Here is a 57099-nt window from a genome sequence, read left to right as displayed (position 1 = left end):
TCGGCGCGGACCTGGTGGTGATGGGCGACGTCTGCCTGGACGAATTCACCGACCACGGCCACTGCGGCGTGCTCGCAGCCGACGGCAGCGTGGACAATGACGCGACCCTGGAAATCTACGCCCGGATGGCCGTTGCCCAGGCCGAAGCCGGTGCCGACGTGCTGGGACCCTCCGGCATGATGGACGGACAGGTGGCGGTCATCCGCCAGGCGCTGGACGACGCAGGCTTCCAGCAGACCTCGGTGCTGGCCTACGCGGCCAAGTATTCCTCGGCGTTCTACGGTCCGTTCCGCGAGGCCGTGGATTCGCAGCTGACCGGGGACCGGCGCACTTACCAGATGGACCCGGCCAACCGCCGCGAGGCCCTGCTTGAGGTCGAACTGGACCTTGGGGAAGGCGCGGACATGATCATGGTCAAGCCGGCCATGAGCTACCTGGACATTGTCGCCGACGTCGCGGCGATGTCGCCGGTACCGGTGGCCGCCTACCAGATCTCCGGCGAGTACGCGATGATCGAGGCCGCTGCTGCGAACGGCTGGATCGACCGCAAGGCGGCCGTGCTGGAGTCGGTGCTGGGCATCCGCCGCGCCGGGGCGGACATGGTGCTCACCTACTGGGCTGCCGAGATCGCCCAGTGGCTCAGGGCCTGATCCGGCGTCCCACGGCACCCGTGCCCGCAGCTTACCTCCTGGTTTCTCCCCCGAAAGGACCCATCGTGACTTCCTCCGAAGAGCTCTTCCAGCGCGCCCGCGCCCTGATGCCGGGCGGGGTCAACTCGCCGGTCCGGGCCTTTGGCTCGGTAGGCGGGACGCCGCCGTTCATGGTCTCCGGCCGCGGCCCCTACCTGACCGACGCCGACGGCCGCGAGTACGTCGACCTCGTCTGCTCCTGGGGGCCGGCGCTGCTCGGCCACGCCCATCCCGAGGTGCTGGCCGCCGTCCATGCCGCGGTGGACCGGGGCCTGTCCTTCGGCGCCTCCACTCCTGCCGAGTCCGACCTGGCCGAACTGGTGGCAGGCCGGGTCGGCGCCGTCGAACGGCTCCGCATGGTCTCCACCGGCACCGAGGCGACGATGACGGCGGTGCGGCTCGCCCGCGGTTTCACCGGCCGCAACCTCATCATCAAGTTCGCCGGCTGCTACCACGGCCACCTGGACGGGCTGCTGGCTGCCGCCGGTTCCGGCGTCGCCACGCTGGCCCTGCCCGGTTCGGCCGGTGTCACCGCAGCGACGGCGGCCGAGACCCTGGTGCTGCCCTACAACGACCTTGCGGCGGTCGAGGAAGCCTTTGCCGCCCGCGGCCAGGACATCGCCGCGGTGATCACCGAGGCCGCGCCGGCGAACATGGGCGTGGTGGAACCGGGGGAGGGCTTCAACGCCGCACTCTCCCGGATCACCGCCGAACACGGCGCGCTGCTGATCTTCGACGAGGTGCTCACCGGCTTCCGCACCGGTTACGCCGGCTACTGGGGCCTGACCGGCGGCGCGCCCGGTGCCTCCGCACCGTTCGTGCCGGACCTGCTGACCTTCGGCAAGGTCATCGGCGGCGGCATGCCGGTGGCGGCCCTGGGCGGCCGCGCCGACGTGATGGACTACCTCGCCCCGGTGGGCCCGGTCTACCAGGCCGGCACGCTCTCGGGCAATCCGATCGCCATGGCGGCCGGCGTGGCCACGCTGACGCACGCCACGCCCGCGGTGTACGAGTTCATCGACGCCCGCTCCGCCCAGCTGTCCGCGGCCGTCTCCGAGGCGCTGTCGGCGGCCGGGGTGGACCACAGCATCCAGCGGGCCGGCAACCTGTTCAGCGTCGCCTTCGGCACCTCCGCCCACGGCGTGCGCAATTATGCGGATGCGCAGGCCCAGGAGTCCTTCCGCTACGCCCCGTTCTTCCACGCCATGCTCGACGCCGGGGTGTACCTGCCGCCGTCGGTCTTCGAGGCCTGGTTCCTGTCCGCTGCCCACGACGACGCGGCGATGGAGCACATCCTGTCCGCGCTGCCGGCGGCGGCCAAGGCCGCCGCTGCGGCCACGGCCCCCACGGCCTGAGGACCGGGCACTCCCGACGGACAAACAAACCCGGCGGCCTTCCCTCGAAAGGGGAGGCCACCGGGCTTTGTGTTGGCGGTCCGGGCACACCCGGACCATCAGGCTGCTAGAAGGCGGGGGTCACGTCGCCGTTCGGCCAGGTCTTCTCGATATAGGCCTTGACCTCGGGGGAGTGCAGCAGCTCCTCCAGCTTGGCGATGGCGGGGGTTTCCTCGCCTGCACGCCAGACCAGGAAGTTGCCGTAGGGGCTGTCCTTCACTGACTCGACCACCAGGGCATCATCCGTGTTCAGGCCCGCGTCCAGAATGTAATTGCCGTTGATGATGGCCATGTCGATCTTCGGGTCCTTCACCAGCGGCAGCAGGATTTCCGGCTGGTTCTCTTCGAACTTCAGCTTTTTCGGGTTCTGCTCGTCCGACAGGGTCAGCGCCGACGAATCGTCCTTGATGTCCTTGAGCAGGCCCGCGCTTTCGAGGAGTTTCAGGGCGCGGGGCTGATTGCCCGGGTCATTAGTGATGGCGATGGTGGCGCCATCGGGGATTTCGCTGATCTTCTTGTGCTTGGCGGAGAAACCGGCGTAGGGCTCGATGTGGATGGGTGCACCGTGCTCGAACTTGTAGCCCTTGGTCTTCATCTGGTCCTCGAGGAAGGGCAGGTGCTGGAAGTAGTTGGCATCCAGCGATCCGTCGCTCAGGGCGATGTTCGGTGTCTGGTAGTCGTCGAATTCCTTGATTTCCAGGTCGATGCCGGCCTCCTTGGCCAGCTTCTGGTCGACGAACTCGAGGATCTTGGCCTGCGGGGTCGGCGTGGCCCCGACCGTGACCGTGGTCGGGTTGGCCGGATCCAGGGTTGCCGCGGCGCTGGGGGCGGAGGCGTTGTTGCCCCCGCCGCAAGCCGTCAGCGCCAGGGCAGCGGCAAGGCCGGTGCCGAGGAGGGTCAGTGCTTTACGCATCTGGGTGCGTTCCTTTCGAATATCCCCGGACCGGGGCAAAACCTGCCGGTCCGGACGTGGTGCAGCTAGCGGCTACTGGCTGCATGATCCCGCCCCGGGCCGGCGGCCGGCAGGACGGAAAACTGGGGCATGCTCAGATGCCGACGGCGGTGTCCGGCTCGGGCCGGCGCACCTTGCCGGGACGGGCGCTGGCAGCATTGCGGTGGTCCACGCGCCTGACGGCGGCGTCCCCGGCCCACTGGATGCCCTGCACCAGCAGCACCATGATGACGATCGTGACGATCATGACGGCCGTATCGAAGCGCTGGAACCCGTAGTTGTAGGCCAGCCGGCCGAGGCCGCCGCCGCCGGTGATGCCCGCCATCGCCGAATAGCCCACCAGGGTGACCAGCGTGGTGGTCAGGGCGGCGGCCAGGCCCGGCATCGCCTCGGGCACCAGCACCTTCCGGATGATCTGCATCCGGGTGGAGCCCATGACCAGCGCGGCGTCGATCTTGCCGGAGTCCACGTCCCTCAGGGCGCTTTCGACCAGCCGCGCGAAGAACGGAACCGTGCCGATGGTCAGCGGCACGCAGGCGGCGATGGGTCCGATCGAGGACCCGGTGATGAACCTGGACAGCGGGATCAGCGCCACCATCAGGATGGCAAACGGAATGGACCGGGTGATGTTGACGATGATGGAGACGACGCGGTTCGTGGCCGGCATCGGCCGCACGCCGCCCGGACCGCTGGCATGCATGAAGACGCCCAGCGGCAGCCCGATGGCCAGCGTGAACACGCCGGAGATCCCCACCATCTGCAGCGTTTCCATCAGGGCTACCGGCAGCGCCTTGGTAATGCCCGGGTTGGTGATCAGTTCATCGAGGAAATTCATACGGCATCCTTTTCTGCCAGCCGGACCGATACACCCTGCTCGCCGAAGTAGGCGGCCACCGGGGCCGGATCCGCACCGTCCGGCAACTGGATGCGCAGGTGGCCGAATTGGGTGCCCGCGAGCGTCTCCACGCTGCCGGCGAGGACGTTCAGGTCGATGCCGAACCGGCGTGCGGCCGAGGTCAGCATGGGCGCGGAGGCCCGTTCCCCCGAGTAGAGGATCTCCAGCACGGCGCCGGCGCCCAGCGGTTCCGACGCGGGCAGCGGCAGCAGGGTGCGGGAGAGTTCGCTGCCGAGGTTGGCCGCCACGTCCCGCAGCGGTCCGTGTTCGATGATCCGTCCGCCGGCCAGCAGCGACACCGAATCGCAGACGCGCTTCACCACGTGCATCTCGTGCGTGATGATCAGCACGGTCAGGTCCAGCCGTTGGGTCAGTTCCTGGATCAGCGCCAGGATTTCATCGGTGGTCTTCGGGTCCAGGGCCGACGTCGGTTCGTCGCAGAGCAGGACATCGGGATCCGAGGCCAGGGCCCGGGCGATGCCCACGCGCTGCTTCTGCCCGCCGGAAAGCTGCGACGGATAGGCGTCCTCGAAGCCCGCCAGGCCCACGAGCCGCAGCAGCTCGGCGGCCCTGCGGCGGATGTCGTTCTTCGGCGTCCTGACGATCTCCAAGGGATGGGCCACGTTCTGCAGGGCCGTACGTGAGTCCATCAGGTTCGCGTGCTGGAAGATCATCCCGATTCGCCGCCGGGCCGTGCGCAGGTCCTGGTCCCGCGAGGTGCTCAGCTCGGCCCCGTTGATGCTTACCGATCCGGACGTAGGGGCGTCCAGCAGGGTCAGGCAGCGGACCAGGGTCGACTTGCCGGCGCCGGAATGGCCGACGATGCCATGGATGGACCCCTTGGGCACCTCGAGGCTGACGCCGTCGAGGGCAACGACCTCGCGGTTGCCCTGCTGGTAGACCTTGCGCAGGTCGGTGACTGTGATCATGGATCCTCTGTTGGCTGGGCGGACAGTGGGCAGGTCCGGACCCATCGCCTCGCACGCGCGCTAGCACAAGGCCTGGTCCGCAGTTAAGTATGACAGCCACCGGCTGCATCCCGAACCGCGGGCCGCGCGCCGCCGGCAGTACTTTGTGACGGCGTCCCCGCCCGGCCTGCCCTGCGGGCCGTTAGCCGGCAGCGGCCGGCACCGCCTCCCGGACCGGCCACGTCCCGTCCACCACCGCGTCCGGCTTGGTCCGGTGCAGCCATTCCTGGAACGACGCCGCCTGGGCAGCGGCCCAGCCCACCTGGGCGTCGTGCAGTTCGCCGGGCTCGGTCTGCAGCGAAGCGTACTTTCGGGCGAGGGCATCCGCCACGCCGATGGTGGCCAGCGCATCGGCGGCGGAAGTGTGCGCAGCGTCCAGCCGTACCTGGTAGAGCTCGCTCAGGGCCACCAGGGTGCGCTTGCCCCGGCGGTAGCGGTCCATCTGCTTGTCCAGGATGTAGGGGTCGATCACCGGCCGCGGGTCCGGCGCGGTGAGCCCGTGGCGGCGGCACTCCGCGGCCAGGACGGTGAAGTCGTAGGCGGCGTTGAAGGCCAGGACCGGAATGCCGGCCGCGAAGTAGCCAGCCAGGGTCGTGGCAATTTCGGCCACGGCCCCGGCGGCCTCCTGGCCCTCCCGGCTGGCATATTCGGCGGTGATGCCATGGATGGCGGAGGCCTCCTCCGGGATGGGCACCCCGGGATTGACCAGCCATTCCGGTTGCTGCAGCGGCACACCCCTGCCGTTCACCAGCACTATGGACGCGGTGACAATCCGTGCTTCGAGGGGATCGCGGCCGGTCGTCTCGAGGTCGAAGGCCGCGCGGGGGAATTCATGCCAGCTGTTCATGCCTACAACGCTACCGGCTGCGCCCATACAGTGGGACCATGCGCGAGGAACTGGTCGAGGCTGTGTTGCAGACCGCCGCCCTGGTACCTGCAGGCAAGGTCCTGTCCTACGGGGACATTGCGGAACTGCTCGGTGCGGCCGGGCCGCGCCAGGTGGGCCGGGTGATGGCCCTGCACGGTGCCGCCGTGGCGTGGTGGCGGATCGTCCGGGCCGATGGTTCGCTGCCCGCGGACCTGATGCAGCGGGCGCTGGCGCATTATCGCCGGGAGGGTACGGAGCTGGTGTTTCCGTCAGGCGGCCGGCGGCCGAGCGTACCGCGGGTGCGGATGGCGACCGCACGCTGGATGCCCGAAGAAGGTGATTTCGGGCGCATCGACCGCCTCGCTGCCCAGCTGAGGAGGAAACTGTCGGCGCCGGCTGATGGAATAGACGCGTGATCGATCCCTTGCTGAATGTCCCCGAGCTGCGGCTGGCGCCGCCTGAACGTCTTCGTTCGGCGGTGCCCGTTCCCGGCCCGGACCAGGCCCAGGTGGTCGGTCTGCCTGCCGGTTGCGGTCCGGTGCTCGTCCTGGGCGGGCCCGGCACGGGAAAGTCCACCGTGCTGGTGGAGCACGCGGTGCAGCGGGTCGAGGCAGGTCTGGACCCGGCGGGAATCCTCATGCTGGCGCCGACCCGCCTGGCCGCGGGCCGGCTGCGTGATGCGCTCACCGCGCGGCTGGACCGCAGCCTGAGCACCTCGCCGGCCAGGACTTGGTCCTCCTACGCCTTCGATCTGATCCGGCGGGCCCGGATCGAAGGCCGCCTGCCCCTGCTCGAGCGCAGCCCCCGGCTGCTCTCCGGGCCCGAACAGGACCAGATGATCGCGGAATTGCTCGCCGGCCACAGGGACGGGTTCGGGACCCCGGTGGAATGGCCCCAGGACCTGGCCGAGGCGTTGAAGACGCGTGGCTTCCGGCAGGAAGTCCGCCAGCTTTTCGACCGCATCATCGAGTATGGCGGCACCGCGGAGCAGCTGGAGGAACTGGGCCGGTATTGCGGCCGCCAGGACTGGTGCGCGGCCGCGGCGCTCTACCGTGAATACCGGGACTTGATCGACTTGCGCATGCCGGAGGCATTCGACCCTGCCGGGATCCTCACCTCCGCGCGGCAGCTGCTGTTGGACGACGAGGACTTCCTGGCCGAGGAACGCCGCCGGCTTCAGCTGATCCTGGTGGATGACCTGCAGGAAGCCAACCCTGCTGTCTACGAACTGCTGGCCGTGCTGGCAGCAGGCCAGGACGCCGTGCTGGCCGCCTCCCCGGACACGGTGGTGCAAGGCTTCCGCGGCGCGCGTCCGGACCTGCTGGCACAGCTGCCCGGGCTGCTCGGCGCCGGGGAGGCGCGGCTGCGGACCATCCTGCTGCACACCTCCCATCGAATGGCCGCCCCGGTGGCCGCAGCCTGGCAATCGGTAGCCTCGCGGATATCGCAGGTTGCCGGTACCCACCGCGCCCGCGAGCTGCAGCCGGCCGGTGCGCCGCCGGACGCCGCCGGCCCGGAGGGCACGGTGGACCGTCCTGTGGTGTCGGCCCATGTGGTGGCCTCCGCCGTCCACGAACAGCGGTACGTGGCCCAACGAATCCTTGAAGCGACGCTGTTTGGCGGGTACGGGCTGGGCGAGATCGGCGTCGTCGTCCGGACCGGAGGCCAGTTGTCCGAGCTCGCCCGCTACCTCACCGGCCAAGGCATCGCGGTCAAGGTGCCGGTAGCCGAAACTCCGGTCCGGGACGAAGCCGCGGTGCGGCCACTGCTGGACGCGCTGGCCCTGGTCCTGGAGCCGGCGGCACTCGGCCCGGACGATGCCGTGAAGCTGCTCGGCTCGCGCATCGGCGGAGCGACGGCGATCGATTTGCGCCGGCTGCGCCAGTCGCTGCGCCGCGAGGAACTGCTCGGCGGTGGCGGCCGGGCCAGCGACGTGCTCCTGGTCGAGGCCCTGCAGGACCCCGCGCGGCTGCAGACGCTGGGGCGCGAGGCCGGGCCGGCACGGCGCATCGCCTCGATGCTCAAGGCCGGACGCGAAGCCGCGGCCGAGCCCGGCGCCAACGCCGAGACGGTGCTCTGGGCGCTCTGGTCCACCGCCGGGCTGTCGGACCGCTGGGCCGCGCTGGCCCTGCAGGGCGGTCCGGCGGGAGTGCGGGCGGACCGGGACCTGGATGCCATGATGGCCCTGTTCCAGACCGCCGAACGTTTCGTCGACCAGCTGCCAGGTTCCACGCCGCGCCAGTTCCTGGATTACCTGCTCAACCAGGAACTGCCAATGGACAATCTGGCCCCGCGCGCCCAGTTGCATGAGGCCGTTGAACTGATGACCCCGGCCTCTGCCGCCGGGCGCGGCTGGCCGATGGTGATTATCGCCGGGGTACAGGACGGGATCTGGCCCAACACCCGGCTGCGCGGTGAGCTCCTGGGCAGTACGCGGTACGTGCAGGCCCTCGAGCATGGGGCCGAGGCGGCGCTGCGCAGCGACCCGGTCTCCCGGCTGCGCGAAACCCGTTATGACGAACTGCGCAGCTTCGCCACCGCGGTTTCCCGCGCCGAACGGGAACTGGTCTGCGTGGCGGTCCAGTCCGAGGATGCCCAGCCCTCGCCCTTCCTGGACCTGGTGGATCCCTGGCTGGACCCGGAGCGGCCGCGGCCGGCCACCGAGGTGCTGCGGCCGCGCACGCTGCGGGCGCTCGCCGCCGAGCTGCGGCAATGGGCCCAGCAGGCCGGGGAGCATCCGGCCCAGGCCGCGGATGCGGCCACGGTGCTGGCCCGGCTGGTGGCCAGCGAGGTTCCCGTCCCCGGCGTGCACCCGGATCAGTGGTGGGGCCTGCTGCCGCTGAGCTCCGAGGCGCCCATCGTGCCCGAGGGCGAACCTGTCCCGGTTTCGCCCTCGCGGGTGGAGGCGGTGCGCAAATCGCCGCTGGACTGGTTCGTGCAGGCAGCCGGGGGCGAGGCCACCACGGACTTCGCGCGCAGCCTGGGCACCCTCGTGCACTCGATCGCCCAGGACATGCCGGAGGCCACCGGCACCGAATATGCCGCCGAACTCGTGCGCCGCTGGCCCAGCCTGGGCATGAAGGACAATTGGGAAGGGCGGCTGGATTTCCAGCGCGCCGAGGGCATGGTCCGCCGGCTGGCCCAGTACGTGCTGCTGATGCGCCGCGAGGGGCGCCGGCTGCTGGCCGTGGAACGGGACTTTTCCGTCGACCTGCGGGGCCCGGAACGGGTGGCCCGGCTGCGTGGCCAAGTGGACCGGCTGGAGCTGGACGCGGACGGCAGGCTGGTGGTCATCGACCTGAAGACGGGCAAGTCGGCCCCGACCGAGCGGGAACTGCAGCGGCATCCGCAGCTGGCCAGCTACCAGGCTGCGGTCCAGGCCGGTGCGTTCGACGACGTTCCCGGGGACGTCCCACCGCCGTCCGGCGGCGCCGCGCTGGTCCAGCTGGGCAAGGACCTGAAGTCCGTCAAGGTCCAGCACCAGGACGGACTGGCCGACGGCGACCGGTGGGCCGAGGAAATGATCCACGATGCCGCGGTGCTGATGTCCGGGGCGGCCTTCGAGGCCCGCCATGATCCGCAGAACGCGGGGCACGGCGCCCAAGGCTGCCGTGCCCCGCAGATCTGCCCACTGTGTGCCGAAGGAAAGCAGGTGACCGAATGAGCGGCGTCGAGACCGCGGCCGGGCAGGCCACAGCCGTCTACGCCCCCGAAGAGCTGGCGTTGCTGTTGGGCCAGCACCAGCCGACGCCGGAGCAGTCCGGGATCATCAGCTCGCCGCTGGCACCGCTGCTGGTGATCGCCGGCGCTGGTTCGGGCAAGACGGCCACCATGGCCGACCGGGTGGTCTGGCTGGTGGCAAACGGTCTGGTCCGGCCGGAGGAAATCCTCGGCGTCACCTTCACCCGCAAGGCCGCCGGCGAACTGGCCGCCCGGATCCGTGCCCAGCTGGCCAAGCTGGACCGCCACGGGCTGCTGCCGGCGGACGAGGACGAGGCCGCCGGCATGCTGGAGCCGAAGGTCTCCACCTACCATTCCTACGCCAACGGGCTGGTATCCGATTACGGGCTGCGGCTGGGCATCGAACGTGATGTGGTGCTGCTGGGCAGCGCGCAGTCCTGGCAGCTGGCCAGCCAGGTCGTGGAGGCCTGGGACGGGGACATGGACCACCTCGTGGCGGCCAAGTCCACGCTGGTCAAGGCGGTGATGCAGTTTGCCGGAGAGTGCTCCGAACACCTGGTCGCCCCCGACGAGGCCGCCGCCTATCTCGAGGCCGAAGTGTCCCGGATTCAGGCGCTGCCGTATGTCGAGGGCAGCACCAAACCGGCGAAGAAGGACGTCCTGAAGCTGCTGGACCGGCTCCGGACCCGCATTACCGTGGCCGGGCTGGCTGCGGCCTACACCCGGGCCAAGCGGGACCGGGGCGTGCTGGACTATGGCGACCTGGTTTCGCTGGCCGCCCGGATCGCCAGCGAGGTCCCGCAGGCGCGGGAGCTGGAACGCAGCCGCTACAAGGTGGTCCTTCTGGACGAGTTCCAGGACACGTCGCATGCGCAGATGGTGCTCTTTTCCAAACTTTTCGGCCAGGGCCATGCCGTCACGGCCGTGGGGGACCCGAACCAGTCCATCTACGGCTTCCGCGGCGCCTCCGCCGGCCAGTTGTTCGCCTTCCGGCAGCACTTCCCGGCGGTCGCCATGGACGGCGGCCGTGCCCCGGCCCCGGCCAGCTTCCTGACCACCGCCTGGCGGAACGCCGAGAACATCCTGGCCATGGCCAACGCCATCTCGGCACCGCTGAACCGGGTGGACCCGAACCGGCCGGACCCGGCCCGGATCGAAGTGCCGCCGCTGCAGCCGCGGCCGAAGGCGGCCGACGGCAAGGTGGTCCTGGCCCGCTACCGCACGGATCTGGAGGAGGCTTCCCGGCTGGCGGAGCAGGTCGCGGCCGCCCGCCGCACGGTCTACGAGCGGGACCCTGAGACCGGCAGGGCCGAGCCTGTCTCGGCCGCCGTGCTCTGCCGCCGGCGGGCCCAGATTCCCGTGATCGCCCGGGCGCTGGAGGCTGCCGGGGTGCCCTACGAGGTGGTGGGCCTGGCCGGGCTGCTGAGCCAGCCGGAGATCGTGGACTTGGTCTCCACCCTGCGGGTGCTGGCGGACCCCGGCCGGTCGGACGCGCTGATGCGCCTGCTCGCGGGCGCCCGGTGGCGGCTCGGACCGGCGGACCTGATGGCGTTCGCGGACTGGTCGCGTTTCCTCGAGAGCCAGCGCCGGCGGGCAGCGACGAGCCGCGAGGAGCCGGACCTGGACCGCAACGAGGCGGCTCCGGGCGCCGTCGTCGAAAGCGACGTGGCGGAAGCGGCCTCCCTGGTCGAGGCGCTGGACCGGTTGCCCAAACCCGGCTGGACCTCCCGGCACGGCCGCTCCCTGACGGAGGCGGCACTGGCCCGGCTGTCGCGGCTCGCGGAGGAAATCCGCCAGCTGCGCACCTTCGCCGGAGACGACCTGACCCTGCTGCTGGGCGAGGTGGAGCGGGCCATGCTGCTGGACATCGAGGTCGCCTCCAAGCCCGGCATCTCCATCCACCAGGCCCGGCGCCATCTGGACGCATTCCACGACGCCGCCGCCGGATTCGTGCAGACCGCCCAGCGGGTGGACCTGCTGGCCTTCCTCGGCTGGCTCGAAGCCGCGGCGGTTGAGGAAGACGGCCTGGACATCACCCAGGTGGAGGTGAGCAGCGACGCCGTCCAGCTGCTGACGGTCCATGCCTCGAAGGGCTTGGAGTGGGATGTGGTGTTCGTGCCAGGTCTGAATGACGGCGCGTTCCCGAGCGGAACGGACAACCGCTGGAGCAGCGGCAACGAGGCGCTGCCCTGGCCGCTGCGCGGGGACCGGCACGACCTGCCGCAGTGGGACACGGACCAGCCGGACCAGCTGTCCTGGTTCAATGCCGAGTCGCTCTTCCGGGACGCGGTCCAGGCCCACGGCGAGCAGGAGGAACGCCGGCTCGCCTATGTCGCCTACACCCGGGCGAAGCACCTGCTGGTCTGCAGCTCGTCGGGCTGGTGCGGAACCCGGACCAAGCCGGTGGCGCCGTCGGTCTTCCTGACTGAGCTCAAGGAGCTGGTGGCCGGACGGCCCGCCGGGCAGGGCCCCGGCACCGGGATCGGTACCTGGGTCGAGGACGAAGAGCTGGGGGAGGAGAACCCGTTCCGGGTGCAGATCGAAACCGCGCTCTGGCCCTATGACCCGCTGGAAGGGCCGCGTGTGCTGCGGGGTGGGGAGGCCGAGCCGGTCCGTCCCGGCCGCCGGGCCGTCATGGAGGAGGCCGCGCGGGCGGTCCTGGCGGCCGCCGCTGCCGGGCTGGCCCCGGCGCCGGAAAGTGCCTGGGGCAGGGAGGCGGAGCTGCTGCTCCGCCGTCATAATGCCGCAGCGCGGGTCCGCGAAGTGGAACTGCCCGCGCACATTTCGGCGTCCATGCTCGTCAGTCTCCGGGAGGATGCGGCGGCCGTCACCCGGGCGCTGCGCCGGCCGGTGCCGCGCCGGCCCGGTATGGCCGCGCGCAAGGGCACGGCGTTCCACAGCTGGGTCGAGGAGTTCTTCGGCACCAGCGGGATGCTGGACCTGGACGAATACGTCGAAGCGGCGGATGCCTATGTGGACGAGGCCTACGATCTGGCGGCCATGATGGAGACCTTCAAGGCCTCCGAGTTTGCGGACAAGATTCCGGCGGCGATCGAGGTGCCGGTGGAAACGCGCATCGACGAGGTGGTGGTCCGCGGTCGCATCGATGCGGTCTTCCGGAATCCGGACGGGCGCTGGGAACTGGTCGACTGGAAGACCGGGGCGCCGCCGGCCGGGGAGAAGCTGAAGATCCGTGCGGTCCAGTTGGCGGCCTACCGGCTGGCCTGGGCCCGCCTGAAGGACGTGCCGGTGGAGCAGGTGTCCGCGGCCTTCTACTACGTGGCCTCGGACAAAGTCGTCCGGCCGCACGACCTGGCCGGGGCGGCGGAACTGGAAGCCATCGTGCGGTCCGCCTACGGCCGCTGACGGTCTGCGCCGGGCAGCAACGGGATGGAACTGGTGCTGGTGTCCTCCGCCGGTTTACCGGCCGCCGCCGCCTCGTTGCCGGCGGGAGCCGGGTCCGCCGCGCCGGCGGGCGGGAGTGCAGCGGCGTGCTCCTGTGCCTGGGCCGGTTCCGCTGCCGGGGAAGCTGCCGGGGCGTCGGCCAGCCGTTCGACGGCGGCCGGGTTGACCCGCAGCACCTTGGGCTCGCGCGGTGCCGCCTCCGGTTTCGGCGGGACCACCGCCTGGATGGCACCGGAGGACGGGGCCGGCGCCTCTGCGGGGCCGAGCAGCACCACCCGCGGCCCCGCCGGGGCTTCCTCCGGCGCCTCCGCCGCCGCGGCCGGCGCCGGACGCAGCGGAACCGGCGGTTCCTCGACGCTGATCTGCTGGCCGCCGTGTTGGCGGATGTCGGATTCCAGTTCGGCGAGCATCTCATGGGCCTCGGCCACCATGTCCTCATCGCCGGCGGCCAGGCCGCGGACCAGCCACTGTGCCAGCGCGAATTCGGCAGCCAGCGCGGCCCGCCGCATCAGGTGCGGGTCCACGGGTTCCCGGCGGTACTCGTGGTAGGCCTCGAGCACTACCTCGGCAAAGGCCTGTTCATGGACGGCGATCAGCCAGGCGAAGTCGTCGGCCGGGTCCCCGATCCGCAGGTCGGTCCACCCTGCCACCGAGGTGACGTGCCCGTCGGCGATGAGCAGGTTGTCCTCGTGCAGGTCGCCGTGGACCACGCACGGATTGAACTTCCAGAGCGTGACGTCTTCCAAGGCATGTTCCCAGCGGCGCAGCAGGGCAGGCGGGATCTTGCCGGTGGTGGCCGCCTGGTCCAGTTCGTTGAGCTTGCGCTGGCGGAATTCGTCGGCCGTGTAGCTGGGCAGGTCGGCCCGGTCCACCATCGATTGCGGCAGGTCGTGGATGCCTGCCATGGCCCGGCCGATCTCGGTGGGGACGCGTCCGCCCTCGGCGACCAGGGATTCCAGGTCCAGGGCCATGCCCGGAACATGGTTGTAGACGAAGGTGCGCAGGTCGCCCTGCCGGACCGTGCCGGCCACCGAGGGGATCTGGAAAGGCAGTTCGGCACGGATCGCCGGTGTGAAGGTGCGCAGTACCAGCAGCTCGGTTTCCAGCCGGATGCTCGCTTCCGGATGCCGGGGCGACCGGACCCGCCACTGTTTTCCGGCGTCGTCAAGCAGGACGGCGGACGTGAAGTCCGCGGCATCATCCGGTGCGCTGGCGGCGCCGGTCGGGCTCAGCCCCGGTACGGCCGCACTGGCCATGGCTGCCAGTTCCATAGGTGTCCTCTTCACCTACACCACGGTAGTTGCATCTGTGCGTATCGACACAGAGGTCGGCGGCGAGTCGCTGCACCCATCCCGGGCCGATCCCCGAAATATCAAATGTCCAAGCGACTGAGTACGGTAGATACATGAGTACCGTGACACAGTCCGAAGGCCTTCCACCGCTGGGCGCGCTGACCCTGGCCCAGACCAGGATGGACCGGGGCTGCGAACGCCGCAGCGATGCCGGGCTGCTGCCGGGGATCTGGGGCGCCGCCTCCACGCATGTGATGCTCATGGATGATGCGCGCACGCTGGTGCGGGAGAACAAGATCGTCCTGCTGCCCTCGCAGGGCCGCCCGCTGCCGGCTATGGCTGTCTACCTGGGCCGGGCCCTGCCCGGCGCCGACGTCCCGGTCGGGACGGACATTGTGCTCGAAATCCTGGACGGACCCGGGCAGGCGGGCCTGCCGGACGGCAGCGCTGGGGACTGGCTGGGCCTGCGGGAGGTGGCCGTCGGGCTCTCCCCGCAGGATGCCGGCCTGTTTGTCGAGGCTGCGGCCATCGCCAACTGGCACGCCTCCCACCAGCATTGCCCGTTGTGCGGGACACCCACCCGGATCGAGCAGGGTGGCTGGGTGCGCCGCTGCCCGGAGGATCAAACCCAGCATTTTCCGCGCACCGATCCGGCCATCATCGTCTCCGTGCTGGATGACCAGGACCGGATCCTGCTGGGGCACAACAAGGCCTGGCCGGCGGGCCGGTACTCCACCCTCGCCGGGTTCGTCGAACCAGGTGAGTCGCTTGAGGCAGCGGTGATCCGCGAGGTCGAGGAAGAGTCCGGCGTCCTGGTGCATTCGCCGCAGTACCTGGGCTCGCAGCCCTGGCCCTTCCCTGCCTCGCTGATGCTTGGATTCACGGCCACGGCTGTGCGGACGGAACTGAAGCCCGACGGCGTCGAAATCGCCGATGTCCGCTGGTTCACGCGCGAGGAACTGGCCGCCTGCATTGGCAGCGGCGAGGTGCAGGTGGCCGGGGGCCTGTCCATCGCCAGGGCCTTGATCGAACACTGGTATGGCGGACCGCTGCCGGAGCCGCAGGCCTGGCAGTGACGATGGCACCAACCGGATTCACCGCCGCGGCAGGGCAGAGCCTGGAAGCCCGGATCCTCGACGGTCTGGACGCCGAACAGCGGCAGGTGGCCTCGACCCTGGCGGGCCCGATGTGCGTGCTGGCCGGCGCCGGCACCGGCAAGACCCGGGCGATCACCCACCGCATTGCCTACGGCGTGCACTCGGGGGTGTACAAGCCGCAGCGGGTGCTCGCAGTCACCTTCACGGCCCGCGCCGCCGCCGAGATGCGCACCCGGCTGCGGGACCTCGGCGTGGGCGGGGTCCAGGCCCGGACCTTCCACTCCGCAGCGCTGCGCCAGCTGCAGTACTTCTGGCCGCAGGCGGTCGGCGGGCCGCTGCCCGGACTGCTGGACCACAAGGCCAACGTGATTGCCGAGGCAGCGCGGCGGCTCCGGCTCTCCGCGGACCGCGCCGCGATCCGGGACCTGGCCGCCGAGATCGAATGGGCCAAGGTGTCCATGCTGACCCCGGACACCTATGCCAGGGCCGCGGCCGGCCGGGCCGAGCCGGCGGGCTTCGACCTGGTGACCGTGGCGCGGCTCTTCCAGTCCTACGAGGACGTCAAGACGGACCGGAACATCATTGACTTCGAGGACGTCCTGCTGATCACCGTGGGCATCCTGCAGGAGGACCCGAAGGTTGCGGCCGCCGTGCGCGAACAGTACCGGCATTTCGTCGTGGACGAGTACCAGGACGTCTCGCCGCTGCAGCAGCGGCTGCTGGACCTGTGGCTGGGGGAACGCGGGGACCTGTGCGTGGTTGGGGACGCGAGCCAGACCATCTACTCCTTCACCGGCGCCACCTCGCGCCATCTGCTGCAGTTCACCAAGCGCTTCCCGGACGCGGCCGTGGTCAAGCTGGTGCGTGACTACCGTTCCACACCCCAGGTGGTGCAGCTGGCCAACTCGCTGCTGGCGGCCCGGACCAAGCAGCCCTGGCGGGGCAGCGGTCCGGATCCGTGGCCCGCCCCGCTGGAACTGGCTGCCCAGCGTCCTGCCGGCCCGGCACCGAGCTTCACTGAATGCGCCGACGACGAAGCAGAGGCGGCGCAGGTGGCAGCCCGGATCCGCTCGCTGCTCGAGGCCGGGGTGCCGGCGAGCGAAATCGCCATCCTGTTCCGCACCAACGGCCAGTCCGAGGCGTACGAGCAGGCCCTCGCCTCGGCCGGCATCGGCTACCAGTTGCGCGGCGGGGAACGCTTCTTTGGCCGCCGCGAGGTCCGCGATGCAATGCTGCAGCTGCGTGCTTCGGCCCGTGCCGCCGGTACCGAACCGGTGCCCCAGCTGGCCCGGGACGTGCTGGCCAACCTCGGCTACACCGCCCAGGCACCACAGTCCTCCGGCGCGGTGCGCGAACGCTGGGAATCCCTGGCCGCACTCGTGGCGCTCGCCGACGAGCTTGACCTGGCCCGGGGCGAGGCCGCTGGCGGCGTCTTCACCATGCAGGACTTCGTCGCCGAGCTTGAGGAGCGCGCCGCCGCCCAGCACGCCCCCACCGTGCAGGGCGTGACGCTGGCCTCGCTGCATTCGGCCAAGGGCCTGGAATGGGACGCCGTGTTCCTGGTCGGCCTGAGCGAGGGCCTGATGCCCATCTCGTTCGCGGATACCGACGAAGCCGTGGACGAGGAGCGCCGGCTGCTCTATGTCGGCATTACCCGCGCACGCGAGCATCTCGCCCTGTCCTGGTCCCTTGCCCGCACTCCGGGCGGACGGGCCAACCGGAAGCCGTCGCGCTTCCTCGACGGGCTGCGCCCGGCGTCGTCCTCACGCACGGGCCTCCGCAGCGGTGCGCACGGTGCCGAGCGGACCGGGCGACGGCGGCAGTCCGCTCCCGCCCACTGCCGGGTGTGCGCCACCCTGCTGACCACCGGGGCCGAACGCAAAGTCGGCCGCTGCGCCAACTGTCCGCCCGGCTATGACGAGCACACCTTCGAGGCCCTGCGCGCCTGGCGCAAGGAGGCCGCCCAGGAAGCCGGCATGCCTGCCTTCGTGATCTTCACCGACGCGACGCTGGCGGCGATCGCCGAGGCACGGCCTGGTTCGCTGCAGGAGCTGTCCAAGCTGCCCGGGGTCGGTCCCGCGAAACTGGAACGTTACGGCCAGGACGTGCTCCGGACGCTCGGCTCCGACTAGCCTCCGGTGGCCCGTTCCGGCGGCAGCACGCAGCCGCAGTCCGGATGCGGTGGATATTCGTGCCGGAGCACCGTGCCGTCGGCCGGCCGCAGCTGCAGCACTGCAGACCAGGCGGCGGGCCGGTTCCTGCCGTCGAGGTAGAGCAGTGCCTGGAGGGCCGCCAGGCCGGCCGCGGCCACGGCCAGGGACGCCTCGTCCGCTGGCGGTGCCGTGGCCTGCAGGGCCGCCAGTTCGGTACTCAGCGTGTACCAGCCGGGATCCGTGTCCGCGCGGTGCCGGTTCAGGCATTCCAGGCAGGCGGACTCGCCGGGCACTACGAGCGGGCCCACCAGTGCATCCTGCTCCCGGCAGAGCACGCCCAGATGCGGATGCCCGCGGCTCATCAGGACCGCGCCGACGGTGCTGTCGGCCACCTCCGCGGCCGTGTACACCGCCAGGCTCAGCATCCGGGGCACCGCGTGTTCGCTGCGGCCGGACGTGCCGCCAATCGGATAGCAGCCTATGGTCGGATCGATCTGGTGCACGTTCCGGCGCAGCGCCTGGGCCCGGTTCAGGCCGATGTCCGCCAGGCGGTAGGCGCCGGCCCCGATATCGGCGGCCCCCACCGGCCGCGGGTCCTCCACGAGCAAGGTGCCCACGCCGGCGGCCGCCAGGGCGCAGGCGACGGCTGCACCGGTCCGGCCCAGGCCGATGAGGTGCACGGCGGCGGAACTGCGGCGGGCCACGAGGCTGGTGCCGTCGCAGCCATAGACCGCGGACCACCGGTCCCGGTCCGGTGCCAGCCGGTCCGCCCGCAGCCCATCGGTGCCAAGGTCCTGCCCTGCTTCGTCCACGAGCACAGGTTCGAGCGCCGCCAGCAGCGCTTCCGCCCGCACCGTGCTGATCCGGCATTCTGCCGCGGCCATCCGCAGGCCACCGCGGTCCAGCCCGCGGCGCAGTTGGCCGATGAAGGCCAGATCCGCTTCGTCGGTGCCGTCCAGCAGGACCCCGCCGGGGCCTGTTCCCAGTTGGAGCGAACCAGAGTCCCGCCGCAGGATGCGCAGTCCCGGGTTGATCCGAAGATGTGCCACGGCAGTCTCCTTCGCCTTGATGCTGTGCTTGGCACCGTCCATGCTGGCACGACCGCAGAACCGGGACAGGAGTTATCCACAGATCCGGCCCCGCCCGCCGGCCAGCGTGCACGCTGTCGGGACGCCGGGGTAACGTCGAGGGCATGCATGGACACGACCCGGCAGCGGCCGGCAACGGCATCACGCAACCGGTGACCACCCGGGATGGCGCCCCAGTGGTGGTCAGACGGTCGAACCGGCGGCGCCGCACGGTCTCGGCCGCATGGCGCGATGGCACAGCGGTGATTTCGATCCCGGGATATTTCAGCAAGACCCAGGAACTGCTCTGGGTCCGGCGGATGCTGGAGAAGCTCGAGGCCAGGCCCGCCGGCGGCAGCGCGCCGCGCAGCGACCAAGACCTGCTGCGCCGGGCCCTGGACCTCTCCGGGCGCTACCTGTCCGGCCGGGCGGAGCCGGCGAGCATCCGCTGGGTCTCCAACCAGAACGGCCGCTGGGGCTCGGCCACTCCGGCGCGGGGGACCATCCGGATCTCGGACAAGATCGAGGGCATGCCGGGATGGGTGGTGGACTACGTCATCCTGCACGAGCTGGCGCACCTGCTGGAGGCCGGGCACGGTCCAAGGTTCTGGCAGCTGCTTGCCGGCTATCCAGAGCTGGACCGGGCCAAGGCCTTCCTGGACGGGGCGGCCTACGCCATGGGCCGCGGGCTTGCCGACGATCCGGTGGACGGAGCCGGCGGAGAGGCTGCCGAACAGCAACAGGTTCCCGCCGGAGCGGGCCCTGCCGCCGGACGTTAGCGCCCTTCCCGGCCTTGGCCCCCGTCGTCCTCCGGATCGGTACCGGTCCCGCCGGTATCACCGGAGTCGGGCTTGTCGAAGCCGCCCTCGAGCAGCTTCTGCAGTGCCTCGTCGACCTCGGACTCCGAGGCCTCGAGCCGCCGGCGTCGGGCCGAGAAGCCTGCCGGGTCGTCCAGATCCTCGGCGGTGGGCAGCAGGTCCGGGTGCTGCCAGATGGCGTCCCGGCCCGCGATGCCGCGCTCGTCGCCGAGAGCAGCCCAGAGCGCGGCCGCCTCGCGCAGCCGGCGCGGCCGGAGTTCCAGGCCTACCAGCGCCGAGAAGGCATGTTCGGCCGGGCCGCCGGTCGCCCGGCGGCGGCGGACCATCTCCCGCAGCGCCTCGGCCGAGGCCAGGTTGGCGGTTGCGGCAGCGGTGAGTTCGTCCACCCATCCTTCGACCAGGGCCAGCACGGTTTCCAGCTTGGCCAGCGCCGCATCCTGCGCCGGTGTGCGGGCGGGCATAAAAACACCCTGCGACAGGGCATCCTGCAGCGACTGGGGGTTCGCCGGGTCGATTTCCCTGGCCGCCTCCTCGATGCGTGACATATCGATGTGGATGCCCCGGGCGTAGCCTTCGATGGCGCCGAGCAGGTGCGCACCCAGCCAGGGCACATGCGTGAACAGCCGGGCATGGCAGGCTTCGCGCACGGCGAGGAAGAGCAGCACATCCTTCTGCTCGACGTTCAGGCCCTCGCCGAACGACTTGACGTTCGCCGGCAGCAGCGCCATCGTGCCCGGCGCCAGCGGGATGCCGATGTCGGTGGAACTGACCACTTCCTTGGACAGCGCGCCCACTGCCTGGCCCAGTTGCATGCCGAACAGGGCACCGCCCATGTTCTGCAGCATCGAGCGGGCACCACCCATCATCTGCTTCATTTCCTCCGGGACCTGCTCGGTCAGCGCCGAGGTCAGCGCGAAGGCAATGCTGTTGGCCACCGGTTCGGTCATCTGCTTCCACGTGGGAAGCGTGGCTTCGACCCATTCGGCACGCGCCCAGGCCTTGCCGATCATCCCGGTGCCGGCAAAGTCGGTGACCGGATCCAGCCAGAGTTCGGCCAGCCGCAACGCCTCGTCAACCTCGCGGGCCTCACCGGGGCTGACCGAGGGGTCCCCGTCCACGGCAGCGGCACGGCGGGCATTATCGTGTGCCAGCTTCCAATTCACGGGACCTTCGTTGCCCGCGCTCATCATGGCCTGCACTTGTTGGAACATCTGGGCGAGCATATTCGGGTCCGAGGGCAGGCCCGCGGCCTTGGCCAGCTCGGCTGGGTCCATGCCGGCGCCCTGGCCGCCGAACAGCTTGGCGAACATCTCGGACAGCGGATCCTGCTGGTCGCCGTCGTCGTCCGGTCGGTTGGAAGTCATCTGTACCACCGCTTCTCGTGGGGTTTTTCTGCGGGTATAGCTCCACGTTACCGGCAGTAAATCGGCCTTGTCGCCGCCGCTGCTGCCTCGTTCGCTCTGGGCGTTGGTCCGGATCCGGCCGCGCGGCGGGCGCCCTTCCCAGCATCCGTCCAGTACGACGGCGTAGGCTGGTTCCTGCGCCGGGACCAGCCGGCGTATCTTTCTGCATCCGCCCCGGCGTCGGTGCGGCAACGTCCAGTGAAAAGGAAGCTATTTGGTCCAGCAGACAGCCCACGACGAACGCCCGGCTCCCGCGCGCCGGCGCGCCGGCCGGCGGCGGGCAGTGCTGCTCGGTTCCGGCGCGGCCGCCGTACTGCTGGGTCTGGCGGCGCTGGCCCTGCCGGCGCCGTACGTGGTGGAGTCGCCGGGCCCGACGTTCAATACCATTGGCGAGCTGCAGAAACGGCCGTTGATCGAGATCCCCGGCCGGACCACCTATCCCGCGACCGGCGATCTGGACCTGACCACCGTCTATGTCAGCGGCGGGCCGAACGCGCCGGTCACCTTCCTGGAGGTGCTGGCGGGCTGGCTGGATCCGGCACGCAGTGTTTCACCGGTCGAACTCGTCTACCCGCCGGGAACCACCGGCGAGCAGATCAACGAACAGAACACCGCAGCGATGACGTCCTCGCAGGAATCCTCGGTGGCGGCGGCGTTCAGCTATCTGGGCGTGGACTACGGCCAGAAGCTGTCCGTGGCCGGTTTCGCGGACGACTCGGCCTCGAAGGGCGTGCTCAAGGTCGGCGACGCGATCGAAACCGTCAACGGCAAGACGGTCAAGGACATCGATGTCCTGCGCGGCGAACTCAATGCCAGCGGCGGGCAGGCGGTGGATCTCGGTGTGCGCCGGAACGGCGAGCGGATCACGGAGAAGATCGCACCGAAGGCCAATCCCCAGGGCGTGTACCAGCTTGGGGTGGCACTGCGGATCGCCTATTCCTTTCCCTACCAGGTCAAGATCCAGCTGGACAATGTCGGCGGTCCGAGCGCGGGGATGATGTTCGCGCTCGGGATCGTCGACAAGCTCACCCCCGGGCCGATGACCGGCGGTAAGCACTTCGCCGGCACCGGCACCATCGACGCCGACGGCGAGGTCGGGCCGATCGGCGGCATTGCCCAGAAGATGCTCGGCGCCGCAGAGCGCGGCGCCACCGTCTTTTTGGCCCCGGCGGACAACTGCGGTGAGGTGTCCGGGCACGTCCCGGACCACATGCAGGTGGTGAAGGTCTCCACCCTGACGGAGGCCGTGGATGCCGTGACGCTCATCGGGCAGGGCAAGGACTCCTCGGCACTGCCCAGCTGTGGATAAGGAAAAGAGCCTCAACGGCGGATCAGCGTGGCAGTCAATCCGTTTTCAGTCACAATCGGGACACAGATTCGCCGGTTCCGGCCCGCTAGGTGGCTCCGGCCGGAACCGGCAGGGCAGAATGGCAGGAGGCGGAACCTCTGTGGCTGCTCAATCGTGGTTCAAGCGAGGGATACTCCCATGCAGTCGCGGGGTTCTTCGCGAGCTAAGCACCAGACGATGAGGTAACGAGTGACTTTCGGACCAGACCGGCCCTATGACGAGCGGCCGACGCCGCCGACCAAACTTGGACGGAAGCGCTCCGCCTTGGTGCCCACCCTGGTTGTGGTCGCCGTGCTGGTGGTTGGCTTTGTCTTCTTCTCCCAGGTGTACGCAGACGTCCTGTGGTACAACCAGCTCGGCTTCCTGGAAGTCTTCCTGAAGGAAAACGGCACCAAGATCGCCATCTTCCTGGCTGCTTTCCTGATCATGTCCGTCTCGGTCTATCTCAGCCTGCGGATCGCCTACCGGTCGCGTCCGGTCTATGCCCCCGATAGCTCGCTGCAGGAGAACCTGAACCGCTACCAGGCGCAGCTGGAGCCGGTGCGGAAGCTGCTGATGATCGGCATTCCGGTGGTGCTCGGCGGGTTTGCGGGAACGGCCGCGGCCTCCGCGTGGCAGACGGTGCTGCTGTTCTTCAACCAGGAGCCGTTCGGCACCGCGGATCCTCAGTTCGGCCTGGACTACAGCTTCTACCTCAATACGCTGCCCTTCATCGGCTTCGTGACCGGCTTCCTGGTCAGTGTGGTCCTGATCGCCGGCATCGCAGGCCTGCTGACGCATTATCTCTACGGCGGGATCCGTCTGGAAGAAAAGGGCCTGTTCGCCTCGACGGCGGCACGGATCCACATCGCGGTCTTCGCCGCCCTGTTCCTGCTCCTGCAGGGGGTCAACTACTGGCTCGACCGGTACAGCACCCTGCAGTCCACTTCGGGCAAGTGGGCCGGTGCCCTCTACACGGATGTCAATGCCGTCATCCCGACCAAGTCGATCCTTGCCGTGGCGGCAGTGATCGTGGCGATCCTCTTCATCGTCGCCGCGGTCATGGGACGCTGGCGGCTGCCGCTGGTCGGCACCGCGATGCTGGTGATCACGGCCATCCTGGCCGGCGGCGTGTACCCCTGGGTGGTCCAGCGCTTCCAGGTGACCCCCTCCGAACTGAGCCTGGAGCGCCAGTACATCGAGCGGAACATCGCCCTGACCCGCCAGGCCTACGGGCTCACCGACACCGAGGTCACGCCCTACAACGCCACCGTGAACGCGGAGGCTGGGGCGTTGCGCAAGGACGCGGAAACCACCGCGAACATCCGCCTGCTGGACCCGAACCTGGTCTCGGACGCATTCGGCCAGCTCGAGCAGTTCCGCCAGTACTACCAGTTCGCCCCCACGCTGAACGTGGACCGCTACGACGTCAACGGCGAAACCCAGGACACCGTGATCGCGGTGCGCGAACTGAACACCGCGGGCGTGCCGGCCGGTTGGTTCAACGAGCACGTTTTGTTCACCCACGGCTACGGCGTGGTGGCAGCGGCCGGCTCCAAGGTCCAGGCCGACGGCAAGCCTTCCTTCATGCTTTCGGGCATTCCGTCCACCGGTGTGCTCGGCAATGACAAGACCTACGAACCGCGGATCTACTTCGGCGAGTATTCGCCGGACTATTCGATCGTCGGCGGCCCCAAAGGCGCCGCCCCGGTGGAGATCGACCGGCCGCAGAGCGAGGACTCGGACACCGAATCCAAGAACACCTTCGTCGGCAACGGCGGACCGAATGTCGGCAACTGGTTCAACCGGCTGGTCTACGCGCTGAAGTTCCAGTCCACCGACCTCATGCTCTCGGACGCGGTCAATTCCGAATCCCAGATCCTCTACGACCGCAATCCCCGCGACCGGGTCGAGAAGGTGGCCCCGTACCTGACGGTCGACGGCAACGCGTACCCGGCCATCATCGACGGCCGGGTCAAGTGGATCGTGGACGGCTACACCACCAGCCAGCATTTCCCCTACTCCACCCCGCAGCAGCTGGCCTCGGCCACGGCGGACTCGCTGACCGCCGGCGGACGGACCGTGGCGCTGCCGCCGCAGGATGTGAACTACATCCGCAACGCGGTCAAGGCCACGGTGGACGCGTACGACGGTTCGGTCACCCTGTATGCCTGGGATGACAAGGATCCGCTGCTGAAGGCCTGGCAGAAGGTTTTCCCGACCACGCTCAAGCCGTACAGCCAGATGTCGGCCGAGCTCATGTCCCACGTGCGCTACCCGGAGGACCTTTTCAAGGTCCAGCGCGAGCTGCTGGGCCGCTACCACGTGACCAGCGTCGACCGGTTCTACTCCAACTCGGACGCCTGGAGCGTGCCGACCGATCCCACCCTCGGCGCGAAGACCACGGTCAAGCAGCCGCCATACTACCTGTCGCTGAAGATGCCCGGGCAGGACAGCGCAGCCTTCTCGCTGACCACGCCGTTCATTCCGTTTACGGCCGACGGCGAAGAACCGCGCAACGTGCTCTACGGCTTCCTCGCCGCGGAAGCGGACGCGGGCATCGGCAAGGACGGGCAGAAGTCCCCGGACTACGGCAAGCTGCGGCTGCTTGAGCTGCCGCGGTCGGTGACCGTTCCGGGCCCCGGCCAGGCCCAGAACCTGTTCAACTCGGACACCACCGTCTCGCAGGCCCTGAACCTGCTGCGCCAAGGCGCCTCCGAGGTCATCAACGGCAACCTGCTGAGCCTGCCGGTCGGCGGCGGCATGCTGTATGTCCAGCCGGTCTACGTGCAGTCCTCCGGTGCCTCGTCCTATCCCACGCTTCGCCGGGTGCTGGTCAGCTTCGGCGAGAAGGTGGGCTTCGCGCCGACCCTGGCCGAGGCGCTGGACCAGGTGTTCCAAGGCAACTCGGGAGCGACCACCGGGGACGAGGGCAACGTCGGCCAGACGCCGGCGACGCCTCCCACCCAGGAGGTCACGGCCCAGGAGAAGCTGCAGACGGCCCTGCAGAACGCCCGGGCGGCCATCGAGGAAGGCCAGGCCGCACTGTCCAAGGGCGACTTCGCTGCCTATGGCACGGCCCAGCAGAAGCTGCAGAAGGCACTCCAGGACGCGATCAACGCCGAAGCCCAGATCGCCGGAACCGCTCCGTCCACCGGCGGCAGCGCGACACCTACGCCGACGCCCACGCCGAGCCGCTGACGCGTCCGGATTTGCATCCCCACCCCGCGGCCGGTAAAGTTGCATGAGTCGCCGCGGGGTGGAGCAGTTCGGTAGCTCGCTGGGCTCATAACCCAGAGGTCAGAGGTTCAAATCCTCTCCCCGCAACCATCAAAAGCAGGGCGGTCCCGATCGGGACCGCCCTGCTTTGTTGTCCAGACGCTACTGGCCGGATTCGATCGAGGCGGGCGACGGCGCGGCGTTGCCCGCCTTGAGCGCGGCCAGCCGGGCCTCGATCTCCGTCTGTTCGCCCAGGTCCTCGAGGCTCTCGAACTGGGTGTCGAGGCTGGAGGCGGCCAGTTCGTTGGCGCCGCGGACCCTGGCCTCCTCGCGGCGGACCTTTTCCTCGAAGCGGCTGACTTCGCTGGTGGGATCCATGATGTCGATACTCTTGATGGCGTCATGGACCTGCAGCTGTGCCTGCGCCATCTTGGCCCGGGAAATCAGCTCGTCGCGCTTGCTCTGCAGCTCAACGAGCTTGCCCTTCATCTGGTTCAGGCCCGTCTTGAGCTTGTCCACGATTTCGGTCTGCGAGGCGATCGTCGGCTCGGCACCCTTGGCCTCGTTTTCGGAGGCGATCTGCCGCTGGATGGCGACCTTGGCCAGGTTGTCGAACTTCTGTGCGTCCAAGGTGTTGCCCTCGGTACGGTACTTGTCTGCCTGCCGGCTCGCCGCCAGTGCCTTGTTGCCCCAGTCTTTGGCATTGGCCAGGTCTTCGTTGTAATCGTCCTGCAGCATCCGCAGGTTGCCGATGGTCTGGGCGATGGCGCTTTCGGCTTCGGCGATGTTGTTGCTGTAGTCCCGGACCATCTGGTCCAGCATTTTCTGCGGGTCCTCCGCCTGGTCCAGCAGCGCGTTGATGTTGGCCTTGGCCAGCTGTGCGATGCGGCCGAATATTGACTGCTTTACCACGATATTGCCCTTCCTTCTGCCTACCAATGGAAACCCTGAACAACTAATCAAAACCCTGTCCCGGCCGGGCCGGCCGGTGGGGGAGCCGGGCACCTAGAAATTGCCGCCGGCGCCTCCGCTGTCACCAAAGCCGCCGCCAAAGCCCCCGCCTCCGCCTCCGCCGAAGCCGCCGAAGCCGCCGCCGCCGAAAATGCCTCCGCCTCCGCCTCCGCCCCCGCCATGGTGGCCGCCGCGCAGGATCGAATCGATCAGGATGCCGCCGAGGATGGCGCCGCCCATGCCTCCGCCGCCGCCGCGGCGTCCGCCGCCGAAACCGCCCATGCCGCTGAAATCGTCGACGTCCTGCTGGGCCAGCTGGCTGGCCTGCTGGGCCAGGGCATTGGCCTGGTTGGCATAGTTCAGGGCGCGCTCCGGATCCGCATCCGCGACCTGGATGGCCTGGTCCAGATGGCGTTCGGCCTCGGCCAGCCGGGTCCGGGCCTGGCTGCCGACCCCGCCGCGCCGGGCCCGGATGTAGTCGGAGGTCCCGGCGATCTGCGCCTGGGCGGACATGATCGCCTGCTGCAGCTGCTCACGGGCCCGGCGGATGCGTTCCTGCTGGTCCCTGACCCCCACCAGCGCACTGTCCAGCTGCCGCTGGGCGGCGTCCAGGTTCTGCAGGACGGCCTGCGGATCGATCCGGCCCGCCGCCACCGCCTGCTTGACCGTACCCAGCGCGGCCTCCATGGCCGCTGCCGGACCGGCCAGTTCCGGATGCTGGCCGCTGCCGGCCAGGGCCCTGGCCTGGGCGAGGTCCTGGGCGGCGTCGGCGACGGCGGATTCCAGCGCCTGCCGGGCGGTGCCGAGGTCGCGGGCGGTCCTGCCGATCGCCTCGAGCAGCACGTCCGCCTGGTGGACCGCTTCTTCGGCGGAGCGGATGGCGACGACGGCGGCGCTGCGGTCGGCGGCGTCGAGCTTTTCCTGCGCCGTGGCCGCGGTGCTCTCCGCGAAGTCCAGCCGTTCCTGGGCCTGGCCCACATTGTCCGCAATCTGGGCCAGCGCCGAGTCCAGGTAACCGGCCCGCAGCTGCTGTAGCTGGTCCGTGCCTTCTGCCAGCCGGTCCCGGGTTGTCCGGGCGGCGGCGCGGACCGTTTCCAGGGCCTCCGGTGCCGTCGCTTCGAGCTTGCGGAGCGCGTCGAAGTCCGCTTTGTGCCGCTCGAGCGATTCATTCACGGCCTCGCACCGCCGAATGATGTCCCCGAGCCAGGCCCGCTGCTGTTCCTCGGTGTCCGGTACGTGGTCATCAAGCTGCTGCTGCAGCTTGAAGGACTCCATCATGTGCAGCTTGGCGGCGTCGATATCCTCCCGGTAGGGCCGCACGGCTTCCTCGCCGTACTGGGCCAGCGCGAAGCCGAACTCCTGTTCGCTGGACTTGATCGCGTCGTCGGCGGCGACCAGCAGGCTGGAAGCCTTGCGGCGCAGCTGCTCCACGCTCAGCGCATCGTTGGGGTCCTGCGGCGGGCCGCCGGTCCGTGCCTTGCCCGGCCCACCGGCTGCCTTGCCGCGCCGGTTGCGGACATAGAGGTAGGTGCCCACCCCGCCCGCGGCAACGACGCCGACCAGCAGCACCGGGACCAGCGATCCGCCGGAGCCACCGGATTTGACCGCGCCGCTGCCGCCGCTGGCGGCGTCCTCGACCGCGGCGACGGCATCCAGTCCCGCCTGCGCCCAGTCGCTGCGGCCCAGCGCCGGAACAACGGACTGGTAGATGGCCTGCTCCTTGCCGGCCAGCGGGCCGCCTTGGCCGGCCTGGAAGTGCGCTGCGCGCTGATCGACGGCGACGGCCAGCATGGCGTCCGAGCTGCCCAGGCCTTTCTTCTGGGCCGTTGCGACCACCCATTCACGGGGATTGTCCGGGTTGGTAAAGGTGTCCACATAGACGAGGTACAGTCCGATTCCATGATCCTGCTGCAGTTTCCGCACGGCATCTTCGACCTCGCCGGCCTGGTCGCCGAGGACACCGGCGTTGTCCACCACGAACTCGCCTGGCGGAATGGTTACCGGTGGTTCGGCGTGGGCGGCCGCCGGGACGGCAAGCAGCACCACTAGCCCGGCCACTGCGGCAAGTCGCAGGGCCAGCCGCAGCTTAAACGCCGCGAGAGCCTGGATCAGTGATCGCATGGACAACCCCCGGTTGCGATCCGGTCCCCGGGAACCGGACGATTGTTGTGCGGATGCCGGAATTCTCCGTGCCTGCATCCGGTTTTGATTCTATGGGGCGCTTCAAGGAGCGTCCACACAAGCGGACCACGTGAGCTTTCGGCAAGCTCCCAGATTTCTTCCAGCAAATGTAGGCAGTTGTCACAGACTGCGCAGGCATAGTGGACTTAGTTCGATGAAAGGAATAAGTATGAGCGAGAACCTGCAGGATCCGGCGGACAGGCCGGTGCCGCCGCAGCCGCAGAAGCCACCGTCCGGCCCGGCCGAAGCGGCGGCGCCGCCCGTTCCGGCCTCGGACCCCCAGCACACCCAGCCCATCGCGCCCATGGCCAACCAGACCCGCCCGATCGGCCCCGTTTCCGAGGAAACCGGCAACGCACCCCGCCAGCAGGATGGCTGGTACCGGCCTGACGGCCCGGCGCCGGCAGCAGCCCCGGGACCCTCGGAGCACGGCGCACCCGGCTACGGGGCCTATGCCCCGGGTGCCTCGTTCCACGGCCCCGGTGACGGGCAGGTCCCCGGCGCCGGACACACCCCGCGCACCGCTGCGTTCCAAGCCGCCAAACCGTCGTCGCGCAAGCGCTTTGGTACCGGCACCCTGGTGGCCGGAATGCTGTTGGCCGGGCTGGCCGGCGGTGCTGTCGCCGTCGGCAGCCAGTCCCTGACCGCCGGATCCCCGGTCGCCATCGCCCCTGCCGCCCAGTCCGGGCAGCTGATCGTCAACAACACGGATTCGGTCAACGAGATCACCGCGGCGGCGGCCAAGGCCTCGCCGAGCGTGGTGACCATCTCGGTCAGCGGCGGCAGCAGCGGAGGATCCGGTTCCGGCATCATCCTCGACACCGAAGGACACATCCTCACCAACACCCATGTGGTGACCCTTGGCGGCAGCGTGTCCGATCCGACGGTGGAAGTGCGCACCCAGGACGGCCAAGTGCACAAGGCCACGGTGGTCGGCACGGATCCGCTCTCCGACCTGGCCGTGATCAAGATCGATGCTTCCGGCCTCACCCCGGTGGCCTTCGCGGACTCGGACAAGCTCAACGTCGGGGATACCGCCATCGCCATCGGTTCGCCGTTGGGCCTGAGCGGCACCGTGACGGACGGCATTATCTCCACTCTGAACCGGACGATCAGTGTTTCCTCCTCGGCCGTTCCGGAGAATTCCGGCGACAACAGCCAGAGCAATCCCCAGGACCAGTTCAACTTCCAGTTCCCGGGCCAGGAACAGGGCCAGTCCAACAACAAGGGCAGCATCTACCTGAACGTTATGCAGACGGACGCGGCCATCAACCACGGCAACTCCGGCGGGGCGCTGGTCAATACGGCCGGCGAACTGATCGGCGTCAATGTGGCCATCGCCTCCTCCAGCCAGGACAGCGGCAGCATCGGCGTCGGGTTTGCCATCCCCAGCAACTACGCCCAGCGTGTGGCCAAGGAACTGATCGCCGACGGCAAGGCCAGCCACGGCTATTTGGGCGTCAGCGTCACGGCCCAGGCGGCAGAGAGCTCCTCGCAGAACACGCAGTTCTCCGTCGGGGCAGCGGTGGCCGATGTGGTTTCCGGCTCCCCGGCGGCCGACGCCGGCATCCGGAAGGGAGACGTGATCACCGACGTTGAAAACCGGCCGATCGAGGACAGCCAGTCCCTGACCGCGGCCATCCGCGAGCACACCAGCGGTTCCAAGGTGGCGGTGACCGTGGTGCGCGACGGCCAGCAGCGCAAGTTGGATGTCACCCTCGGGGAGACCCCGAAGAGCTGACCGTGCCAAGCCGTCCAGCGACGGCATTCGGCATGATACTCCCGGCACATCGAAGTCTTCCGGTGAGGTGGATGGGGCAACAGCACCACCTCACCGGAAGACTTTCTGCATTGGTGCTTGCGCTGGAGGTGAAAGGGTGGCAGCAGGGCCAAATAATCAGGGGGCTTACTAGTCAGACTCGCGAGGGTATGGCATCGTTAGTTTCATGCTCGGGATCTGCCTCCTGCGCAAGGCATGATCCCCCCGAAAGGTCCCAAAAATCCAAGGAGGACTCCGGTGGACGGCAAAGCGAAGGTTACAGCATTGGTGCTGGCCGGGTATCTGCTCGGTCGAACGAAGAAGCTGAAGCTGGCGATGACTATTGCCGGTACGCTCGGCGGCCAGCAAGTGATGAACAACAGGGAAACGTTGCTCGCTCAAGTCACTAAATTGGTGCAGTCCTCGCCGGAGGCCAAGCAGCTCACCGAGCAGGTTACGGGCAGGCTGGTTGCAGCGGCGACGGGAGCCGCCATTGCCAGCGCCTCAAAGCGAATTGAATCCGTAAGCAGCAACCTGCAAAACCGTGCAGACCGGTTGAATGCGGGTGTTGACGAGGCCGCGGAAGCAGGCAAGGGCGCGGCAGGCAAGGCTGCGGAGGGCGCAGGTGCTGCAGGTGCCGGTGCTGCCAAGGGCCTAAGGTCCGTTACCCATCCGTTCAAGAGCCGCGCTGAGCGACGGCAGGCCGAAGAGGAAGAGCCCGAAGAGGAGCGCCCGGAGGCCGAAGAGGAAGAGCCTGAGGAAGAGGAGCACCCGGAGGCCGAGGCCGAAGAGGAAGAGCCTGAGGAAGAGGAGCACCCGGAGGCCGAGGCCGAAGAGGAAGAGCCTGAGGAAGAGGAGCACCCGGAGGCCGAGGCCGAAGAGGAAGAGCCTGAGGAAGAGGAGCCTGAAGAGGAACAGCCGAAGGGCAGGCAGCAGCCGCCTCGTCGTGGGTCCCGGACTGAAAGCCAAGCGGCTCGCAAACCGAGCCAGCAGCGCCAGACGACATCCAGGTCGGCCTCCGCTGAAAAGACAGCGGCCGCCTCAAAGGCCGCCGCTCCGAAGAAGGCTGCAGGCGCGGCCAGGAGCGCATCCGGAGAGCGAAAACCAGTTCCTCGCAGTGGCGGTAGCAGGTCAGCCGCAAGCGGTAGGTCTTCTACCAAGTAAGGAGCAGGTGACATGTCTGAAACGGCTGAGAGTGAGAAAACCGGTTCGTCCTCATCGACGGATAAGAGCCCACTGGACGGTCTGAAGGATGCTGCGGGCAGTCTGGGCAAGTCCCTGCTTAGCAACGCCTTGGGCAAGGTCTCCGAGAAGGTGGAAGGTCTGAGCGGCAACCTCGAAGACTACGCCGAAGGCAAGCCGCGAAGCGTGAAGAGCGAGGCAACAGTAGGGGCCGCCAAGGCGGGGTTGAAGGGGAATAGCCCTGCCGTTGGGGCAGCCAAGGGCATGCTGACCGGTGTTAAGAACAAGATCAAGAATCTCTTCACCGGCGGGGGAGGCCGCGGCAGCCGGCAGCAGAAATTCGCCAACATCGTCGAGTGGATCGAGGTCGGCGTTCCGGTCAAGGTCGCCTACAACCAGTGGACGGAATTCGAGCAGTGGTCCGACTTCATGAAGAAAGTCGAGAACGTCGAGCACAACAAGGACCAAGGGAAAGTTGCCTTCAAGGGGCAGGTCTTCCTTTCCCATCGGCGCTGGGACTCCACTATCAAAGAGATGGTGCCGGATGATCGCATCATCTGGAAGTCGACAGGTGCCAAGGGCCACTTGGACGGTGGTGTGACCTTCCATGAAGTGGCGCCTCGGCTGACCAAGATCTGCATCGTGGTCGAATACTACCCCCAGGGCCTCTTCGAGAAGACCGCGCAGATCTGGCGTGCTGTAGGGCGCCGGGTAAGGGTGGAAATGAAGCGCTACGTTCGCCATGTCATGACCAGCACCATTCTGGATCCTGACAGCGTTGAGGGCTGGCGCGGCGAAATCCGGGACGAGAAGATCGTCCGCACTCATGAAGAGGTTGTCGAACAGGAGAAGGCCGAAGAGGAAGAACGGGAGCGGGCCGAAGCGGAAGAGGCCGAGGGCTACGAGGAAGAGGAAGGCCCGGAGGCCGAGGAAGAGGGCTACGAGGAAGAGGAAGAGGAAGGCCCGGAGGCCGAGGAAGAGGGCTACGAGGAAGAGGAAGGCCCGGAGGCCGAGGAAGAGGGCTACGAGGAAGAGGAAGAGGAAGGCCCGGAGGCCGAGGAAGAGGGCTACGAGGAAGAGGAAGAGGAAGGCCCGGAGGCCGAGGAAGAGGGCTACGAGGAAGAACCAGAGGAGGAAACCGAAGAAGAAGAGGCGCCAGTCCCGCGGCGACGTTGAGGAAGGCGGTGCCAGGACCCGGCAGCGGGAAGTAAAACCCCGCACAGAGGAACTGCTTCACTCAGGGAGTAGGTACATCGATGACCAGCATGGCTCAACAACGGGGCGGTGGATACATCGACCGCCCGCACTCGAGTTCTTTGGCGGACGTCCTCGAACTCATCCTCGACAAGGGGCTGGTGATTGACGCGTACGTCCGTGTCTCTCTGGTCGGCATCGAGATCCTGACCATTGACGCCCGCATCGTCATTGCCAGCGTGGACACCTACCTGCGCTTTGCGGAGGCCACCAACAGGCTTGACCTCTACCAGCACGGCAAGGATCTGCCGGAGGTGATGGAGGGTCTGAACCGAAGCGGTGCCAAAGGGAAGAGCAGCGGCCTGCTCGCGGGCGTGAAGGAAGCCCTGACCGGCGGTGACGATGATCAACGCGGCCGTCCGGATGAGGAACGTGAGGAACGCCCCCGTCAAAAGACCGCGAGCCGGACACAACCGAGAAAGTCCGAATGAAGGAGGATCCGATTAGCCAAATGCCAAGTCAATATGTGTATGGAATAGTCCCGTCGGAGTTCATCGTTCCGTCGGACTTGTCTGGTGTGAAGGGACACCCGGTCGAAACGTGCGTCGCCGGCGATTTTGCGGCAGTAGTCACGCCGATCGAGGACGTCGAGTCCCTAGGTACCCCGGATGACTTATTGGCCCATAGCGCAGTACTGGACCGGATCGCCGCAGCAGGTCCGGTCCTGCCGATGGTTTTTGGCACGGTTGTCCCGGACGCAGAGGTGCTCACGGACCAGGTGCTGCCCTCGATGCAGGATGTGTATGCCGCCGGTCTGCGCCGCGTCCGGGATGCGGCGCAGTTCACCGTAAGGGCGCGTTACGTGCGGGACGTGGCACTCGCCGAGATCGTGTCCGAGAATCCCGAGGTCGCCAGGTTGCGCGAGGCTACCGCCGGCCTGAGCGAGGAAGCTTCTCACTTTGACCGGATCCGGCTCGGCGAATTGGTGGTCGAAGACCTCCGGCGGAAGGCCGCCGGTGATTCCGACGTCATTGTGAATGCACTGGCACCCTTGGCCCGTGAAACTGTGACCCGGGAGGCCGGTCACGCTGACGATGTCGTCGAACTTGCGGCCTTGGTGGACCAGGATTCCCAGCAACGGTTTGAACAGGCGGTCGAGAACCTGGCGAAAAATGCCGTCGGACGGATCACCTTCCGGCTGCTGGGTCCGCAGGCTCCCTATGACTTCGTCGGAGAGGTTTAGGCTGTGGGTTTCTTGTCCGGGCTCCTGGGCCTGCCGCTGGTACCGGTCCGCGGCGTGGGCTGGATTGCCGAACGCGTGCTTGAGGAGGCGGAGCGACAGTACTACGATCCTGGAACCATCCGCCGTAAGCTCGAGGAAGTGGCCGATGCGAAAGCAGCAGGTACCCTCACGGCAGAGGAAGCCAGTGCTTTGGAACAGGAGTTGGTGGGCAGGCTGATCGAAGCCGGCAGGCGCGCACGTCGGGAGGGATGATCCGCATGGTCGAGGAGCAGAGCGCCACCAGGAAGCCTCCGTCCCGCAGCGGCAGCATCGGGGAGAAGCCTGTCCGCCGAGCTGAACCTCGGAAGCCCGCGGAGGGCCGCGCCGATGGTTCCGAAACCAGTTCCGGCAGTACCGGCGGCAGGCCGTCCCCGGAGCACCATGCCCGTGCAAGGGAGGGGGACAGCGGGCGTGGCGAGGCCGAGCATCATCCTGGCCGGGGCGGTACCAGGATCAGCGCAGTGAAGGCAGCGCGGGCAGCCATGTCACAGCTGGAGATGCTGACGAGCAGGGAGGCTGAAGGTATCGTCGGCATCAGCAAAAATGACGACGGCGGTTGGACCGTGGTAGTGGAAGTAGTGGAAAGCCGTCACGTTCCGAGCACCAGCGATCTGCTGGCCGAATACAAGGTGGTTCTGGACAGCGGCGGCGAACTGGTTTCGTATGCACGCGGTTCCCGCTATGTGCGCGGCCGCCCGCGCGGGGACTAGCCAGGCCCCGGACAGAAACAGGCAGGCCATAGTCGAGGGAAGGCTACCTAGATCCAGACGAGGCGAACATGACTCTGAGCAACGCAGGCGGTCCGCCGGGACAAGGTCGTCTTGTTCCGGGCACGCCCCGCGGCCAGATCATGGAGCCGCAGCGCAGCCGGGAAGGGACGCTCACACACGTTATTGAGACGCTGCTTGACAAGGGCCTGGTGATCAACGCCGACATCATGGTGTCCGTGGCGGGCGTCGAACTTCTGGGTATCCGTATCCGTGCTGCCTTGGCATCGTTTGAGACCGCCGCCCGCTATGGTCTGGAATTCCCGGCCGGCACCGACCGGGGCACTCTCGCCTGGAAGGACGCGACCGAGGAAAAGGAGACCTGTCCCGAATGTGGCAAGAGGGTTCCCCTTGAGGAGCTGTTGAACGAGTCCTGCCCTTGGTGCGGCTGGAAGAGCGCCCGGGCCCTTGCAGCCGAGGATTCCGACACCGCGGGCGGGAGGCCCCGGCTCGGCTCGTCGGAGGACAGTTCCGGCGGCGATGACGGTTCCAAGCACCGCCGGACGCACACCGAAGAGTAAGCCGGAGGGTAAATGGATACCGGCCGCGATGAGGACATGCAGCCTACACGGGATCCTCAGGCTACCTTGTCGGAGTTGGTTGATGCCCTGCTGAACAAGGGTGTCTATTTGGATCTGGACCTGGTCATTACCGTGGCCGACATCCCGCTCATCGGCATCAGCCTGCGCGCTGCCATCGCCGGCATGGAGACAATGCTCGAATACGGCATGATGAACGGCTGGGATGAACGCACGCGCGCCTGGGTCAGGGACTCCGTGGCGCGGCAAGTGCTGCTGCGTCCAGACGAGGACGTCGTGGCCGGGATGGCCGGCGGGTACTACTGGCAGGATCCATCCAGCTCTGCCGCCACGTGGCGGCAAGGCCGCATCTACCTCACCACCGAGCGGTTGATTGTGTGCCGCCGTGAGCCACCGGAGGTCTTGTGGCAGGCGGCCCTGGGAGCGGTATCCGGCCTGGAACTGCGGACCGAGCCTTCCGTGGGCGGAGCAATCCGCACCCGGCTGCTGGTGCGGACCGACGACGGCGCCGCGGCGCTTTTGTCTGCTGCCGAGCCGGCGCGGCTCAAGGACCTGGTGCGCAACCGCTTGGACGGCACCGGGCAAATTGCCGCCGGCGCACCGGCTTTCGGCAGCAGCCAGGCCGGGGACGGCGCGGAGGAGCCGGACACGCTGCTGTTCAAGGGCGACCTCTGGTATCAGGAGATCCGTGCCACCGGCCCCGTGTGGCGCGGTGGCACGGGTAGGTACGACGTCCAGGAAGGATTCACCTGGCAGGACCCTCGCGACCGCCGGCCCGCGATCCGGCTGCAGCCCGACGAGATCACGGCCGCCGGTATCGAGTCTGCCGGCACGGACGAGGCACGGCTGCCGGCAGGAATTTCCTCTATCCTGATCCTAGGAACGGCCGAAGGAACAATCCGCCTTGCCAGTGCCAGGGCGGAGCAGTGGGCGATGTTGCTGCGGGGCGTGAGCCGGGCGGGCCGCAGGGACACAGGTGTGCCGGAGGTTGATGATGCTGAGAGTTGACGAGGACAGCCTGAAGAACGGTGTGCTGACGCTCGTAGTGACACTCGTGGAAGTGATCCAGGAGGCGCTGGAGAACCAGGCGCTGCGCCGGCTCGAAGGCGGGGGCCTGACCGAGGAGGAACAGGACCGCTTGGGCAACGCCCTGCTGGAGCTGGACGAGGCGATGGAGCAGATCAAGAAGGACCATGGCATTACCGGGTCGGTGGCGGAGCTGCGCCGCGGGCTGGACGAGGTTGTCGATGACGTCGTGGATAAACTGATCAATCCGCAGCGCTGGGCCCGGGAACAGGGCGATTCCATCAGATGACGGACTCACCTGGCCTGTATGTTTACGCCGTCATACCTGGGTCCCTTCCCGCGCTGGCGCTTGGGACCGGCATTGACGATGTCCCGCTCAAGCTGGTGGCCGCGGGGGGCGGGCCCGCCGCCGTCGTGCACGAACATCGCCGGGCCCCCTACAGCGGCGCCGATGACGACGTCCAACGCTGGATACTGGAGCACAGCAACGTGGTTGAGCGCTGCTGGGAGCAGGCCGGGACGGTGCTGCCGATGAGCTTCAACGTTATCGTTGCGCCCGGTGACGGAATGCCGGCCTCGGCCCGCCTCGCCCAGTGGCTGGCAGCCTCCGGCCCGGCGTTGGCCGGACGGCTCGACGCGCTCCGGGAACGGGTCGAACTGCGGGTGGAAATCTCCTTGGACCAGCAGTTGGCCGCCGGGGATGATCCGGAGGTGGCAGCCCTGCGGGAGGAAATGCAGCATCGGCCGGCAGGAGTCCAGAGGCTGTTGCGGAAGCGGCTGGACGGTATGGAGCGCGGCATTGCTGAACGTCTGGCGGGCCGGCTTTATCCCCAGTACCGCCGCCGTCTGGCCACGCTGTCCGAGGATCTTGCCGAGAACCGCCATGCGCACCAGCCCCCGGCGTCTGTCTCCGTGCTGAACATCGCCCTGCTGGTCCCGAGGAGTGCGGTGACGGCGATCGGCGGCGAATTGAGCGCCATCGCCGCGGAAGAACAGGCTGCGCAGATCCGGTTTCTCGGGCCGTGGCCACCATATTCCTTTGCCGACGTACCGGAGCTGAACCCGGGTTAGGGACCGGTCTGCCCGGGCAACGGCCAGGCCCGCACGAAGAGGACGAATCCCGGTTCCCGGCGGCGTGCCGGTAAGGTTAGCTACGTTCGCAGCCGCTGGCACACCGGGCCTCGGATGCGGTCGCCCGGCGCATGACATGGCCCCGGGCTGCGGCTTACCGCGGAAGGAAGACGGACAACGATGCACAAGGCAGACAACTCTGCGCTCAAGATAGTGGTTCTGGTCAAGTACGTACCGGATACACAGTTCGACCGGCACTTGACCGCCAACAGTCATACAGTCGACCGCTCCGAGAGCATATTGTCCGAACTGGATGAATATGCGATCGAGGCTGCCTTGCAGCTGATTGAAGCCCGCGGCGGCGCGAAGGCCGGCAACACGGTCACTGCCCTGACTGTGGGCCCGGCCGCGGCGGTCAACGCGGTCAAGAAGGCGCTGCAGCTCGGTGCCACCGACGGTGTCCATGTCACCGACGAGGCGCTGGCCGGCTCGGATGCATCCGGCACGTCGCTGGTGCTCGCGGCAGCTATCAGGAGCCTTGGCCCGGTGGACCTGGTCCTCACCGGCATGGCATCGACCGACGGTGAGACCTCGCTGGTTCCGGCGCAGCTGGCGGAGCGGCTGGGACTGGCGCAGCTGACCTTCGCGGCTTCGCTTGAGGTCGACGGCGGCGTCGTGACGGCCCGGCGGGACGACGGCCAGGAGTCGGAAACCGTGCAGGCGCAGCTGCCGGCGCTGGTGTCCGTGACGGATCAGATCAACGAGCCACGGTACCCGAACTTCAAAGGCATCATCGCGGCGAAGAAGAAGAAGGTGGCCGAACTGGCGCTGTCCGACCTGGGCCTGGACCCGGGCCAGGTCGGCCGGACCGGCGCCTGGACCACGGTCCTGTCCGCCGAAGCGCGGCCGCCGCGCGGACAGGGCACTATCATCACGGACGAGGGCGACGCGGGCATCAAGCTGGTCGATTTCCTCGCCTCCCGGAAGCTGCTGTAGGAGGACATGGACATGGCTGGAACCGCAAAGATCCTGGTATTCATCGACTCTCCCGACGGCCCCCTGCACAAGGTGCAGCGCGAATTGCTCACCCTGGCCGGTACGTTGGGCGAGCCCGCCGCCGCCGTCAGCAGCCCGCCGGACGAGGCGCTGCTCGCCGAGCTGGCCGGCTATGGCGCCGCCACCGTCTACCAGCCGGCGGCGCAGCTGGAGGACAGCCTCGTCGCACCCAATGCGGCCTTCCTGGCCAACGTGGTGCGCGAAGCGGCACCGGCCGCGGTGCTGCTGGAGAACAGTTACGAAGGCAAGGAAACCGCCGCCCGGCTGGGCATCAAGCTCTCCTCCGGCGTGGTCACGGACGCCATCGCGGTGGCACCGGACCTGTCGGTGACCAAGAGCGTGCTCGCCGGTGCCTATACGGTGGTCGCCAAGGTCACCACCGGTACGCCGCTGATCACGGTCAAGGCCAACTCAATCGAGGCGGCCGCCGGAACCGGAACCGGAATGCCGGTCGTCGTCGAGGTGGACCCCGGCGAGCCCGGTCCCGCCGCCCGGGTCACCGAACGCAGCGCCAAGCCGGCCAGCGGACGTCCGGACCTGGGCGAAGCCCGGGTGGTCGTCGCAGGCGGGCGGGGCGTGAACGGCGACTTCGGGCCAATCGAGGAGCTGGCCGACGCCCTCGGCGGCGCGGTCGGCGCGTCGCGTGCCGCCACCGATGCCGGCTGGATCGACCACTCCGCCCAGGTTGGCCAGACCGGCAAGACGGTTTCGCCGCAGCTGTACATTTCCGCTGGCATCTCCGGCGCCATCCAGCAGAAGGCCGGCATGCAGACCGCCCAGGTCATCGTGGCGGTGAACAAGGACGCCGACTCCCCGGTCTTCGAGATTGCGGATTTCGGTGTCGTGGGGGACCTGTTCCAGGTGCTGCCGCAGGCCGCCGGGGAAATCAGGAAGCGGAAGGGCTAGGGCCGGCGTGGAACAGGGCGGTTTCAGGCCCGAAGCCGGCATCCGCCAGGTGCTGGTCTTCGCGGCGCATCCGGACGATGTGGACTTTGGCGCGGCCGGCACCATTGCCCGCTGGACCTCTGCCGGCGTCAAGGTGGTGTACTGCATCATGACCGACGGCGACGCGGGCGGCTTCGACGAGTCGCACCGCCCCGACATCGCCGCGATGCGGGCGCGCGAGCAGGCCTCGGCCGCCGCCATCGTCGGGGTGGAGGACATCCGCTACCTCGGCCAGCGGGACGGCTACCTGGAAGCCAGCCACGAGGTGGTCAAGCAGGTGGTGGGGCTGATCCGCGAGATCCGTCCGGACGTGGTGATGGCCATGCATCCGGAGCGGGCCTGGGATCGGATCCAGAAGAGCCACCCGGACCATCTGGCCTGCGGCGAGGCGGTCACCCGGGCGGTCTATCCGGCGGTGGAGAACCCCTACGCCTACCCGGAACTGGCCGAGGCGGGGCTGGCCGCCTACAAGGTTCCCTACCTGTGGTTCTACGGCGGGCCGAGGGAACGGGACAACCACTTCGTGGACGTGACGGACTATGTCGACGCCAAACTGGCCGCGATCCGCATCCACTCCAGCCAGCATCCGGACCTGGACCGGATGGACGCCACGGTCCGGAGCAATCTGCAGGACAACGCGGCCCGCGGCGGTCTGCGCGAGGGCCGCAGTGCCGAGGTCTTCCACGTGGTCGGAATCAATACGCCGGCTACCTTCGCCGGCTTCTGACCGTGGCGTGGGGCGGGCGGCCGGGAACCAGTCGCCCGCCGCGCACCTTGCTGCGGTGTCAGTTGGTCAGCGGGATGGTCAGTGCGAAGGGCGGGGTGGGGGACTGCGAGCCGCCGGGCGGTTCCAGCGTCACAGCCGCTTCCTTGCTGCCGGCAATTTTTTCCAGCACGACCGGCTTGCTGCCGGCGATGTTTTCCTTGCTGAGCATCCCGGCCGAGATGGGCGCGGAGCCGTCCGCGGGAATCATCCACAGCTGGTAGACCTCGGTGCGGCCCGGGGCGGCCAGATTCTTGAAGGTGACGACGGCGGCGTCCTCGCTGCGTGAGACCTCGACCGTGGCGGTGCCGGCTGAGGCCTGCACCGAGGTGCTGGCCACATCAGGCGCCTGGCGTACTGCGTCCTCGGCCGACCGGCCGCCGAAGGTCTGGAAGAGCACGATTCCGCCAACGACGATGACAATGAGGGCCACGACGGCCAGCAGCCATTTGGCTGCCGGCGGCGTCGGCCGTTTTCCACTGGCATCGTCGTCGGCGGTGAGCTGGTCCGCGTGTAGAACGGAATTGTCGTCGGCGTCCGGTCCCTGCTCGGTCGGGTCGGGGTCCCTGCGTCGTGCGTCATTGCTGTCCGGTGTTGCTGGCGTTTCCATATATGCCCAGCATACGGTGGTGGCGCGCTCCGGTGGGGGAGGAGAAAGCTGCGGGCGCGGCTGGAATCAGCCCCGCAGTTGGGCCCCGGCGAAGCCGTGCTGGCGCCACGCCTCGTAGACGGCGATGGAGGCCGAATTGGCCAGGTTCAGGGACCGCAGCGACGGCAGCATCGGCAGCCGGACCCGCGCGGTCACATGCGCGTCCTGTTTGACGTCCTCGGGCAGGCCCACGGATTCGGGCCCGAACATCAGCACGTCGCCGGGAGCGTAGCTGATGTCCGTATAGGAGTGCTCCCCTTCCGAGGTGAAGGCATAGACGTTTTCCGGCTGCAGCACCTGCCAGGCGTCTGCGAGGGTTTGGTGGACGTGGACGACGGCGAGGTCATGGTAGTCCAGTCCCGCCCGGCGCAGTTTGGCGTCCTCGAAGGTGAAGCCCAGCGGCTCCACCAGATGGAGTTCGGCGCCGGTAACGGCGGCCAGCCGGATGGCGTTGCCGGTATTGCCGGGAATTTCGGGGGTATAGAAGAGGATGCGGAACACGGCTTCCATCTTATGCCCGCCGCCGGCCGGCCTCAGCGGTGCATGCCGGCGAGCAGCCGGGCCAGCGACGGCACGTGCACCGTGTTGGGAGCCGGGCCCGAGGCGAGGAACTGCTTGAGCTCGCGCACCAGCCGGGCGGCATTGACCACATGGACCAGGTTCTGCCCGCTGGGGTCGTAGCCGCGGGCATAGTCCACCACGGGTTCGTGGAGGTTGCCGTCGGGGCTGTGGATCACTGTCCAGCCCTGCACATTGAGCTCCGGGAAGAGGTCCTGCATCCGCCGGACCGCCGGTGCCAGCCGCGGCGGTTCCACCACCCGGCCGTCCTTGTGCAGCGTGTAGCCGTCCCAGCGGAAAATACCCTTGGGCAGCAGCATCGAATCCACCAGCGCCAACCGGTAGCCCGCCAGCAGGGCATGGTCGATGTAGCCGTGTTCCCCGGGTGAATGCAGTCCGTTGACCAGCCGCGCCGACGGCATGCTGGTGAGGATTTGCTGGGACAGCAGCGCGACCGTGCGGGCTTCGCGCTGCAGCCTGGAGGCGGCGCCGAAGACGCCCCGTTTGCGCGGCACGCCGTGGATCTGCTGCCGGGCCACCTCGAACGGGACCGTGCTGGAGGCCTCGGCGGTGTCGTAGGACGGTACGTACACGGCCGCCGCGTCCGCCCGGTCCCCGGGCTGGCGGACCCGGGTGGTGAAGGCCGGGCCCGCGGTATAGGAGGCCGAGGGCGAGGAAGCCTCCGGGGCCCGGGGAGCCGGGCCGGAGGCGCCGTAGGAGCGGTCGTACTGCCGGCGGGCCTGCGGATCGCGGAGCACCTCGTAGGCCAGGGTGACCTCGCGGAAATGGGCGGCGTCGCCGCCGTGGTCCGGGTGCGTGGCCCGGGCCGCCCGGCGGTAGGCGGCCTTGATCTGCCGCTCGGTGGCGTTGGTGGGCACCCCCAGGATGTCGTAGTGGGATGGGGGAGTCACACAGATGCCTTTCTCAGTGGAAACGGAACGTTGGTCTGCCCTGATTCAACGTCTGCGCGGCCGCGCCCGTTCCGCGCCCCGGCGGGCGTCTTCAGGCGCGGCGGCCGGCCTTTATGTAGCGCAGCAGCAGCATGCCGCCGGATTCGAGGATATGCACCAGTTCCAGCTGCTGGAGCGGATGCTCGGTCACCGCGTCGGCAATCCGCTTTCCGGTCCCGCCGGCCAGCACGGGCGACACGGTCAGGCACAGCTCGTCCACCAGCCCTGCGGCCTGGAAAGCGCCGAACAGCACGGGGCCGCCCTCGCTGTGGATGCTGCGGTGGCCGCGGGCAGCCAGTGCCGCCACCATCAAGGCAGGCTCGGCGGACTCTGTGCCGGCATCGACGATGTCGGCCACCGGCGCCAGCGCCCGCCGCCGTCCGGCGTCGGCGCGGGCCGTGGTCAGCAGCAGCGGCCGGACCGGAGCCTGGGCAAAGAACGCCCCGTCCGGGTCCAGATCCAGCGAGCCGGAGACGACGGCGATGCCCGGATGGGCCGGCAGGCCGTTCGCCAGGCGCCAGCGGCAGTCCGCTTCGGACAGCAGCGGGCCGGCATAGCCCTCCGCCCGCACGGTTCCGGCACCGACCAGGATGACGTCCGCCTGCCGCCGCAGCAGCATAAAGACGTGCTGGTCCACCGCGTCGCCCAGCCCGCCGGCGCGGCCTTCATGGGTGGCGGCTCCATCCAGGCTGGCAACGAAATTGAACCTGACCCACGGCTGCTCCCGGGCCGGAACCGCGTACCAGTCCAGCAGCTGTGCGTCGGTGGCGTCCCGGACCGGGTCCGGATATACGCGGTTGATGGCCCGCAGCCCGGCGGAGCCGTTCATCCCTGGCCGGCCGGGAGGTTGAAGTCGCCCATGTTGTGCTTCAGGTAGGCAGGCGGCCGCCAGCCCAACGCCGCCTCGGCCAGCCGGACGGCGGCATTGGCCTCCGGGACATTGTGCATGCGGACGATCCGGGCGCCGTTCATGATGCAGATCACCGCCGCGGCGAGGGACCCGGCCAGCCGGTCCTGCTTGGGCGCAGCCAGTGTTTCGCCGATGAAGTCCTTGTTGGAAACAGCCGCCAGTGCCGGGAACCCCAGGCCCGCGATTTCGGCGAACCGCCGGGTGAGCTCCAGCGAATGCAGCGTGTTCTTGTTCAGGTCATGGCCCGGGTCGATGATGATCTTTTCGGCAGGAATCCCCAGTTCCACTGCCAGGTCCACCTTGCGGGCGAGGAAATCGGCCACCTCCTTGACCACATCGTGGTACTGCGGCCGCGGGTAGGCCGTGCGCGGCGCGGCCAGCGAATGGGTGATGACCACATGGGCGCCGCCGGCTGCCACCACGGCGGCCAGGTCCTTGTTCCGCAGGCCGGTGGTGTCGTTGATGACGTTGGCCCCGGCCCGGATGCTCGCCTCGGCGACCTCCGGCTGGAACGTGTCCGCCGAGATGATGACGTCCGAGGCGGCCCGGATCGCCGCGATGACCGGCACGATCCGTGCCGCCTCCTCGGCGGCGGGCAGTTCCGGTCCCGGCGCAAACGGTACCCCGCCGATATCGACCCAGTCCGCGCCGTCGGCCACGGCCTGCAGCGCCGTGTCCACGGCCGCGTCGTAGGCGAAGGTCCTGCCGGCGTCGTAGAAGGAATCGGGCGTCCGGTTGATGATGGCCATCAGGGCGACCTGCCGGCGGAAATCGATCGTCCGCGTTCCGAAGGCGTGCACCGGGTGCAGCATTCCGGGCAGGAAGGCTCCCGGCGGTCCTTCGGCGACGTCGGGTACTGTCACAGGCTGGTCAACTCCTTGGCCGGATCGGACAGTTCCGCGACGCTGACAGGGCGTGCGGAACGGATCAGGTCCTGGATGGCATCCTGCACATCCCAGACATTTACATTCATACCAGCGACCACCTTCGAATCCCGCAGCCAGAAGGCGATGAACTCCATGTTTTCCGGATTTCCGCGGATCACCGGAACGCTGGTCGCCCACGGGAAAAAACCGGAGTACTCCATCCCGATGTCGAACTGGTCCGTATAGAAATACGGGATGTCGTCATTGACTGCGTCCTGCCCGAGCATCGCCTTGGCCGCCGTTGTGCCCTGGGCGATCGCATTGGCCCAGTGTTCGCTGCGCAGCCGGGTGCCCAGAACGGGATGGAACGCATTGGCGACGTCGCCGGCGGCATACACATCCGCGGCGGAGGTCAGCAGCGAGCCATCGGTGTCGATTCCGCGTGAAACGGCCAGGCCGGAGGCCTCCGCCAGCGCCGTGTTCGGCACCGCCCCGACGGCCACCAGCACCAAATCCGCGGCCAGACGCTCGCCGTCATCGAGCACGACGGCGGCAGCCTTGCCGCCGGCGGCGGCGATTTCCACCGGGGTGCGGCCGGTACGGAAGCCGACGCCCTCGGCACGGTGCTTGGCGGTGAACAGCGAGCCGATCTGGGGTCCGAGCGCGCTGGCCAGCGGCACCTCGCCCGGCCCCACCACGGTCACGGCATTGCCCAGCTGGCGGGCGGTGGCGGCAGCCTCCATCCCGATCCAGCCCATGCCGATGATGACGAGCTGCCGGTCGCCGCGGGCCAGGGCATTGTGCAGGGCCCGGCTGTCGTCGATGGTCCGCAGGTAATGCACGCCCTCCAGCCCGGCACCGGAGATGTCCAACCGGCGGGAAGAAGCGCCGGTGGCGACCAGCAGCTTGGAATAGGACAGGGCGCCGCCGCGCGAGAGCACCACGCGGTGCGCCGCGGCATCGATCCGGTCCACGGCTTCGTCGAGCTTGACGTCGATGTCCTGTTCGTCATACCAGGCAGGTGCCTGGATTTGGCCGTCTTCCGCGGACTCCTTCCCGGCCAGGAAGGCCTTGGACAGCGGCGGGCGCAGGTACGGATACTCGGTTTCCGCGCCCACCAGGGTGAGTTTGCCGTCGAAGCCCTCCTCGCGCAGGGTCTTGGCTGCGGTCGCACCGGCCAGTCCGGCGCCGGCGATGATGATGTGGTTCGAGCTCATGGTGTGCTCCTTTGTCCGGACGGCGCCACCGCCGGTGGCCTGCTCCGACCATAGGAACGGGCCGGGGGCAAGTCAACGGGAACCGGGGCCGGTTCGTGCCTCGTTGCTCCGGCCGGTAAAATGGCACCGTGCCCGTGTATCTTGACCACGCGGCGACCACGCCCCTTTCGGCGCAGGCCCTGGCCGCACTCACCCGTGAACTCAGCCGCTGCGGAAACCCCTCCTCCCTGCACGGCTCCGGCCGGCATGCCCGCCGGGTCGTCGAGGAGGCCCGCGAGGTGCTCGCCGCCGCCGCCGGCGCCCATCCCTCGGAGGTGGTCTTCACCTCCGGCGGAACCGAGGCGGACAACCTGGCGGTCAAGGGACTCTACTGGTCGCGCCGGGACCAGGATCCGCGGCGGTGGAAGATCATCTGTTCTCCGGTGGAACACCATGCCGTGCTGGACACCGTCGAGTGGCTGGAACGCCACGAGGACGCCCAGGCCTGCTGGCTGCCGGTGGATGAGAACGGTGTGGTGTCGGTGGACGACATCCGCGCCGAGATCGAGGCCGATCCGGAGGCGGTCGCCCTGGTCACCGTGATGTGGGCCAATAACGAGGTCGGCTCGGTCCAGCCGGTTGCGGACATTGTCCAGGTGGCCCATGAATACGGCATCCCGGTGCATTCGGATGCCGTGCAGGCCTTCGGCTCGCTGCCGCTCTCCTTTGCCGCCTCCGGCCTGGACACGATGGCCATCAGCGGGCACAAGATCGGCGGCCCGGTCGGCGTCGGCGCGCTGTTGGTGGGCCGCGCCGTGAAGCTGGTGCCGCTGCTGCACGGCGGCGGCCAGGAGCGGGACGTCCGCTCCGGCACCTTGGATACGCCCTCGATCGCGGCGTTCGCGGCGGCGGCCGATGCCGCCGTCACGAACCTGCCCGAGGAGGGTCCCCGGCTGGCCCGGCTGCGCGAGCGGCTGATCGCCGGCGTCTCCGCCGCCATTCCGGAAGCGGTGCTGCGGGGCACGCCGGATCCCTCGCTGGCCGGACTGCGGCTGCCGGGCAACGCGCACTTCACCTTCCCCGGCTGCGAGGGGGATTCGCTGCTGTTCCTGCTGGACCTGGCGGGGGTGGAGTCATCCACCGGGTCGGCCTGCACCGCGGGCGTGCCGCGTCCGTCGCACGTGCTGCTGGCCATGGGCCTGTCCGAGGAACAGGCGCGCGGGGCGCAGCGCTTCAGCCTCGGGCATACTTCGACCGAGTCCGACGTTGAAGCACTGGTGGCCGCCTTGCCGGAGGCCTATGCCCGCGCCCGCAAAGCGGGCATGGCCGGGCATGCCTCCAGCATCCAGACTGCCGGCACGCAGCAGCCGTAGCCGGGCACCGGCGCGGCAAAACGACAACGAGAACACAAGGATTTGGTGATGAAGGTACTGGCAGCGATGAGCGGCGGCGTGGATTCGGCCGTGGCGGCCGCGCGCGCGGTGGACGCCGGCCACGATGTAGTCGGCGTCCACCTGGCGCTCTCCCGGATGCCCGGCACGCTGCGCACCGGCAGCCGTGGCTGCTGCACCATCGAGGATTCCCGTGACGCCTGGCGTGCCTGCGACATCCTGGGTATTCCTTACTACGTGTGGGACTTTTCCGAGCGCTTCAAGGAAGACGTGGTCGACGACTTCGTGGCCGAATACGCTGCCGGCCGCACCCCGAATCCCTGCATGCGCTGCAACGAGCGGATCAAGTTTGCCGCACTGCTGGAGAAGGCCCTGGCGCTCGGCTTCGACGCCGTCTGCACCGGCCACTACGCCAAGGTCGTCGAGGACGAACACGGCAACCGGGAGCTGCACCGGGCCGCGGACTGGGCCAAGGACCAGTCCTATGTGCTCGGCGTGCTCACGCACGAGCAGCTTAAGCATTCGCTGTTCCCGCTGGCGGACACCCCGTCCAAGGCGGAAGTCCGGGCCGAGGCAGCCCGGCGCGGCCTGTCGGTGGCGAACAAGCCGGACAGCCATGACATCTGCTTCATTTCCGACGGCGACACGCGCGGCTGGCTGGCCGAGAAGATCGAGATGCAGCCGGGTGACATCGTGGATGAAACCGGTGCGGTCGTGGGCGGGCACGACGGCGCCAACGCCTTCACCGTGGGCCAGCGCCGCGGGCTGAAGCTGGGCCGCCCGGCCGCGGACGGCAAGCCGCGCTTTGTGTTGGAGATCCGGCCCAAGGAGAACAAGGTCGTGGTGGGGCCCGAGGCCCTGCTGGCGGTGGACCAGCTGCGCGGGATCAAGGTGTCCTGGGCCGGACTGCCGGTTCCCGAGGTCGAAGCACAGGCCGAGTTCGACTGCATGGTGCAGGTCCGCGCCCACGGCGACCCGGTGCCGGCCAGGGCCAGGGCGGAGTCCTCCGACGGACGGCAGCAACTGGTGCTGACGCTGCTGGAGCCGATGCGCGGCGTCGCCCCGGGGCAGACGATGGTGCTCTACCAGGGCAGCCGCGTGCTGGGGCAGGCCACCATTGATTCCGCCCGCTCGCTGAGCTGGGATCCGGCCAAGGTCTCCTGACCCCCGGGTACGGGGCACTGCTGCGGGAGCAGATCTGGGAGGAACAAAACCGTCGGAGGCCGCCGATAGCCTTCAGGCCGGTAGCGAACGGGGTTTCCTAGGGCACGTCAGGCCAGTCCGGTTATGGCGGCATTCGGGGAAGCCGGTCGCTATTTTGTCAGTAGCAGGCCGTAGCGTTCCTGCTAAGGCAATTCCGTTCAGTAGCGGGGCCGCAGGCACCATAATCCGTACGGAGGTGGGCGACGGTGGAGATCACTCCGGAGTATGCCAGGCGGGTGGTGGCGGCGCTGGCCGCTAAATGCCCTCCTGCCGACTGCCCGCCTGCACGGCATAAGGCCCCGCGAAAGATGCCGTCAACCAACTGTGCCTCGCCAAGGGCCCATGCTGACGAGGACATGTATCCATGCGGTGCCGGGCCGTTGGAGGATGCACCGTGACCACCGGGGACCTCGATGCGGAGGTGGATGCGTGAAGACTGCGGCACGAAAGGCCCGGATCCGGCTTGCGCCTGGCCGGGTCGGGCACCTCGTCCTGGCATGCCCATCGACCGGTCCGCTGTCGTCCGCGGTACCGGCCGTGGTTCGGACGCCGGACGTCCCGGTGGACAGGGCCGCGGGCGGCACACACGTGAGCATGGACGAAACGGACCTGTGGTGTGCGCCCGGAGTGCAGCGCGAAGTGGTTCGGAACCCGGACAGCTTGGAACGGTGTCCCGCCGTCGGCCATGCCTTGGAGCAGATTGGAGAAGGCCTGGACTCCCTGCTGCGCAGCGACTTCGCCAGCCTGTCAGGCGGGGAAACACGTGTGGTCGCGCGACTGCTGGACAGGATGGGCCGACGGCTCGATGCCGCCTTCCTGGCCGCCGTGGCACGGCTCGAGCAGGCCGATGCGGGTGCCTTGGGGGACGGAACGCCGTGTTCGGTGCAGGTGTTCCTGAGGACACAGTTGGGAGTCGCGCCCGGCCGGGCGAAGGCCGACGTGGCGGCGGCCGCAGCGATCCACGGTGCGGGCAGCGGGTTGTCCGCAGGGACGGCAGGTTCCACCGCCTGCAGGCCGTCCGGGAAACTTCGGCTGCTGGGTGCGCTACTGGCTGCCGGACAAATCACCAAGGCCCACGCCGATACGGCCGTGCGCACCTTGGAGCAACTGCCGGAACGGTTGAAGTCCGAGCCGGTCATTGAACAGGCTGCCGGGCTACTGGCCGAGCACGCGCCAAAGACGACCGTCGCGGAGATCAAGCGGATTGCGGACAGGCTCCTGCGCACCCTGGAAGCGGACCGGGACGACCACTACGACCCGGAGTCTTTCAACCGCCGGTCGGTCACCCTGGGTACGGACCAGACCGGCATGGTCTGGGGCCACTACCAGCTGGACCCGGATGCCGGGGCTGAGCTCAAGAGCATCCTGGAACCACTGAGCGCTCCCCGCCCGGACCAGAAGGATGAACACGGCAACTTGGTGGCCCGCGACGAACGGAGCCCGTCCCAGCGGCGGGCGGACGCGCTGATGGAGGCCGTGCGGGCCGGGGCGCGGCACCTGGGGCTTCCCCTGTCGGCCGGGGACGCGGCAGGCTGCGGGCAGGCCCGACGGGACCTGCTCTTCGAACTGCCTGAGGACCCAGGCAGCAGCAAGGCCGCCAAATTACGGTCCGGACGCCGGCCCGTCCGGGTCAGCATCGTCACCTCGCTTCAGGACTTCCTGAAGCTCAGGGCAGTGCATCAGGCTCGCGGCGGCACATCGGCGCCTGGTACGACCCCGGATTCTGCCTGCGCCCCGGCTCGCAGCCCGGTGGGCGGCACAGCCGGGGCTTCCGGGCAAAGCCCGGGATACGGGCCGCCGTCCTGTGAACAGTTGGGCGGCATCTCGGCCGGCACGATGGCGCGGATGCTGTGCGATTCGACCTTGGAGCGCGTGGTCATCGACGCGCGCGGCGCCCCGCTGGACTTGGGGCTCTCGGTCAGGCTGGCCAGCCCCGCCCAGCGACGGGCCATCGCGGTCCGGGACCAGGGCTGCATCTTCCCCGGCTGCGACCGGCCGCCGTCATGGTGCGAGGCCCACCATGTGGTGTGGTATTCGCGCGGCGGACCGACGGACGTGGGCAATCTGTGCCTGCTCTGCCCGCAGCACCACACCTTCATCCACACCGGCGCCTGGGAGCTGGCAATGATCGACGGGATCCCCTACGCCCGCCCGACCGCCGTTTCGCCCCGGTCCCTGCGGGCTGTGCCGTTCGGCACCGTCAGTCGCGGCGACTGGATCCGCAACGGCTTTTTCGACCGGCTCAAGGCCGCAGACCTCGCCGCACGGCGGATCAGGATCGCGGCAGAACCGGGCCAGCCAGTTCAGTCAGAAGCGACTTCACACAAGGAGTACCCTGCGCACCGGGATCGGACGAAACAATAGACTGGACGCATGACTGAACCGCACGCCGACAGCTTTGATCCCTCAGCCAGTTCTCTCTCGGGCCAGGTGGCCCCGGAAGTGATGGAAGAGCTCCTTTCCGTCCGGGGCAGCATCGACAATATCGACGCCACTTTGGTCTACCTGCTGGCCGAACGCTTCAAGGCGACCCAGCGTGTGGGCTACCTCAAAGCCCGGTACAAGCTTCCCGCCGCCGATCCGGACCGCGAGGTGGCGCAGATCGCCCGGCTCCGCCGGCTGGCCGAGGAGGCCCACCTTGACCCGGCGTTCGCCGAGAAGTTCCTGAACTTCATCATTTCCGAGGTCATCCGGCACCATCAGGCCATCGCGGAGAACCACGAAGCTGAGTCGGAACAGGTCGGAGAACCGACAAGTGGCCGCTGAGGCGCCTGCGTCCGTTGCGGCCGGCGGACCCGAACGTCCGACCGTCGTCGCCGCCACCGCGCTGGGCAGCTGGCCCGGGACGGACCCGGTGGAAGCCGCGCGCACCGTCCGCGGCGAACTGGGCGCGCCGAACCTGCCGCATTTGGTGGAACTGCCGGACCGCGGCAGCGGCTCGGATCCGGTGGGGCGTACCGCCGCCATGCTGGTCGACCTGGCCGTGGACCTGCAGCCGCACGGCTGGCGCCTGGTGGACCGGCCCGGGCAAGACCAGCGCCGGGCCGTTTCGGCCCTGGCCACGGACCTGAGCGTTCTGGCCGACGTCGTCGGGGCGGAAGAGAACCCCGGCCGGCAGCTGAAACTGCAGCTGCGCGGTCCACTGTCCCTGGCCGCGAATCTTTACCTGCACTATGGCGAGCGGGCGCTGCTCGATGCCGGCGCCCGCCGGGACATCGCCCAGTCGCTGGCGGCCGGTGCCGCCGAGCACCTGTCCAAGGTGGCCGGTGCGGTGCCTGCCGGTACCCAGCTGGTGGTCCAGCTCGACGAGCCGGAGATCGGCCAGGTGCTCTCCGGGTCCATTCCCACGGCCAGCGGCTACCGCACACTCCGCTCCATTCCCGCACCGGAGGTCTCGCGGACCTGGCAGGAGGTGGCGGATGCGCTGCGCGCGGCCGGCGCCGTCGAAATCGTGCTGGCCATTCCGGCCGAGGACGCCGCACTCGAGGCGGTTGCAGCCGCCGGCGTCGACGGTTTTGCCCTGCCGGCTGCGGGACTGACTACCGCGCGGTGGGAAGCCATCGCGGCCGCCGTCGAATCGGACCGCAGGATCTGGCTGGGTGCCGTGCACACCGCAGACCCGGCGGCGCCCCTGCCGCAGGTCAGGCAGTTGGTGGAGTCCGTGCTGCGTCCATGGCGGCAACTGGGCCTGCCCGCGGCCAGCTTGCCGCAGCTGCGCATCACCCCGTCCACCGGGCTCGCCGGCCACAGCCTGGACGCCGCCCGGCTGGTCCTGACCCGGCTCGGGCAGGTGGCCGACGCCCTGAACCAGGTCGTCGCCGAAGCTTAAGGTGACCCGGGCCGGTAGCTGAACGCGCCGTCGTATTCGAGCACCGTGCCCAGCTGGCGCTGGATCACCTTGGTACGGATCCGGAACCGGCCCTCGGCCTGATCCCACCACTGCTCGGTGAATGCGGCCGCCTCCAGCAGCCGGGGCAGCGGCAGGGACAACGGTCCGGCCAGCAGGCGGCTCCGCCGCGACACCAGGCGCATGCGGCCATCCGCACCGGCGCTGCATTCCAGGTCGGTGCTGAGCAGGCCGCTGCGGCCGACCCGGTCCAGCAGCACGCCCCGCTGCGGATCCCAGACGGTCACGTCCTCCATGATCCGGGTCCGGCCGGCGAATTCCAGTGTCCGCACGGCGCTCAGCGCCGGCCGTCCGGCGGCGTCCAGCCCGGCGCGGTTCACGATCGTGAACGGGACGTTGCGCTGGTATTCCGGAAACAGCGAGCGGTCCCGGGCGGACAGCCGCAGCAGCGGCCGCAGCGCCGGCAGCGGACAGCCGGCGACGTCGAAGGTCCCGGTCCCGGTGCCGCAGGCCAGGGGGCCGGCCGGATCCAGGTCGAAATAGTCCTGCAGTTCAGGCTGCAGCCGGGCGAATCCGGCTCCCATCGCCAGCCGGTAAACGGACATGGGCCGCCCCTCCTAGAGCCGTCCGGCGGCCTTGAGCCGGATATAGGTATCGGCCAGCGCCGGCGGCAGTTCGTGCGGGGTGGCATCGACCACCTCGGCCCCCAGTTGCCGGATGGCCGCCGTGACGGCGGCCCGCTCGAGCAGGGCATGCTCGGCCGCCGCCGCGCGGAAGGTTTCGGTCGCCGTGCCGCGGCGCTGGCGCAGTTCGTCCAGGTACGGATCCCGCACCGAAGCCACCACCACCATGTGCCGGGCGGTCAGCTGCGCGAGTACCGGCAGCAGGCCCTCCTCGGCGGCGCCCGAGTCCAGCGCACTCAGCAGCACCACCAGCGACCGGTGCGAGGCGACCGCCTGCACCTGGGCCGGAAGCTGGCTCCAGTCCGTCTCGATCAACTCGGGTGCCAGCGGTGCCATCGCCGTGACCAGTTGGTTGAGCATGTTGGCCTTGCCGGTGGACTTCACCCGTGCCCGCACGCGCCGGTCGAAGGCCAGGAAATCCACCCGGTCCCCGCCGTGCTCGGCCAGGACCGCCAGCAGCAGCGCTGCCTCGATGCCGGTGTCCAGCCGCGGTTCGTCGTCGATCCGTGCGGCGGAGGTGCGCGAGGTATCCAGCACGATCACAACGCGCCGGTCCCGTTCCGGGCGCCAGGTCCTCACGACGACAGCCTGGCGCCTGGCGGTGGCCCGCCAGTCGATCGAGCGCACATCGTCGCCCGGCACATAGTCGCGCAGTGAATCGAATTCGGTGCCGGCACCGCGGATCTGCACTGCCGCCCGGCCGTCCAGTTCGCGCAGCTTGCGCAGCTTGGACGGCAGGTGGCGCTTGGCCCGGAAGGCCGGGAGCACCCGTACCGCTCCCGGGGCGTCCAGCGTGCGCTGGCGCGCCGCCATGCCCAACGGTCCGAAGGATCGGATGGCCGCATGATGGGCCCGCAGGTCGCCGCGGCGCTGAGGCCGCAGCCGGACCGTCATGGTCCGCCGCTCACCGGCGGGCACGGACAGCTGCTGGACCGGATCGGCCGCTCCCGCCGACGGCTGCCAGCCGTCCCGGACCCGGGCGCGCAGGGTCCGCCTGCCGGTGTTGGTCAATTCCAGTACCGCGGCACAATCCTGGCCGAGCCGGACATTGGCCGGGACTGTCCGCCGGACGATGACCCGGCGCGGGGAGGCCGCCAGCAGCAGGTCGGTGCCCAGTACGGCGGCGAGCAGCAGGACCCACCACAGCGCGGTCGTGCCGGAGGGGAACAGCAGCAGCGGGATGACGCCGGCCAGCGCCAGCAGGATGAACCGTCCGGTCAGGGCCATCGGGACTCCGACTGTGCGGCCGTCACCGCGGCACCGGTACGGTGGCCAGGATGCTCAGCAGCACATCGTCGACCTGGACGCCGTCCATTTGGGCTTCCGGCCGCAGGCCCACCCGGTGCCGCAGGGTGGGCAGCGCCAGCGCCTTGACGTCGTCGGGGGTGACGAAGCTGCGCCCGGTCAGCCAGGCCCAGGCCTTCGCGGTGTTCAGCAGCGCGGTGGCGCCGCGCGGCGAGACACCCAGCTGGAAGGACGGGGCGGAGCGGGTGGCCCGGATGACGTCCACGATGTAGCCGAGGACCTCCGGCGAGATGGCCACGGCCGCCACCTCGGCGCGTGCGGCGGCGAGGTCGGCGGCGGAAGCGGCCGGCCGTACCCCCGCCGCGGCAAGATCGCGCGGATTGAAGCCGAGGCTGTGGCGCCTGATGATCTCGATCTCGGCGTCGCGCTCGGGCAGCGGCATCGTCAGCTTGAGCAGGAAGCGGTCGAGCTGGGCCTCGGGCAGCGGGTAGGTGCCCTCGTACTCGATCGGGTTCTGCGTCGCGGCGACAATGAAGGGGTCGGGGAGCTTGCGCGAGACGCCGTCCGCGGAGACCTGGCGTTCCTCCATGGCTTCCAGCAGCGAGGCCTGGGTCTTCGGCGGCGTGCGGTTGATTTCGTCGGCCAGCAGGATGTTGGTGAAGACCGGGCCCTCGCGGAAGGTGAATTCGGCCGTGTGCGTGTCGTAGACCAGCGAACCGGTGACATCGCCGGGCATCAGGTCGGCGGTGAACTGGATCCGCTTGGTCTGCAGGCTCAGGGCCGCCGAAAGCGAGCGCACGAGCAGCGTCTTGGCGACGCCGGGCACGCCCTCGAGCAGTACGTGCCCGTTTGCGAGCAGGGCGATCAGCATGCCGGTGACCGTGGCGTCCTGGCCCACCACGGCTTTGGCCACCTCCGCGCGGACCTCCAGCAGCGCCTGCCGGGGCCGGTCCGGGCCGGTGCCGGCCGCAGCTTCGTCCCACGGGGCCTCGAGCTGCGGGTTGGAGTGGTGCTGCTCGCTCATCGGTGGATTACCTCTTTCTCTAGGGCCAGCAGGTCCTGGGCCCAGCTGGCCAGTTCGGCTTCGGTGCCGGGAAGGTAGCTGCGCAGCAGCTGCTCGATCCGGTCCGGACTGTAGTGCAGGGCGGCATGCCGGGAACCGGACGCAGCGCCGGTTGGGCCGGCCGCCGGGTGCAGGACGGCGGTGGCAGCCCGGACGACGGCGGCGGAGTCCGCCTCCGGTCCCAGCCGCAGGTGCGCCGCGAGCCGGGTCAAGGTGCCGGCGCGCAGACCGGCTGCGGCCCGTGCCACGGCCCTGGACTGCTGGTAGAGCCGGGCGCGTCCCTGCGCCGTTTCCGCTGCCGGGACGATCACCGGCAGCGGCTCGGTTACCAGCGGGCCGAGCCGGCGGCCGCGCCACAGCATGGCCAGCACGCCGACCGCCATCAGCCACAGCGAGACGGGCGTGACCCACGCCGGCAGCAGGCTCAGCGGGTCCTGCGGTTCCCGGGACAGTGCCACATCGGCGGCGGTCGGCTGGTACCAGACGAGCGTTGCGGTACTGCCCAGGGTGTGCAGGGCCAGTGCGGCGTTGCCGTCCTGCGTGATCTGTCCGTTGCTGAGCACCTGGCCGGCACCGAGGACCACGGTGCGGCCGCCGTCCGTCGAGGCGTAGGCTCCGGCGGGTTGGGCACGGGTCTGGAAGGTGAAGCACAGCGAACCGCCCCGGTAGGCTAGGCCGCCCCGCGAGATGGACCCCGCAGCCGCCGGACCGGACAGCGTGCAGCCGGCCGGCAGCGGGCTGCCCTCGGTGGGTACCAGGCCCGCGGGCAGGATGCCTGGCGCCAGCGAGCGTAGCTGCGGCAGCGAGGGCTCGACCAGTACCAGCTTGGCTGACTTGCCCTGCAGGGATGCCAGCTGGGCTGGCTGCAGGTAGCCGTCCGCGTCGTGCAGCAACAGCGTCGCCGGCGTCGCGCCCTCCAGCAGCCGGCGGGTCTCGTCCAGGGACTGGGGGAGCAGGACCTGCACGCCGTGGCCGCGCAGCACCTCGGCCACGGCCCGGGCGCCGTTGGGCCCGGCGTTGCCGGGGGAGAGCTCGCGGTCATCGCCGGTCGAACGGGTCAGCTGCAGGACCATCACACCGGCGAGCAGCAGCAACAGCAGGATCCAGAACCCCCAGCGGCGCACCGCTCCGCGGGAACCAGTGCGGGAACGTCTGCTGGAGATGCTGCGGAAATTGCCATCAGCCGCGCCGGTCTTCGCGGGACCGCCGGAACCGTCCCGCTCCGTGCCGGGAGCCGGCCCCGCCGCCGTGTCCGGCATGTCCGTGGCCAGTTCCGCCGGCCCGGGGGCGCTCATCGCGGCACCGCCGGATCCGGAAGGGGCTGCCCCGGGAAGACCGGTGCGGCCGCGGCCAGTGCCGTGTCCAGCTCCCGTATGCGCTGGTACCCGTCCCGGTCTGCCGGAACATTTCCGTACCGCACCGCATCGAACCGGGCGGCGGCCCGGCGCAGGCTGTCCGCGTGGCCGGGGAAGACGGGGCCGAGCTGCCCGGCGGCCTCATCGGCGGTCCGGCCCGGCTGTGCCTCGAGCACCGTCCGTTCCTCGCAGGCGCGGACCAGCGCACGGAACTGTTCGGTGACGGCGGTATTCCACTCACCCCGGGCCGCAGCCGCCGCGGCCAGGCCCCGGTGTTCGGCGGCGGTGCGCACGATGGCGGCGTCGAACACCTCGGCCTCGCGCCGCCGGCGGCGGTCCAGCCGGGGTTTGACAATCCAGATCATCGCGGCGATCAGCAGCAGGACGGTCAGCCCGATCAGCAGGGTGCCGGCGTTCGGGTCCAGGCCCTTGAGCGAGGTGAGCAGGTCTTCGAGCCACTGCAGGAACCGGTTGAGCAGGTCCTGCAGCAGCCCTGGCTTGGCGTCCTGGTATGGCTGCCGGGCCAGTTCCCGGATCAGTAGTTCGCGGGCCTCGTCCGGCCCCGGTGTGACGGGCGCGTCAAAGCGGGGGGCAGCCCCGGGAACCGCACCCATGGCCAGGATGGCAATCAGCGGACCCACGGGGTGCCCGGCGCTTGGGCCGGCCCGGCAGGGCCGGAGGCCAGGCCCGGGATGGTGTGGGTTTCAAGCCCTGCCGCCTGCTCGTGCTCGCGGGCCAGGACGGCGTCGAATCCTTCGCGCCGGATCCGCAGGTCCAGGTACATCAGGGCGATGACGGCGGCCTGGAAGGCATAGCCGATCGCGGAGAAGATCGAGGAGACCAGCATCGAGGCAAGCGTCAGCGGTCCCATGGCCGCCAGCATGTCCTCGGCCGAGGACGGGTCGCCGGTGAGCGGGGCCACCAGGCCCATCGCGAAGGAGATCGGCATGCTGATCACCGAGGTGATCACCGAAACGATGATGGTGCACAGCAGCACGATGCCGAAGGTGCGCCACCAACTGCCGTTGGTCAGCTGCCAGGAGCGGGCCAGCGACCGGAACAGCGGTGCCCGCTCCAGCACCATGGCGGCAGGGGCCAGCATCAGTTTGATGCCGATCCAGACGGAGGCGAGCACCAGCGCCAAGACGCCCAGGACGATGCCCCAGGCCGACGTGGGACCGAACTGGTCCGCGAGGACGACCGCTCCGAGGACGATGGCGGCCACGGCAATGACAGTCA

The 57099-nt window shown here is 69.1% G+C and carries 50 protein-coding genes and 1 tRNA gene (2 of these 51 only partly in view); 30 read left to right on the top strand and 21 right to left on the bottom strand.

Features of this window, described 5'->3' with window-relative positions; genetic code table 11:
- Both hemB and hemL read left to right on the top strand, forming a co-directional pair.
- On the top strand, positions 1-650 hold the 3' portion of the coding sequence (hemB, locus tag LVY72_RS12830) for a porphobilinogen synthase (RefSeq protein WP_237821417.1). 328 nt of this gene lie to the left of the window's left edge; only the last 650 of its 978 coding nucleotides appear in the window; its start codon lies off the left edge, out of view; the stop codon is at positions 648-650.
- A gap of 65 nt (positions 651-715) precedes the next feature.
- The gene (hemL, locus tag LVY72_RS12825) at positions 716-2044 is read left to right on the top strand and encodes a glutamate-1-semialdehyde 2,1-aminomutase (protein ID WP_237821415.1); all 1329 of its coding nucleotides are present in this window, start codon (positions 716-718) and stop codon (positions 2042-2044) included.
- Between the two features lie 106 nt (positions 2045-2150).
- Here hemL and LVY72_RS12820 read toward each other — a convergent pair whose 3' ends face one another.
- The 4 genes from LVY72_RS12820 to LVY72_RS12805 all read right to left on the bottom strand — a co-directional run bounded on the left by LVY72_RS12820 (position 2151) and on the right by LVY72_RS12805 (position 5745).
- Positions 2151-2996, bottom strand: a complete 846-nt coding sequence (locus LVY72_RS12820) for a MetQ/NlpA family ABC transporter substrate-binding protein (RefSeq protein WP_237821413.1) — start codon at positions 2994-2996, stop codon at positions 2151-2153.
- Positions 2997-3129: 133 nt separating this feature from the next.
- Positions 3130-3870: a methionine ABC transporter permease gene (locus LVY72_RS12815; RefSeq protein ID WP_237821411.1), complete on the bottom strand. Its 741-nt coding sequence runs from the start codon at positions 3868-3870 to the stop codon at positions 3130-3132.
- Positions 3867-4859, bottom strand: coding sequence for a methionine ABC transporter ATP-binding protein (locus LVY72_RS12810; protein WP_237821410.1), 993 nt, complete (start codon positions 4857-4859; stop codon positions 3867-3869). Before LVY72_RS12810 ends, LVY72_RS12815 begins: the two co-directional genes overlap by 4 nt.
- A gap of 181 nt (positions 4860-5040) precedes the next feature.
- On the bottom strand, positions 5041-5745 hold the full coding sequence (locus LVY72_RS12805; RefSeq protein WP_237821408.1) for a 3'-5' exonuclease: 705 nt from the start codon (positions 5743-5745) through the stop codon (positions 5041-5043).
- A 38-nt stretch (positions 5746-5783) separates the two neighbouring features.
- Here LVY72_RS12805 and LVY72_RS12800 point away from each other — a divergent pair, with 38 nt between their 5' ends.
- The 3 genes from LVY72_RS12800 to LVY72_RS12790 are packed head-to-tail and all read left to right on the top strand — an operon-like array spanning position 5784 to position 12813.
- Positions 5784-6182 (top strand): MGMT family protein, encoded by a 399-nt coding sequence (locus LVY72_RS12800; RefSeq protein WP_237821405.1) that lies wholly within the window; start codon positions 5784-5786, stop codon positions 6180-6182.
- Entirely contained in the window at positions 6179-9430 is a 3252-nt protein-coding gene (locus LVY72_RS12795; RefSeq protein ID WP_372463706.1) for an ATP-dependent helicase, read from the top strand. The genes LVY72_RS12800 and LVY72_RS12795 overlap by 4 nt, the downstream gene beginning before the upstream one ends.
- Positions 9427-12813, top strand: coding sequence for an ATP-dependent helicase (locus LVY72_RS12790; protein ID WP_237821403.1), 3387 nt, complete (start codon positions 9427-9429; stop codon positions 12811-12813). The genes LVY72_RS12795 and LVY72_RS12790 overlap by 4 nt, the downstream gene beginning before the upstream one ends.
- On the opposite strand, the gene LVY72_RS12785 is transcribed toward LVY72_RS12790, so the two are convergent.
- Positions 12801-14138, bottom strand: a complete 1338-nt coding sequence (locus LVY72_RS12785) for a phosphotransferase (protein WP_237821401.1) — start codon at positions 14136-14138, stop codon at positions 12801-12803. The genes LVY72_RS12790 and LVY72_RS12785 overlap by 13 nt on opposite strands.
- A gap of 119 nt (positions 14139-14257) precedes the next feature.
- Here LVY72_RS12785 and nudC point away from each other — a divergent pair, with 119 nt between their 5' ends.
- A complete protein-coding gene (gene nudC, locus LVY72_RS12780; RefSeq protein WP_237821399.1) occupies positions 14258-15220 on the top strand; it encodes an NAD(+) diphosphatase in 963 nt (320 codons plus the stop codon).
- 2 nt (positions 15221-15222) lie between these two features.
- Complete coding sequence (locus LVY72_RS12775) at positions 15223-17373, top strand: ATP-dependent DNA helicase UvrD2 (protein ID WP_237821474.1); 2151 nt, start codon at positions 15223-15225, stop codon at positions 17371-17373.
- On the opposite strand, the gene LVY72_RS24720 is transcribed toward LVY72_RS12775, so the two are convergent.
- A complete protein-coding gene (locus tag LVY72_RS24720) occupies positions 17370-18443 on the bottom strand; it encodes a TOMM precursor leader peptide-binding protein (RefSeq protein ID WP_237821397.1) in 1074 nt (357 codons plus the stop codon). The genes LVY72_RS12775 and LVY72_RS24720 overlap by 4 nt on opposite strands.
- 143 nt (positions 18444-18586) lie before the next feature.
- On the opposite strand from LVY72_RS24720, the gene LVY72_RS12765 reads away from it, so the two are divergent.
- Positions 18587-19240, top strand: coding sequence for a M48 metallopeptidase family protein (locus tag LVY72_RS12765; protein WP_237821395.1), 654 nt, complete (start codon positions 18587-18589; stop codon positions 19238-19240).
- Here the strand turns inward: LVY72_RS12765 and LVY72_RS12760 are convergent.
- A complete protein-coding gene (locus LVY72_RS12760; RefSeq protein ID WP_237821393.1) occupies positions 19237-20643 on the bottom strand; it encodes a zinc-dependent metalloprotease in 1407 nt (468 codons plus the stop codon). The two genes, LVY72_RS12765 and LVY72_RS12760, sit on opposite strands and share 4 nt — an antisense overlap.
- Before the next feature lie 253 nt (positions 20644-20896).
- Here LVY72_RS12760 and LVY72_RS12755 point away from each other — a divergent pair, with 253 nt between their 5' ends.
- The 3 genes from LVY72_RS12755 to LVY72_RS12745 all read left to right on the top strand — a co-directional run bounded on the left by LVY72_RS12755 (position 20897) and on the right by LVY72_RS12745 (position 25339).
- Positions 20897-21991 (top strand): YlbL family protein, encoded by a 1095-nt coding sequence (locus LVY72_RS12755; RefSeq protein WP_237821391.1) that lies wholly within the window; start codon positions 20897-20899, stop codon positions 21989-21991.
- Between the two features lie 228 nt (positions 21992-22219).
- On the top strand, positions 22220-25210 hold the full coding sequence (locus LVY72_RS12750; RefSeq protein WP_372463705.1) for a UPF0182 family membrane protein: 2991 nt from the start codon (positions 22220-22222) through the stop codon (positions 25208-25210).
- A gap of 52 nt (positions 25211-25262) precedes the next feature.
- A tRNA-Met gene (locus LVY72_RS12745) sits at positions 25263-25339 on the top strand.
- Between the two features lie 51 nt (positions 25340-25390).
- Here LVY72_RS12745 and LVY72_RS12740 read toward each other — a convergent pair.
- Entirely contained in the window at positions 25391-26140 is a 750-nt protein-coding gene (locus LVY72_RS12740) for a PspA/IM30 family protein (protein ID WP_237821389.1), read from the bottom strand.
- 93 nt (positions 26141-26233) lie between these two features.
- Positions 26234-28300, bottom strand: coding sequence for a TPM domain-containing protein (locus tag LVY72_RS12735; RefSeq protein ID WP_237821387.1), 2067 nt, complete (start codon positions 28298-28300; stop codon positions 26234-26236).
- A gap of 229 nt (positions 28301-28529) precedes the next feature.
- Here LVY72_RS12735 and LVY72_RS12730 point away from each other — a divergent pair, with 229 nt between their 5' ends.
- The 14 genes from LVY72_RS12730 to LVY72_RS12665 all read left to right on the top strand — a co-directional run bounded on the left by LVY72_RS12730 (position 28530) and on the right by LVY72_RS12665 (position 39908).
- Positions 28530-30101, top strand: coding sequence for a S1C family serine protease (locus LVY72_RS12730; protein WP_237821385.1), 1572 nt, complete (start codon positions 28530-28532; stop codon positions 30099-30101).
- A 276-nt stretch (positions 30102-30377) separates the two neighbouring features.
- Positions 30378-31283: a hypothetical protein gene (locus LVY72_RS12725; protein WP_237821383.1), complete on the top strand. Its 906-nt coding sequence runs from the start codon at positions 30378-30380 to the stop codon at positions 31281-31283.
- A gap of 12 nt (positions 31284-31295) precedes the next feature.
- The gene (locus LVY72_RS12720; protein WP_237821381.1) at positions 31296-32477 is read left to right on the top strand and encodes an SRPBCC family protein; all 1182 of its coding nucleotides are present in this window, start codon (positions 31296-31298) and stop codon (positions 32475-32477) included.
- 80 nt (positions 32478-32557) lie between these two features.
- On the top strand, positions 32558-32986 hold the full coding sequence (gene gvpJ, locus LVY72_RS12715) for a gas vesicle protein GvpJ (RefSeq protein ID WP_237821379.1): 429 nt from the start codon (positions 32558-32560) through the stop codon (positions 32984-32986).
- A complete protein-coding gene (locus LVY72_RS12710; RefSeq protein WP_237821377.1) occupies positions 32983-33738 on the top strand; it encodes a GvpL/GvpF family gas vesicle protein in 756 nt (251 codons plus the stop codon). Before gvpJ ends, LVY72_RS12710 begins: the two co-directional genes overlap by 4 nt.
- A gap of 3 nt (positions 33739-33741) precedes the next feature.
- Positions 33742-33990 carry a gas vesicle protein GvpG gene (locus LVY72_RS12705; protein ID WP_237821374.1) on the top strand — a complete coding sequence of 83 codons (249 nt, stop codon included), beginning with the start codon at positions 33742-33744 and terminating at the stop codon, positions 33988-33990.
- Positions 33987-34487, top strand: coding sequence for a gas vesicle protein GvpO (gene gvpO, locus LVY72_RS24370; protein ID WP_308190787.1), 501 nt, complete (start codon positions 33987-33989; stop codon positions 34485-34487). Before LVY72_RS12705 ends, gvpO begins: the two co-directional genes overlap by 4 nt.
- A gap of 140 nt (positions 34488-34627) precedes the next feature.
- Positions 34628-35065 carry a gas vesicle protein gene (locus LVY72_RS24715; RefSeq protein ID WP_308190785.1) on the top strand — a complete coding sequence of 146 codons (438 nt, stop codon included), beginning with the start codon at positions 34628-34630 and terminating at the stop codon, positions 35063-35065.
- A gap of 12 nt (positions 35066-35077) precedes the next feature.
- The gene (locus LVY72_RS24710; RefSeq protein ID WP_308190784.1) at positions 35078-36091 is read left to right on the top strand and encodes a gas vesicle protein; all 1014 of its coding nucleotides are present in this window, start codon (positions 35078-35080) and stop codon (positions 36089-36091) included.
- Positions 36075-36398, top strand: coding sequence for a gas vesicle protein K (locus tag LVY72_RS12685; RefSeq protein WP_237821371.1), 324 nt, complete (start codon positions 36075-36077; stop codon positions 36396-36398). Before LVY72_RS24710 ends, LVY72_RS12685 begins: the two co-directional genes overlap by 17 nt.
- Positions 36395-37180 (top strand): GvpL/GvpF family gas vesicle protein, encoded by a 786-nt coding sequence (locus LVY72_RS12680; RefSeq protein WP_237821369.1) that lies wholly within the window; start codon positions 36395-36397, stop codon positions 37178-37180. The genes LVY72_RS12685 and LVY72_RS12680 overlap by 4 nt, the downstream gene beginning before the upstream one ends.
- Positions 37181-37360: 180 nt before the next feature.
- Positions 37361-38176: an electron transfer flavoprotein subunit beta/FixA family protein gene (locus LVY72_RS12675; protein ID WP_237821367.1), complete on the top strand. Its 816-nt coding sequence runs from the start codon at positions 37361-37363 to the stop codon at positions 38174-38176.
- A 12-nt stretch (positions 38177-38188) separates the two neighbouring features.
- A complete protein-coding gene (locus LVY72_RS12670; RefSeq protein WP_237821365.1) occupies positions 38189-39142 on the top strand; it encodes an electron transfer flavoprotein subunit alpha/FixB family protein in 954 nt (317 codons plus the stop codon).
- A 7-nt stretch (positions 39143-39149) separates the two neighbouring features.
- Complete coding sequence (locus LVY72_RS12665) at positions 39150-39908, top strand: PIG-L deacetylase family protein (RefSeq protein WP_237821363.1); 759 nt, start codon at positions 39150-39152, stop codon at positions 39906-39908.
- Between the two features lie 58 nt (positions 39909-39966).
- Here LVY72_RS12665 and LVY72_RS12660 read toward each other — a convergent pair whose 3' ends face one another.
- The 6 genes from LVY72_RS12660 to LVY72_RS12635 form a co-directional block, all read right to left on the bottom strand.
- Positions 39967-40554, bottom strand: coding sequence for an anti-sigma factor (locus tag LVY72_RS12660; RefSeq protein ID WP_237821361.1), 588 nt, complete (start codon positions 40552-40554; stop codon positions 39967-39969).
- A gap of 66 nt (positions 40555-40620) precedes the next feature.
- Positions 40621-41094 carry a tRNA (cytidine(34)-2'-O)-methyltransferase gene (locus LVY72_RS12655; RefSeq protein WP_237821359.1) on the bottom strand — a complete coding sequence of 158 codons (474 nt, stop codon included), beginning with the start codon at positions 41092-41094 and terminating at the stop codon, positions 40621-40623.
- 32 nt (positions 41095-41126) lie between these two features.
- Positions 41127-42062 (bottom strand): J domain-containing protein, encoded by a 936-nt coding sequence (locus LVY72_RS12650; protein WP_237821356.1) that lies wholly within the window; start codon positions 42060-42062, stop codon positions 41127-41129.
- Positions 42063-42153: 91 nt separating this feature from the next.
- Positions 42154-42930, bottom strand: a complete 777-nt coding sequence (locus LVY72_RS12645) for a pyrimidine reductase family protein (protein WP_237821354.1) — start codon at positions 42928-42930, stop codon at positions 42154-42156.
- On the bottom strand, positions 42927-43823 hold the full coding sequence (folP, locus tag LVY72_RS12640; protein ID WP_237821470.1) for a dihydropteroate synthase: 897 nt from the start codon (positions 43821-43823) through the stop codon (positions 42927-42929). The genes LVY72_RS12645 and folP overlap by 4 nt, the downstream gene beginning before the upstream one ends.
- Before the next feature lie 47 nt (positions 43824-43870).
- Entirely contained in the window at positions 43871-45094 is a 1224-nt protein-coding gene (locus tag LVY72_RS12635; protein WP_237821352.1) for an NAD(P)/FAD-dependent oxidoreductase, read from the bottom strand.
- A gap of 128 nt (positions 45095-45222) precedes the next feature.
- Here LVY72_RS12635 and LVY72_RS12630 point away from each other — a divergent pair, with 128 nt between their 5' ends.
- The 5 genes from LVY72_RS12630 to LVY72_RS12610 all read left to right on the top strand — a co-directional run bounded on the left by LVY72_RS12630 (position 45223) and on the right by LVY72_RS12610 (position 51496).
- On the top strand, positions 45223-46446 hold the full coding sequence (locus LVY72_RS12630) for a cysteine desulfurase family protein (RefSeq protein ID WP_237821350.1): 1224 nt from the start codon (positions 45223-45225) through the stop codon (positions 46444-46446).
- Positions 46447-46494: 48 nt separating this feature from the next.
- Complete coding sequence (gene mnmA / locus LVY72_RS12625; RefSeq protein WP_237821348.1) at positions 46495-47628, top strand: tRNA 2-thiouridine(34) synthase MnmA; 1134 nt, start codon at positions 46495-46497, stop codon at positions 47626-47628.
- Between the two features lie 633 nt (positions 47629-48261).
- Positions 48262-50031, top strand: a complete 1770-nt coding sequence (locus LVY72_RS12620) for an HNH endonuclease signature motif containing protein (RefSeq protein WP_237821346.1) — start codon at positions 48262-48264, stop codon at positions 50029-50031.
- Positions 50032-50040: 9 nt separating this feature from the next.
- On the top strand, positions 50041-50433 hold the full coding sequence (locus LVY72_RS12615; RefSeq protein ID WP_237821344.1) for a chorismate mutase: 393 nt from the start codon (positions 50041-50043) through the stop codon (positions 50431-50433).
- Positions 50423-51496 carry a uroporphyrinogen decarboxylase/cobalamine-independent methonine synthase family protein gene (locus LVY72_RS12610; RefSeq protein ID WP_237821342.1) on the top strand — a complete coding sequence of 358 codons (1074 nt, stop codon included), beginning with the start codon at positions 50423-50425 and terminating at the stop codon, positions 51494-51496. The genes LVY72_RS12615 and LVY72_RS12610 overlap by 11 nt, the downstream gene beginning before the upstream one ends.
- Here LVY72_RS12610 and LVY72_RS12605 read toward each other — a convergent pair.
- The 6 genes in view from LVY72_RS12605 to LVY72_RS12580 are tightly spaced (at most 22 nt apart) and all read right to left on the bottom strand, a layout consistent with a single transcriptional unit that may run on beyond the window.
- Positions 51493-52119 carry a DUF4166 domain-containing protein gene (locus LVY72_RS12605; protein ID WP_237821340.1) on the bottom strand — a complete coding sequence of 209 codons (627 nt, stop codon included), beginning with the start codon at positions 52117-52119 and terminating at the stop codon, positions 51493-51495. The genes LVY72_RS12610 and LVY72_RS12605 overlap by 4 nt on opposite strands.
- A gap of 12 nt (positions 52120-52131) precedes the next feature.
- The gene (locus LVY72_RS12600; protein ID WP_237821338.1) at positions 52132-53424 is read right to left on the bottom strand and encodes a DUF58 domain-containing protein; all 1293 of its coding nucleotides are present in this window, start codon (positions 53422-53424) and stop codon (positions 52132-52134) included.
- A gap of 22 nt (positions 53425-53446) precedes the next feature.
- Positions 53447-54466: an AAA family ATPase gene (locus tag LVY72_RS12595; RefSeq protein ID WP_237821335.1), complete on the bottom strand. Its 1020-nt coding sequence runs from the start codon at positions 54464-54466 to the stop codon at positions 53447-53449.
- Complete coding sequence (locus LVY72_RS12590; protein WP_237821333.1) at positions 54463-55800, bottom strand: DUF4350 domain-containing protein; 1338 nt, start codon at positions 55798-55800, stop codon at positions 54463-54465. The genes LVY72_RS12595 and LVY72_RS12590 overlap by 4 nt, the downstream gene beginning before the upstream one ends.
- Positions 55797-56501, bottom strand: a complete 705-nt coding sequence (locus LVY72_RS12585) for a DUF4129 domain-containing protein (protein ID WP_237821331.1) — start codon at positions 56499-56501, stop codon at positions 55797-55799. The genes LVY72_RS12590 and LVY72_RS12585 overlap by 4 nt, the downstream gene beginning before the upstream one ends.
- Positions 56489-57099, bottom strand: partial view of a glycerophosphoryl diester phosphodiesterase membrane domain-containing protein gene (locus LVY72_RS12580; RefSeq protein ID WP_237821329.1) — the 3' portion only. Its footprint extends 586 nt past the window's final position; 611 of the gene's 1197 nt are visible here — the last part of the coding sequence; the start codon falls outside the window, past its right edge; it ends in the stop codon at positions 56489-56491. The genes LVY72_RS12585 and LVY72_RS12580 overlap by 13 nt, the downstream gene beginning before the upstream one ends.

Source organism: Arthrobacter hankyongi (assembly GCF_022012395.1).
In the GTDB taxonomy this organism is placed as follows: domain Bacteria; phylum Actinomycetota; class Actinomycetes; order Actinomycetales; family Micrococcaceae; genus Crystallibacter; species Crystallibacter hankyongi.
This window is presented reverse-complemented; position numbering and strand designations above follow the sequence as displayed.

What these genes read in the sequence shown, in the direction of transcription:
- LVY72_RS12820 (WP_237821413.1), bottom strand. Translation starts at nt 2,996, where the DNA reads ATGCGTAAAGCACTGACCCTCCTCGGCACCGGCCTTGCCGCTGCCCTG.
- LVY72_RS12815 (WP_237821411.1), bottom strand. Translation starts at nt 3,870, where the DNA reads ATGAATTTCCTCGATGAACTGATCACCAACCCGGGCATTACCAAGGCG.
- LVY72_RS12810 (WP_237821410.1), bottom strand. Translation starts at nt 4,859, where the DNA reads ATGATCACAGTCACCGACCTGCGCAAGGTCTACCAGCAGGGCAACCGC.
- LVY72_RS12805 (WP_237821408.1), bottom strand. Translation starts at nt 5,745, where the DNA reads ATGAACAGCTGGCATGAATTCCCCCGCGCGGCCTTCGACCTCGAGACG.
- LVY72_RS12800 (WP_237821405.1), top strand. Translation starts at nt 5,784, where the DNA reads ATGCGCGAGGAACTGGTCGAGGCTGTGTTGCAGACCGCCGCCCTGGTA.
- LVY72_RS12790 (WP_237821403.1), top strand. Translation starts at nt 9,427, where the DNA reads ATGAGCGGCGTCGAGACCGCGGCCGGGCAGGCCACAGCCGTCTACGCC.
- nudC (WP_237821399.1), top strand. Translation starts at nt 14,258, where the DNA reads ATGAGTACCGTGACACAGTCCGAAGGCCTTCCACCGCTGGGCGCGCTG.
- LVY72_RS12775 (WP_237821474.1), top strand. Translation starts at nt 15,223, where the DNA reads ATGGCACCAACCGGATTCACCGCCGCGGCAGGGCAGAGCCTGGAAGCC.
- LVY72_RS12765 (WP_237821395.1), top strand. Translation starts at nt 18,587, where the DNA reads ATGCATGGACACGACCCGGCAGCGGCCGGCAACGGCATCACGCAACCG.
- LVY72_RS12760 (WP_237821393.1), bottom strand. Translation starts at nt 20,643, where the DNA reads ATGACTTCCAACCGACCGGACGACGACGGCGACCAGCAGGATCCGCTG.
- LVY72_RS12735 (WP_237821387.1), bottom strand. Translation starts at nt 28,300, where the DNA reads ATGCGATCACTGATCCAGGCTCTCGCGGCGTTTAAGCTGCGGCTGGCC.
- LVY72_RS12730 (WP_237821385.1), top strand. Translation starts at nt 28,530, where the DNA reads ATGAGCGAGAACCTGCAGGATCCGGCGGACAGGCCGGTGCCGCCGCAG.
- LVY72_RS12720 (WP_237821381.1), top strand. Translation starts at nt 31,296, where the DNA reads ATGTCTGAAACGGCTGAGAGTGAGAAAACCGGTTCGTCCTCATCGACG.
- gvpJ (WP_237821379.1), top strand. Translation starts at nt 32,558, where the DNA reads ATGACCAGCATGGCTCAACAACGGGGCGGTGGATACATCGACCGCCCG.
- LVY72_RS12710 (WP_237821377.1), top strand. Translation starts at nt 32,983, where the DNA reads ATGAAGGAGGATCCGATTAGCCAAATGCCAAGTCAATATGTGTATGGA.
- gvpO (WP_308190787.1), top strand. Translation starts at nt 33,987, where the DNA reads ATGATCCGCATGGTCGAGGAGCAGAGCGCCACCAGGAAGCCTCCGTCC.
- LVY72_RS24715 (WP_308190785.1), top strand. Translation starts at nt 34,628, where the DNA reads ATGGAGCCGCAGCGCAGCCGGGAAGGGACGCTCACACACGTTATTGAG.
- LVY72_RS24710 (WP_308190784.1), top strand. Translation starts at nt 35,078, where the DNA reads ATGGATACCGGCCGCGATGAGGACATGCAGCCTACACGGGATCCTCAG.
- LVY72_RS12685 (WP_237821371.1), top strand. Translation starts at nt 36,075, where the DNA reads ATGATGCTGAGAGTTGACGAGGACAGCCTGAAGAACGGTGTGCTGACG.
- LVY72_RS12680 (WP_237821369.1), top strand. Translation starts at nt 36,395, where the DNA reads ATGACGGACTCACCTGGCCTGTATGTTTACGCCGTCATACCTGGGTCC.
- LVY72_RS12675 (WP_237821367.1), top strand. Translation starts at nt 37,361, where the DNA reads ATGCACAAGGCAGACAACTCTGCGCTCAAGATAGTGGTTCTGGTCAAG.
- LVY72_RS12670 (WP_237821365.1), top strand. Translation starts at nt 38,189, where the DNA reads ATGGCTGGAACCGCAAAGATCCTGGTATTCATCGACTCTCCCGACGGC.
- LVY72_RS12660 (WP_237821361.1), bottom strand. Translation starts at nt 40,554, where the DNA reads ATGGAAACGCCAGCAACACCGGACAGCAATGACGCACGACGCAGGGAC.
- LVY72_RS12645 (WP_237821354.1), bottom strand. Translation starts at nt 42,930, where the DNA reads ATGAACGGCTCCGCCGGGCTGCGGGCCATCAACCGCGTATATCCGGAC.
- folP (WP_237821470.1), bottom strand. Translation starts at nt 43,823, where the DNA reads ATGCTGCACCCGGTGCACGCCTTCGGAACGCGGACGATCGATTTCCGC.
- LVY72_RS12635 (WP_237821352.1), bottom strand. Translation starts at nt 45,094, where the DNA reads ATGAGCTCGAACCACATCATCATCGCCGGCGCCGGACTGGCCGGTGCG.
- mnmA (WP_237821348.1), top strand. Translation starts at nt 46,495, where the DNA reads ATGAAGGTACTGGCAGCGATGAGCGGCGGCGTGGATTCGGCCGTGGCG.
- LVY72_RS12620 (WP_237821346.1), top strand. Translation starts at nt 48,262, where the DNA reads ATGGACGAAACGGACCTGTGGTGTGCGCCCGGAGTGCAGCGCGAAGTG.
- LVY72_RS12615 (WP_237821344.1), top strand. Translation starts at nt 50,041, where the DNA reads ATGACTGAACCGCACGCCGACAGCTTTGATCCCTCAGCCAGTTCTCTC.
- LVY72_RS12605 (WP_237821340.1), bottom strand. Translation starts at nt 52,119, where the DNA reads ATGTCCGTTTACCGGCTGGCGATGGGAGCCGGATTCGCCCGGCTGCAG.
- LVY72_RS12600 (WP_237821338.1), bottom strand. Translation starts at nt 53,424, where the DNA reads ATGGCCCTGACCGGACGGTTCATCCTGCTGGCGCTGGCCGGCGTCATC.
- LVY72_RS12595 (WP_237821335.1), bottom strand. Translation starts at nt 54,466, where the DNA reads ATGAGCGAGCAGCACCACTCCAACCCGCAGCTCGAGGCCCCGTGGGAC.
- LVY72_RS12590 (WP_237821333.1), bottom strand. Translation starts at nt 55,800, where the DNA reads ATGAGCGCCCCCGGGCCGGCGGAACTGGCCACGGACATGCCGGACACG.